Genomic DNA, 56,462 nt, shown 5'->3' with positions numbered 1-56,462 from the left:
CCGTGGCCGCCGAACTCGGTGTTGACCCAGTACCCCGCACCGCGCAGGACCGTGCCGATGGCGTGGGAGAGGTCGCCGACGCGCGCTCCGGGCCCGGCGGCGGCGATCCCCGCGCTCAGCGCGCGTTCGGTCGCCTCGATCATCGCCACGCTCTCGGCGGGCCTCGCCTCGCCCACGATGAAGCTGATCGCGGAGTCCGCGGCGATGCCGTCCAGGGAGACGGCGAGGTCGAGTGTGAGCAGGTCGCCGTCGGCGAGCGCGTAGTCGTGGGGCATCGCGTGGAGCACGGCGTCGTTGACGGCCGTGCAGACGTAGTGGCCGAACGGGCCGCTGCCGAATGAGGGCGCGTAGTCGACGTAGCAGGACCGCGCCCCCGCGTCGGCGATCATGTCCCCGGTCCACCGGTCGAGCTCCAGGAGGTTGGTACCGACCGTGCTGCGGCTCCTCAGCGTCCGCAGGATGTCGGCGACCAGGGCGCCCGCCGCCCTGGCCCGGGGGAGGTCGGTGGGCTTGAGGATCTCGATCATGCGCGGCGCCTTCTCCGTGATTCCAATAACTATACCGGTAATACTATACCGGTACTAGAATCGCAGCCATGGTCAGGTTGCCGCTCACAGCCGCCGAGGTCGCACGCGGACAGCGCCTCGGCGCTCTGCTGCGCCGTGCCCGGGGGGAGCGCTCGATGCTCGACGTCGCGCTCGACGCGGGGGTCTCCCCGGAGACCCTCCGCAAGATCGAGTCGGGCCGGGTGGCGACCCCGGCCTTCCCCACCATCGCCGCGATCGCCGACGTCCTCGGCCTCTCCCTCGACGCCGTGTGGACCGAGATCAACCGGACCGAACCCGCGGTCCAGCACACCTGATCGGTCCTTCTCCGGTGCAACCCCTGTGCTGGTGCAGGACTCGGCTACCCGAGCCCTGTGCTGGTGCAGGGCTCGCCCACCTTCTCCCAGGGGCCTCCGGCCGCGAAGACCAGTTCGGCGAAGCGCTCGCCGATACGGCGGTGCCCGGCGGTGTCCTAGCGCTCGGGTGCGGGCCAGTGGCGCAGCAGGGTGTCGAGGGCGTCGAGGGTGCGCGACCAGGTCCGGTCGGTGTCGGGGGCGCTGTGGTCGAAGCCCCCGCCCATCTCCAGGTCGGTGTAGCCGTCGAAGACGCTGCCCAGCAGGCGGACGGCGTGGGTCTGCTCGGCTTCGGGAAGGTCGTAGCCGCGCAGGACCGCGCGGGTCATGCGGACGTGCCGGGGGCCGGCGCTGGCGGCGGCGGTCTCCGGGGCGAGCCGGAAGCGGGTGGCGGCGTAGCGGCCGGGGTGCTCGCGGGCGTAGTCGCGGTAGACGCCGGCCAGCGCGACCAGGGCGTCCTTGCCGGAGCGTCCGGCGAGGGCGTCGGCGGCGCGGTCGGCGAGTTCCTCCAGCGCCAGCAGGGCGATCCGGGTCCTGAGGTCGTGGGAGTTCCTCAGGTGCGTGTACAGGCTCACGGCCTTGACGTCGAACCGGCGGGCGACCTCGGAGAGGGTGACGTGCTCGAACCCGGCCTCGTCGGCGAGGTCGGCCCCCGCCCCCACCAGGAGTTCCGTATTGAGCCGTGCGCGTACCATCATCTCTTCCCCTTGTCCTACGGAGACTCCACTTTTTTCCTAAAGGCATTAGGCAAAGGCGAATCCTCTGTAGGACACGAGGGGCTGATCACACCGCTCCTCCGGGCGGGGCCGGGCTACTCCACGTGGCCGCCCCGGTAGGCCCAGGCGGCGACCTCGACCCGGTTGCGCGCCCCCAGCTTGTTCTGGATGCTCGCCAGGTGGGTCTTGACCGTGCTCACCGTGACGAACAGCTCCGCCGCCGCCTCGGTGTTGGTCAGCCCGCGCGCCACCGCGCGTACCACGTCCAACTCACGGTCGGCCAGCCCGCCCGTGTCCGCCTTCGGGCGCGGGCCCTTCCCCGTGAAGTGCCGCAGCAGCCGGACCGTGACGCGCGGGGAGACCAGGGCGTCGCCCCGGGCCGCCGCGCGCACCGCCTCGATCAGCAGCGCCGGACCGGCGTCCTTGAGCAGGAACCCGACGGCCCCGCCGGTCAGCGCGGCGTGGACGTACTCGTCCAGGTCGAACGTGGTCACCACGACCACACCCGCGCCGACGACACCCGCCTCGCCGAGGTGGCCGCACGCGTCAGAGGAACCGAGTCCTGAACCCGGGTGCACGCCTCACCCGTGAGCGGCCACGGACGCTCTGGGAACGGACACCGACGGTCCGTCCCATCATTCCAGCGAACTTCCCTCACAATTCGGACCAAAAACTCTCTTCAGGCCAGAGGAACAAAAAGGGTTGGTTCTTTTACACACCAGCACTGAACTGGGACGATGGGCAACCTGATTGTCGTCGTGGTGCTTTTTCGCAGAAAAGTTCGCACGACCGGCCACCATCCTCTACTCTGTGTTCCGACCACCGAAAACACGAATGACCCCGCGGCGTTTATAAGCGCCCGGGGCCGTGGCCAGCAATTCGGACCTAACAAAGAAACCTTGCCAGCGTGCCCTATTCTATCCCTGCCCTCCTGCGCGCAACCGCCCGGCTCCTGTTCGCCCTCACCGCCCCGGCGCGCGGACGCCACGCCCGCCCCGCTGGCCTCCCCGAACTCCGTCGACGCCGCTCCACCCGAGTCCGCCGCTCCACCCGAGTCCGCCGCTACGCCCCGCCGCCCCACCCCGAGCAGGCCGCCGCTCCCCCGCCACCGCGTCCCGCGCCGCTCCTGGAGCCCGCCCCCGCGCCGATCCCGGCCGAGGAGGTGGCACTGATCCGCGGCTACTACCGGGCCTTCGAGGACGAACGCGCACTGCGCCGCCGGGAGCAGGCCCGCGCACGCCTCAACCGCTGGACGGCCGGGGCCGCCGCCCCCGCGAGCCCGGCGGCACGCCCGGCGCCGGTCCCCGCGTCGCGTCCGGCCCCCGGGGGCGACCTCCTGGCCCCGTACGCCTTCACCGCCTGACACCGGCGTGCCGGGCGGGGCGCGGCCTCCCTCCTGAAGTCGCCCTCCTAGGCTCGGACCGGACACACCCGGCGAGCCGCCCGACGGAGGAACCCCATGACGACGCCGTACCCGCCGCAGAAGGAGACCGCCGACGGGGCGATCGACGAGTACGAGAAGTTCTGCGACCTGGTCGCCGGGCTCACCCCCGAGCAGTGGGACGCGCCCACGCGCTGCGAGGGATGGGCCGTCCGCGACGTGGCGGGGCACGTGTTCGGCGTGGCCGTCGACATCACGGACCGCGCGTCGGGGCAGCGCTCCGCCGACGACCAGGCTGCGGCCTACCGCGGCCTCAAACCCGCTGCCCTGGCCGAGGACCTGCGCGGGAAGGCACGGGCGCTGCGGGGTCCGTTCGCGGGGATGAGCGAGCGCTCCTGGACCTCCCCCGGCCCGATGGGCTACCGGCGCGGGGAGAGCGTGCTCCTGCTCCTGCAGGACACCTACGTGCACGCCGACGACATCCGCGCGGCGCTCGGCCTGCCCTCCGACCGGGGCCCCGGTCTGGCGGCGACGGTGGACTTCGTCCGCTTCGCCCTCGAAAGGCGCGGTGCGGACCCGGCCCGGTTCGTGCTGGAGGGCGTGGGCACCGTGGAGGTGGGCGAGGGCGGCCCCGAGGTGCACGGGGACCCGCTGGACTTCGTGCTCGTGGGGACCGGCCGCAAGGACCCGGCCGCGTGCGGCCTGGACACGGTTCCCAACATCTACGGGTGAGGGCGGCCCGGCCGGGCCGCCCTCCCGCCCCTGTCCTCGCGCCACGGGACAGGGGCCCTGCGGTACACGGCCGGGGCGGCGTCGGCGGGTGGTTGCCCACGCGCCCGGCCCACCAGAAGCTGTTTTGTGAACGCGGTGCTGCACCACAGGGGGTGTTGCTCGGGCGCCCACGGGGTTCTGGAGGTACCGGAGGCGTGTTCGCGAGGAACGAGTGAACACGCCGTAGGTGCCGTAGGTTCCCGTTCCACGGGCGTCCGAGCACGAACCGAAGCGAAGCGGAGGTTCAAAGAGGGCACAGCCTACCCGGCCTGGCGCTTGGCCTCCAGAGCCTCCATGGCGGTGACGGCGGTGGCCACGGTCCGGTGGACCGGGACCTGGCGGTGCAGGCCGACCAGGCGGACGACCTTGGTGACGCGCTCGTTGAGAGCGGCGAGCGCGAGGGAACCGCCCCGCTCGCGGACGGTCCGGTAGGCGTTGATGATGACGTTGAGCCCGCTGGAGTCCATGAAGTCCAGCTTGGACAGGTCCAGGATCAGCCAGGACCCGTGCTCGTCGATGGCGGACTCGATCTGTTCCTGGAGGTCGGCGGCGGTCGCGATGTCGAGTTCTCCCTCGACCGCGACGATGACGCTGCGGCTGTCTACCCGCGTGCTCAGCCCGAGCCTGTGCACGTTCACTCCTCCCGGCCCCACGGTCGGTTGTCGGGGGTCCTTGGCTTCACCATACGCAGACCGACGGATCGCGCTGACTGAGATCCGGTGGCACTCCCGCACCGGATCCCGGGATGGCTGACGCGCCCGAGAGTCTGGTAAGTCGTTGGACACACACGGTATAGGCGATCGGCCCGATCGGGAATGGCGACAGCGAGGAATTTTTCTTTCCCGTTCACTCATGCGATCCATAACACCTGGTTCGCCCACTGACACGGTGTTATTTCACCAGTTGGGGCGATCGGAGCCGTTCACCTGGAGGTAAGAAAACCTTCACCGCAAGGATAGTGACCGAATCATCACTCTATGGAGTGAATATCACTCTGGGTGACATTCCTCGTGAACGCCTCGACGAGTCCGCGGGCGGCCAGCGTCGCCGTGGTCTCCCCGGACCGCACCCCCGCCTCCAGTCCGGGCAGGAGCGCACTCACCCGCGGATCACGCAGGAAGGTGTCCATCACCTGGTCGCGCACCTGGTCCCACATCCAGCTCACGCGCTGCTCGCTGCGCCGCTCGGCCAGAGCTCCGCCGCGCTCCAGCATCCGGCGGTGTTCGAGCACGGACTCCCACACCCGGTCGAGGCCGTCCCCGCTCAGACCGCTGCACGTGAGCACGGGCGGACGCCAGTCGGGATGCACCGGCCGCAGCAGCCGCATCGCCCGGGACAGCTCCCGCGCGGCTCGGCGGGCGTCGTCGGCGTGCGGACCGTCGGCCTTGTTCACCGCGACCACGTCGACCAGCTCCAGCACACCCTTCTTGATGCCCTGGAGCTGGTCGCCCGTACGGGCCAGGGTGAGCAGCAGGAAGCAGTCGACCATGGCGGCGACCGTCACCTCGGACTGCCCCACCCCGACGGTCTCCACCAGCACCACGTCGAACCCGGCGGCCTCCATGAGCAGCATGGTCTCCCGTGTGGCCCGGGCCACGCCGCCGAGGGTCCCCGCCGTGGGCGAGGGACGGATAAACGCGTTCGGGTCCACCGACAACCGCGCCATGCGGGTCTTGTCACCGAGGATGCTGCCACCCGTGCGCGTGGAGGAGGGGTCCACGGCCAGGACCGCCACCCGGTGGCCGGACCCGGTGAGCACGGTGCCGAGCGCGTCGACGAACGTCGACTTGCCCACCCCCGGCACACCGGTGATCCCCACCCGCAGGGCGCTACCGGTATGGGGGAGGAGCCTCACCAGCAGGTCCTGGGCGGCCCGGGCGTGGTCGGGGCGGCGGGACTCCACGAGGGTGATCGCCCGCGCCAGGGTCGGCCGGTGCCCCGCCAGGACACCCTCGGCGAGGGCGGCGGGGTCCGGACGGCGGCGCCCGCGCCCGCGCGCGGCGCCCCCTGCCGCGCTCACTCCCCCTCCAGCCGGGCTTCCAACTGATCGAGCAGGTCGAGGGCGGCCTCGGCGATCACCGTTCCGGGCGGGAAGACCGCCGCCGCGCCCTCCTTCTTGAGCGCGTCGACGTCCGCGGGCGGGATGACGCCGCCCACCACGATCATGACGTCCTCCCGCTCCAGCGCGGTGAGCTCCTCGCGCAGCGCCGGGACGAGGGTGAGGTGGCCGGCCGCCAGCGACGAGACCCCCACCACGTGCACGTCGGCCTCCACCGCCTGGGCGGCCACCTCAGCGGGGGTCTGGAACAGCGGGCCGACGTCGACGTCGAAGCCCAGGTCGGCGAAGGCGGTCGCGATGACCTTCTGCCCCCGGTCGTGCCCGTCCTGGCCCATCTTGGCGACCAGGATGCGGGGGCGGCGGCCCTCCTCCTCGGCGAACGCCTCGATGCGCGCAGCGACGCGCTCCATCAGGTCGGCGGCGCTCGCGCCGCTCGCGGCCTCGTCCCTGTACACACCCTGGATGGTACGGACCTGCCCGGCGTGGCGGCTGAACACCCGCTCCATGGCGTCGGAGATCTCCCCGACGGTGGCCTTGGCGCGGGCCGCGTCCACGGCGGCGGCCAGCAGGTTGCCGTGCAGGGACTCGTCGGCGGCGGACTCGCGCCCGGCGGCCTCGGTGAGGGCGTCCAGGGCGGCGCGCACGGCCCGCTCGTCGCGCTCCCCGCGCAGACGGCGCAGCTTCTCGATCTGCCGGGCGCGCACCTCGGCGTTGTCGACCTTGAGCACCTCGATCTCGTCGCGGATGTCGGATCGGTACTTGTTGACGCCGATCACCGGCTGGCGGCCGGAGTCGATCCGGGCCTGGGTGCGGGCGGCGGCCTCCTCGATGCGCATCTTGGGCAGGCCCCCGTCGATCGCGGCGGCCATGCCGCCCGCCCGCTCCACCTCCTGGATGTGCGCCCACGCCCTGGTCGCGAGCTCCCGGGTGAGCCGCTCGACGTAGTAGCTGCCGCCCCACGGGTCGACCGTGCGGGTGGTGCCGGACTCCTGTTGCAGGAACAACTGGGTGTTGCGGGCGATGCGGGCCGAGAAGTCGGTGGGCAGGGCCAGCGCCTCGTCCAGGGCGTTGGTGTGCAGCGACTGGGTGTGCCCCTGGGTGGCGGCCATCGCCTCCACGCAGGTGCGGGCGACGTTGTTGAACACGTCCTGGGCGGTGAGCGACCACCCGGAGGTCTGGGAGTGGGTGCGCAGGCTCAGCGACTTGTCCTGCACCGCGCCCAGGTCCCTGACCAGGCGCGCCCACAGCAGGCGGGCGGCGCGCAGCTTGGCGACCTCCATGAAGAAGTTCATACCGATCGCCCAGAAGAAGGACAGGCGCGGCGCGAACCGGTCCACGTCCAGACCCGAGCGCTGCCCGGCGCGGATGTACTCCACGCCGTCGGCGAGGGTGTAGGCCAGTTCGAGGTCGGCCGTGGCCCCGGCCTCCTGCATGTGGTAGCCGGAGATGGAGATGGAGTTGAACCGCGGCATCCGCTGCGAGGTGTAGGCGAAGATGTCGGAGATGATCCGCATCGACGGCTTCGGTGGGTAGATGTAGGTGTTGCGGACCATGAACTCCTTGAGGATGTCGTTCTGGATGGTCCCCGACAACCGCTCGGGGGGCACCCCCTGCTCCTCGGCGGCGACGATGTACAGCGCCAGGACGGGCAGTACCGCGCCGTTCATGGTCATGGACACGCTCATCCGGTCCAGCGGGATGCCGTCGAAGAGCGTGCGCATGTCGTAGATGGAGTCGATCGCCACCCCGGCCATGCCGACGTCGCCGGACACGCGCGGGTGGTCGGAGTCGTAGCCGCGGTGGGTGGCCAGGTCGAAGGCGACGGACAGGCCCTTCTGCCCGGCCTCCAGGTTGCGCCGGTAGAAGGCGTTGGAGGCCTCGGCCGTGGAGAAGCCCGCGTACTGGCGGATGGTCCACGGCTGGTTGACGTACATGGTGGGGTAGGGGCCGCGCAGGTAGGGCGGGATGCCGGGCAGGCCGTCCACGAAGTCGAGCCCCGCCCGGTCGGCGGCGGTGTACAGCGGCTTGACGCGGATGCCCTCGGGGGTCTCCCACTCCAGGGCGTCAGTGTCCTTGCCGCTGTGGTCGCGGACGGCGTCGCGCCAGGCTGCGGCGTCCCCGGTGGACGCGGGCGGCTCGGCGGGTACCCCTGAGAAGTCGGGGATCATGCGCTCGCCCTCTGGGAGGTCGCGGACGGGTCGGTGGTGAGCAGGTCCAGCAGGTCGGTCAGCAGGGCGACGGCGTCGCACCCCCGGTGGGCGAAGCCGTCGACGCCGGCGTCCCGGTAGGTGGCGCGGGGTGCTCCGGCGAGCAGGACCAGGTGGGCCCCAGCCCCCTTGAGGGCGCGGGCGGCCGCCTCCGCGTGCTCGGCGTAGACGGTGTCGGAGGAGCACAGGACGGCGACGCGGTGTCCGGAGGCGGAGAAGGCGCGGACGGCGGCCTCGGGCGTGTCGAGCGGCCCGGGCCGATCGGCGGCGATCCCTCCGGCGGCGAGGAGGTTCGCGGCGAAGGAGGCGCGGGCGGTGTGCGCGGCGACGGGACCGAGCGTGGCCAGGAACGCGGTGGGCCGGTGGCCGGTGTCGCCCGTCTGGCGGTCGGCGCGGTCGCGCAGGGCCTCGAAGTCCTCGGCGTAGCGCCGGACGGAGAAGGCACCCGTGGCCGGGGGGCCGCCCGGCGCGGGCGGGCGCACCAGGGGGGTCTCCTCCAGGTCGGGGAACTCGCTGACCCCGGTCAGGGGTGCGCGGCGGTGGGCGATGTCGGCGCGGCGCCGCTGCCACACCTCGTCGACGCGCTCGCGCAGCATGCCGGTGGCGATGGCCTCGGCCAGACCGCCTGCGGCCTCGGTCTCCTGGAAGAACGCCCATCCGGCACGGTACAGGTCGCGGGTGAGCGACTCGACGTAGAAGGAGCCGCCGGCCGGGTCGATGACACGGGCCAGGTGGGACTCCTCGATGAGCAGTGACTGGGTGTTGCGTGCGATGCGGCGGGCGAAGTCGTCGGGCAGGCCGACAGCGGAGTCGAAGGGCGTGACGGTGACCGAGTCGGCGCCCCCGACACCCGCGGCGAAGCAGGCGACGGTGGCGCGGACCATGTTCACGTGCGGGTCGCGGCGGGTGGTCATCGCCGACGAGGTGACGGCGTGCAGGCGCAGGGTGCGCTGTTCGGGGGGCAGGCCGCAGGCGGCCAGGACCTGGTTCCACATGGCGCGCACGGCCCGGAGCCCGGCGATCACGGAGAACTGGTCGGCGTCGGCGGACAGGCGGAACTCGATGCGGCGCACGGCGTCGGCCAGGCCGAGTCCGGCTGCGGTGAGGGCGCGCAGGTGGGCGGTGCCGGCGGCGATGGCGGTGCCCAGTTCCTGTGCCGGGGAGCCGCCCGCCTCGTGGACGAGGGTTCCGTCGGCGACGAACAGGCCCAGGCCCGGACGGCCCCGGGCGCACTCCGCGGCGAAGCGGGCCGCGTCGGCGGGGTCGGGGCGCTCACCCAGCCGAGCGGCGGTGGCGAGGGGGTCGATGCCCAGGTGGGAGCGGACGCCGCTGTCGGGGACCCCGGCGTCGGCATGGGCGCGCAGCAGGGCGCGGGCGGCGTCGGCGTAGTCGGCCCCGGCGGACAGGACGACGGGGGCGAGGTCGAGGTGGACGTCGGCGAGGGCCTCGCCCAGTGAGGCGGCGGGTACCCCGGAGGGGCCCACGGCGATCCACAGGGAGCCCGCGCCGTTCACCAGGTCGTCGTACAGGCGGGGCCGCAGGACACGCGGGTCGGGGTCGGTGTGTCGGGCGCGGAGGTCCCACCCGCCGAGGACCGCGCCCTCGGGCCGGTAGCCCCGGGTGAAGGGGGGCAGGCCGGGGTAGCCCGGGTCGGCCTGGGCGGGTTCGGCGGTGTGGAGCGGGGCGATGTCGAAGCCGTCGTGGGTGCGGGTGGCCAGCACCGTCTCGGGGGTATCGGCGAGCTGCTCCTCGGAGACACCGCTCCTGCGCAGCGCGGCGGAGGCGAGTTCGCGCCACCTCTCGCGGGTGGCCGCGGGGAACCCTTCGGCCAGGCGGGGATCGGTGGAACCACCGGCCGCCCTATCAGAGACGTCCATGCCGAAATGGTATAAAACCCGATTCGGTTTGGTGGGGTCAGGGGTCAGGGGTCAGCATGGCGGAAAATGGCCAATGGCGGACAACGGCCAATGACGGAAAACGGCCATAGGCGGAGCGTTCCTCTCCAGGAGAACGCACCCCGGCTCTCCCGTGCCCGGTGACCGCAGGTCAGGCGACCCCCTCGCTCGGGTTCGCGGAGGGGGCGCCGCTCGGGCTCCGCGAGGGGGCCTCCTCCGGCTCCTCTCCGGGGGGCGGCCCGAAGACGAAGCGCTGACGCCCCTGCACGAGGATCGCGTGGCCGCTGTCGGTGACCGCCTCGACGTAGGCGGTCATCTCGTCGGCGACGACGTCCATGGTCTCCGCCTCCAGCACCAACTGACGGTCCCCTCCGTCGTTGGTGCGGGAGTCGGCGTAGACGAGCCCGTCGTGGGCGAAGGCCGGGGCGAGGGACACGTCGTCCTCCTCCAGGCCCCACCGGACCTCGCCGTCTGCAAGGCCGACGGCGACCAGAGTGGCCTCGCCGCTGGCCTGGGGCAGCAGCAGGGTCCCCGTGGCCCCGTCATAGAGGCTGCCTGGGACACCACTGGTCTCGAAGGGGGCACGGACCGGGTTGGGGCCGGGCTCCTCCAGGAACCACAGCAGCGCGCCGTCGGCGGGATCGTAGGCGGCGAGGACGGAGGGGTCCTCCGGCCCGGTCCAGCGCACCAGCAGGACACGTTCACCGGCCCCCGCGCCGTCCTCGTCCTCGGGAAGTGTGTACACGCCGAGCACCCGCGGCGCGGAGAGCAGCATCGAGGAGCCCCTGCCCAGCTCCCCGTCGTCGCGGCCGAGGGCCCACAGCTCCTCGCCCGCGTCGTCCCCGGCGAGGGAGTGCGCCCGCAGTCCGGCATCGGCCGACTCCAGCAGGACGAGGTCCTCCCAGGCGGCCACGGGCACGCCCAGAGCGGCCTCCGGCCCCTCCTCCGGCTCCTCCCGACCGCCGTCCTCGGGGCCGTCGGAGGGCCCGTCCGGGGACGGCGACGGAGACGCCTCGTCTTCCGGTTCCACCGGGTCGAGTGTGTACTCCCACAGCACCGCGCCCTCGGCACCCAGCACCGCGTAGTCGCCGCCGGGCTCCTCCGCGGACCACCCCTGGGGGTAGCGCACGGCGATCCCGTCGAGGTAGGTGTCGCCCTCCTCCTCGGGCTCCCACACGCGCTTCCCGGCCGCGTCGAGGGCGAACCGGCCGTCCTCGTCCGACATGAGCAGGACCCGCTCGCCCGCGCCGTCGGCGCCGAACCCGAGGAACCGGGCCTCGCCCTCCCAGAGGGTCGTGCCGGTGGCGGCGTCGTGCAGCAGGTGGCGGTCCTCGCTCCCGGAGCTGAAGAGGAAGGCGGAGCCGACGGGGCTGATCCGCACCCCCGCCGGATCGTTGATGAGGGCGTGGACCTCGGCCTCGTCGCCGTGCAGGAAGCGCAGGACATCGCCGTCGATCCCCGGCGGAGGGTCACCGGTGAAGTCCGTGGGAACCGGGGTGGGCTCCCGGCTGGGCTCGGGGGCGACGGGCTCGGGAGCGGGCGTGCAGGCCGCCACCAGTACCGCGAGCCCGCAGGAGACCACCTGGGGAACGCGGGCGCTGCGCATGGACGGTCTCTCCCCACGAACGATGGTGTTTACGGCAGATCCTAAGCGGCGGCCCCGGGTGGACACCCACGGCGGGGACGACTCGTTACTGAGGTGTAAACGTCCCACACCCGCGCTCACGGTTCCACTTCGACCACGGTGGACCCTCTGACCTGGGACTGCGCTCTGCCTCCGGTGAGTTCGGCCAGGCGGACGCCGAAGTCCGCCAGCTCGGCCTCGGGCAGGGCCACCTCGATCCGGACGCGGTCCCCGTAGGCGACGTCGCGCACGGTGTGGGAGGAGCCGCGCAGGTCGCTCTCCAGTCGTCCGCCGAGGACGTAGTCGGCGAAGACGTCCACCACGAGGAGGCGTCGGCGCTCCAGCACGCCGACCTCGTCGACGGCGGCGGAGACCGCGCTGCCGTAGGCGCGGATGAGCCCGCCCGCTCCGAGCTTGACGCCCCCGAAGTAGCGGGTGACCACGGCGACCGTGTCGGTGAGGCCGCGGTGGCGCAGCACCTCCAGCATGGGGACGCCGGCGGTGCCGCCCGGCTCGCCGTCGTCGCTGGAGCGCTGCACGCCGCCGTCCTCGCCGAGCACGTAGGCGGTGCAGTTGTGGGCCGCACTCCAGTGCTCCCTGCGGCGCTCGGCGATGAACCCGCGCGCGGCGTCCTCGTCGTCCACCCTGGCCAGGGCACAGAGGAAGCGGGATTTGCGGATCTCGGTCTCGACCTCTCCGCCGCGTCTGATGGTGCGCATATCGCCTGTTCGTCGGTAGTCCGTACCGGGTCCAGTCTGCCACCGCGCGGCGGAGCGTCGGCGTGCGGGCCACCGTTCGCCCCCGGAGCCGCCGCCACACCCGGGAGCACAATGGACGCATGGACCACGCCTCGATCGCCGCCGCCCGAGCTCTCGCCGACCCCGTGCGGCGCCGACTGTACGAGTACGTCGCCGCCTCGGGGGACGAGGTGAGCCGTGGCGGGGCGGCCGAGGCGCTCGGCCTCCAGCGCACCCTGGCCGCCCACCACCTGGACCGGCTGGTGGAGGCGGGCCTGCTGGAGGTGGCGCTGGGCAAGACGAGCGGCAGGGAGGGCCCGGGGTCGGGGCGCCCGGCCAAGCTGTACCGGCGGGCGGAGCGCGAGCTGTCGCTGAGCCTTCCGCCGCGCGACTACGAACTCGCCTCGCGGGTGCTGGCCGATGCCCTGGAGCGGTGCGGAGCGGAGGAGGCGGTGTACGCCTCGGCGCGCGAGGAGGGCCGCCGGATCGGCGGGGAGGGTGGGGACCGGCCCCTGACGGAGCTGCTGGAGGAGCGCGGCTACGAGCCCGAGTCCGGCGACGGGCGGCTCCTGCTGCGCAACTGCCCGTTCCACTCGTTGGCCCGGGCCTTCCCTCCCCTGGCCTGCGGTCTGAACGTGGAGTTGCTGCGCGGGGTGCTGGAGGCCCGCGGCGAGGGGAACACGCGGGCCAGGATGGACCCCGCTCCCGGCCGCTGCTGCGCGGTGATTTCTAAAAACAATACAGATTGACATAGAAACCGGACCGTGCTCTGCTGAGGGCCGTGACCGACTCCTCCCCCACCCACCACCTCGCGCAACTGAACATCGCCCGGATGCGCGCGCCGCTGGACTCCCCGGCCATGTCGGGCTTCGTCGACCGGCTCGACGGGATCAACGCCCTGGCCGAGGGCTCCCCCGGCTTCGTCTGGCGCCTGGTCGACGGGGACGGCGACGACGCGACCGGCCTGCGGCCCTTGGGCGACGACACCATCGTCAACATGTCGGTCTGGGAGACCGTAGACTCCCTCTGGAATTTCACGTACCGCAGCGGGCACATGGAGCCGCTCCGGCTCCGCCGCCAGTGGTTCGAGCACATGGGGGAGGCCCACACCGTGCTGTGGTGGATCCCCGCCGGAACCGTCCCCACCCTCGACGAGGCCTGGGAGCGGCTCAACTTGCTGCGCACGGACGGCCCCTCCGCCGAGGCCTTCACCTTCCGCTCCCCCTCCTCGCCCCCCTCACCCCAAAATTAACGACACTTGGTCGTCACTTGATTACTTTGAGTAAGATGGCGGACGACCGATCAGACCATCCCGGGAGTCCCGCCCATGCGCACGACCTCGCTCACCGTCGGCCTGGCGCTGACCGCGCTCATCGCCACCGGATGCGCCGCCGACGAAAGCTCCGGCGGCACCACGGGAGAGGAGAGCGCCGCCACCAACGAGAGGGCGCCGCAGCCCACCGCCTCCCCCAGCGTCACCGTCTCCACCTTCATGCCGGTCGGTGAGACCGAGTCCACCTTCACCTACGACGAGACTGCGGTCCCGGCCGGCGCCACCTCCGACATCCAGGTCCGGGTGGAGGAGGGCCAGACCTTCGTGCAGTTCACCGGCACCGGACTGGAGCCGGAGCGCGAGTTCGGCGCCCACGTGCACACCGACCCCTGCGGCGAGGACCCCGCGGACGCGGGCCCGCACTACCAGAACGAGCAAGACCCGGCCGCGACCGCGGACGAGCCCTCCAACGACCCCGCCTACGCCAACCCCGAGAACGAGGTCTGGCTGGACTTCACCACCGACGAGACCGGCAACGTCGTCGCCGACTCCACCGTCGACTGGGAGTTCCGCGAGGGCGAGGCCAACTCACTGGTTCTGCACGAGCACCACACCAAGACCGGCGAGGGCGAGGCCGGCAAGGCGGGCGACCGTCTCGCGTGCGTCACCGCACAGTTCTGAGGGGCCCGAGCCGGGCGACGGTTCGCGGAAACCCCGGTTCCGCCCCTGTGAGGAAATCGCCCGACACTCCGTCCGGGCTGCCGCCTTTTCGCGTGATCCTGTAGCTAAATGACACAGAGTAATCAATTCCGTGCCCACGGACCGCGTTCGCGACCGGCGGGTACGGCCGAAGAGGGGAACGCCGTGCCGATCCGCCCACAGAACCTCGCCACCATGTCCGCCACCATCGCCGGCGCGGTCTCCGGCCTGACCAGCGAGGAGAAGGACTCCTCGACCGTACGGGTCGTCTTCGAGTCGGGCTTCGAGCAGGACGTGCGCAACGGCGGATGCCGCACGCTCACGACCGGCCAGGGCGGGGTCGTGGAGGTCGCCTCCGAGGCGGGCACCAGGTTCGCGCTCTTCGCCGGAACGAGCTGCCAGGGCAGCCGCGCCCTGGCCTCGGGCAGCGGGAACGTCCGGTTCGGCGACCCCGTCCTGGCGGGCGCCATCGTCATCGGCTGACCGTCCCGGACCGTGCGCACCGCCGCCCCACAGGCGGTGCGCCCCACCCTCCGGATGCTCCTATGGATATCAGCCCTCCTCGGGCCCGAAACCCTCCAGGCACAGGTCCAGCAGCGCCTGGATCCGGGCGGTGAGCCGCTCCCTGTCGTACTCCCGCAGTGAGGCCCCTCCCTCGGTGGCCCGGAGCCGGGCCACACCGATCAGCACGGAGGCGAGGAGGGAGGCGTGCACCCGCGCGTCCGGCCCGCCCAGGTAGGCGGTGAGGGGCTCCACCATGGCGGACCTGACCCGCCCCTCGTACACCGCCTTGAGTTCGGGGTCACCGGCGGAGTTGTCCACGACGCGCTGCAACGGCGACCCCTCGCCGTACAGGCGGCTGACGGCGTGCTCGGCCAACCGCCGCGTGAGGGTGGCGGGGTCCCCCTCGATGATGCCGGGGAAGACGCCGACCTCCCACAGCAGTTGGGTGAGCAGACCGCGTTTGGATCCGAAGTAGCGGTTGATGAGGGCCACGTTGACCCCGGCGTGGGCGGCGATCATCCGTGAGGAGACCGCGCCGTAGCCCTCCCGGGCGAACAGCTCCCGTGCGCTCTCCAGGATGCGCGCACGTGTCGCCTCACGACCGCGCAGTGGCGGGGAACCGCCTTCGCCCTCTTCGGAACGGGCCATCTGCCTCCCCCTCGGCGACCGTGGAATGGACGTTCGATCCCCTCAGAGTGGCACCAACAGCCCGGGGTCGTACACGACAGACGCGGTGAGAGAGACCGACACGACAGACCGCCGCCCGCTCACCCCTTCGCTCCGGGACCCGCACCGCTTCGTCGAGCACGGAGATCACAGGTAGCGGCGGTAGCCGTCGGAGGAGTCCCCGAACCCGAGCCTGACACAGAACCCGGAGGGGGCCGCGCCACCCTCGTGCGCGAGCATCTCCACCTTGTAGCAGCCGGAGTGCGTGGCCCGGTCCACCGCGTCCTCCAGCAGCGCCCGGCCCACGCCCTGTCCCCTGCGCTGGGGATCGACCACCAGGTTGTCCACCGCGGCCCAGGGCTGGGCGTCGTGGGTCAGGTTGGCCACGATCATCAGGTCGAGCGTTCCCACGATCTGGCCACGGTCCTCGGCGACCAGGACCATGCGGTCGGGGTCGCTCTCCATCCGCGTCCACGCGCGTACCGCGGCGGAGGACATGCGCACATGCGCGCTCCGGGCACCGGCGGGGTCGCCGACCTCTCGGAGCAGGCGCAGGATCGCGCCGAGGTCGGAACGGATGGCCGCACGTATCATCATGGCTTTCGGCATCGTAGCCGACAGCGCCCACCAAAGCGGACTTCACTTCATAACCGCCCCCACAACACCACAGGGCGGGACCGGTGGCCCCACCTTCCACCGTGTTCGGCGCAAGGCAACGGCCGGTCCCGCCCGGGCTGTGTCCTTTCGAACCTCCGCTCCGCTTCGACCCGCCACCACCCCGTGGCGCGGCGCCGCGTTCGGAGAACGGTTCCTAGTCCCTGCGGATGATCCGCACACCTTCCTCGGAGGCCGGGGGCTCCTGCTGACCGAGCTCCGGCCTGCGGTAGACGCCGGTGAAGCCGTCGGCGTCACCGGCGGCCGGAGGCGTGGGGCGCTGCGTCCCGCCGGGGGCCGCCGGTCCGTCCGGTGCGGGCCCCTGGACGGGGGTGCCGCGCGGCGGCTCGGCGGGGGTGCCCGCCTGAGGAGGACGCTGCGCCGTTCCGCCGCCGGGCTGCTGCGTCGGAGCCTGGCCCGGCCTGATCCGAACCGTAGCGTCGTCGTCCCGGCGGATCGGCGGGATCCTCGTGGTCGCCTCGTCCTGGTCCCGACCGACCGGCGGGATCCTCGTGGTCGCCTCGTCCTGGTCCGGGGCCTGCTGAGGGGCGGGGGCCTTGGCCTCCTCCTTCTTCGGCTCCGGCTTGGGCTGAGCAGCCACGGGCCTGGCGGCCTGCGGCCCGCCCGCTGGTGCGGGCTTCTCCGGGGCCTTGGGCTCCTTCTCCGCGGCCTCCTTGGCGGCCTGCGCCGCGTCCTCACGGGAGAGCCCGGTCTCCAGGGCACCGGCCTTGTCCTCGGCCTCCACCAGGTCGGCCAGGGTGAAGTGCATGTCCTTGAGACGGCGCAGCGCCTCGGCGTGCGTGGCGGTGAGGGTCGCCAGCCTGCGGTCCGCCGTGTCGTGGATCTTCTTGGCGCGCGCCTCGGCCTCACTCAGGCGCCGGTCGCCCTCGGTCTTGGCGTTCTTGCGGAGCTCGTCGGCCTCCTGCTTGGCGTCGGAGACCATCGTGTTGGCCTCCTCCCGAGCGGAGGAGACGATGCGCTCGGCGTGCTCCTCGGCATCCTTGCGGTGCTTGGCCAGCTCCTCCTTGGCCTTGTTCTCCCGCTCCTGGATCTCGGCGTCGACCTTGGCCCGGCGCTCCTTGGCCTCCTCCTCGGTGATCCTCAGGATCTCCGCCATACGCTCGCTGATCTGCTCGTGCTCAGGCTTGACCTGGGCCTTCTCACGAGCGACCGCGAGGTCGCGCTTGGTCTGCTCCAGCTCGTCGTCCATGCGCTGGAGACGCTCGCGGAGGTCCTTGGACTGGTTGTCCATCCGTACGTAGTAGTCATCGACGTGCGCCTTGTCGTAACCGCCCTTGCGCACCGTCGGGAACCTGTCCTGCTGCAATCCGCCGCCCGGCAACATCTCGTTATGCGCCTTTCATGTCCCTCACACCCTTCGACCGAACTTTGCGAAAGGTGCTGATTACCCCGTACCCAGTTGGTTCGGACACCCACCGTGGAAACGACTCCACCGAGGGCCCCTCTCCCTCGCCGCACCGACCGGCCAGACGGGGGTCACCAGCCGAAAGCGGAGTGTGATGTCGCGCATACCCTATAAAGGACCAAGGTAGACACGCCTGACACCACCGCGTCAAGCGCTGTGAGGGGTACCGTGCCGTGTGAACCCTGGTCACGTCCTACTAAGGTATGCGCGATCATCCCCGTGCGAGGGCCGAGCGGTCAACTCACCCTCGGCCCGCACCGGCCGCGAGTCTGTGGAGGACACGAGATGGACAGTGCGCCGCACAGCGGCCCCGAGGGCACCCGCCCCAGGATCGGCCGGGCCGCCTTCGGCGAACCCGACGTCCATCCCAGCGCGTGGGTGGCGCCCGGCGCGGTCGTGGTCGGCCGTGTCCGCCTCGGTGCCGCCAGCAGTGTCTGGTACGGCTCGGTCCTGCGCGCCGACACCGAGGACATCGTGGTCGGCGAACGGGTGAACATTCAGGACCAGTGCGGCATGCACTCCGACCCCGGACAGCCCGCGATCCTGCACGACGGCGTCAGTCTCGGGCACAAGGCGATGGTGCACGGAGCGGTCGTGGAGGAGGGCGCGCTCATCGGGATCGGCGCGATCGTCCTCGGCGGTGCCCGCGTGGGCGCGGGCGCGCTCGTGGCCGGGGGCGCCCTGGTCCCCCCGGGCAAGACCGTGCCGCCGAACACGCTGTGGGCGGGTGTCCCCGGCAAGGTGGTCCGGGAGCTGGACGACGACGACCGCGCCGTCCTGGAGCACACCCCCGCCCATTACGCGGACCTGGCGCTGCGCCACAGGGACGTGACCTGGATCTGAGGGCCGGGTCACCGCGCCGCGGACGACCGCTGAGGGTGGTGGTGGGCGACAGTGAAAAGAAGCTGCGGCCCAAGGCCATCGTTTGAGGGTGGTGGCGGGCGACAGTGAAAAGAAGCTACGGCCCAAGGCCATCGTTTGAGGGTGGTGGTGGGCGACAGTGAAAAGAAGCTACGGCCCAAGGCCATCGTTTGAGGGTGGTGGCGGGCGACAGTGAAAAGAAGCTACGGCCCAAGGCCATCGTTTGAGGGTGGTGGTGGGCGACAGTGAAAAGAAGCTGCGGCCCAAGGCCATCGTTTGAGGGTGGTGGTGGGCGACGGGTGGGCTGACTAGACCGGGTAGGTCCCACATCCCCCCCTGGTCCTCACGGGTCATGCGCGGGCGGCACCGGGCGGCGTAGCGTTGGATCGAAGGCACGCCCCGTGGTCCGGGTCCGTCGCACCCGCACACGCCGCTCCGGCGGCGGGGGCTCCCGTCGACTCGCGGCGCCCCTGCTTCCGGGAGGTGAGTGTTCGTGGACCGGGTCCCGGCCACCCGCCCACGCGATCCGCTGAGCCTGCACGACCACGTCGCGCTGGACGAGATCGAGCTGTACGCCGAGGTCCTCATCGCCGTGGCGGACGCACGGCGGCCACTCAGCCGGGCGGAGATCGACCGCGTCCTCGGCGTGCGGTGCGCGCTCCACCCGCGCCGACACCGCGGATCGGCTAGCGGGTCATAGGGGCAGGACGGCGCGCAGCAGGAACCCGCCGTCGGTGGTCGGTGCGGCGGTGAGCGACCCGCCGATCCCGGCGACGCGTTCGGACAGGCCCACGAGGCCGCTCCCGGGGAAGGACCCGGGGTCCCCGACCGGATGCGCCCTGTCGTTGGACACCTCCACCACGAGTGTCCGGCCGTCGCTGGTGGGGGTGAACCCGAGCCGGCACTCGGCGGCCTCGCTGTGCCGCAGTACGTTGGTGGCACCCTCCCGGACGACCCACGCCGCGGCCGCCGCCGCCCGGGAGCGTGGATCCACCAGTCCCAGCCCGGTGACCACGGCCTCGGTCCCGTCGGCACGCAGGGCCGTGCACGCCGATGCCACCTCCTCGGCCAGGTCCGCGTCCCGGTCCCCTCTGACCGCCGACCGCACCTGTTGGAGCGATTGCCGTGCCAGTTCCCGCACCTCGGCGATCTCCGACTCCGCCCGTTCGGGGGCCCGTTCGGCGAGGCGTGCGGCCAGTTCGGCCTTGACCGACAGCGCCGACAGGCTGTGGCCGAGCAGGTCGTGCATGTCGCGGGAGAAGCGCAGCCGCTCGTCCGCCACCGCCAGCAGGGCCCGCGCACGCTGGGTCCGCACCGCGTCCCTGGTGATGTCCCACATCCAGACGGACAGCAGGACGCTGGCTCCCAGCAGGAGACCGTAGACGACGGCGAAGGCCTGCGTGAGGGCGTAGGGGAGCACGTGGATCTCGAACCGCGTCACCGGAACGAGGCACCAGTGCAGGGCCAGCAGCACAGCCGTAAGGACCACGCCCCGTCCGGGACGGGCGACGAACACCGCGACGCTCCACCACATCGCCATGGCCAGGACACGGAACACCGGGTTCAGCAGCAGCGCGCAGAAGAGCGCCAGCACGGCGAGCGATCCCCAGTAGAGCCACGGAGCGGCGTTGCTGCGACCGTCCACCCTGTCCCGGAAGAGGAGCCCGAGGAGGACACAGGACACCGTCCCGGGAAGCAGCGCGACGGCGGAGGGCCACACCGAGAAGCCCGCGTAGTGGGCGCTCATCGCGTCCAACGGGGCCATCAGGGGTACCAGCAGGATGATGAAGCCCACCAGCCCCATCGTCACCCACCAGGCGATCCGCAGCCTGCGCCCGCCCACCTCGCCGTCGGTCGCCTCCCCCGGCACGGAATCCGGGGTCACCGAAGTTCCCCGCCCACGGCCGGGGCGGCCGCACCGATCCGTTCACGGGCCGCCCGGGCGTCCTCCCCGTCGCGGTAGCCGCTCACCACCGCGCGCACACGCTGGAGCGACTCGCGGGCGAGCGCCTGAACCGCGAGCATCTCCTCGGCCGCCCGCCCGGGATCGTCGGCCACCAGGCGTCCGGCGCGCTCGGAGCGCACGGACAGCTCCGACAGGCTGTGGCCCAGCAGGCCGTCCATATCCCGGGAGAAGCGCAGCCGCTCGTCCGCCACCGCCAGCAGGGCCCGCGTGCGCCGTGCCTGCACCGCGTCCCTGGTGACGTCCCACATCCACACCGTGGCCACGATGGTCGCCGCCACCAGGAGGGCCTGGAAGAGGGAGGCGCCCCACATGGCGAGGAACACCGGGAACGGGGAGCCGTGCGGGACCACCGCGTAGAGCAGCCAGGGCAGGACCGGGAGGAGCACCGTGACGACGGCGACGCGCCGCCGGGGCGCGGCGTAGACGACCGCGCCCCACCAGGTGGCGAGCACGGGCGAGGAGAAGAGCGGGGACACGAACAAGCACATCGCCCCGGCCAGGGCGAACGATCCCCAGAAGAGGAGGGGGCCGGCGTCCTTGTCGGCACCTTCCACCCTGCACCACTCCACACGGAAGAGCACGGCCGCCGCGGCAGCGGCCAGGACCAAAGCGACCGGGAAGCGCCACGACGGGGGCCCGTCCTCGGCCCTGAAGACGACATCCATCAGGGGCCAGGTGAGCATCCCGACGGGGCCGCAGCACAGGGTGAACAGGACGATGGCCCGGCAGACCCGGAGTTTGAACACCTGCCGCCCGTCTGCACCATCAGCCATCCGGTTCCTCCCGTTTCAGACGCTTACCGCCACGGTAGCCCGGCAGCCGGGGTCCTACCGGCACCGGACGACCTGTTCACGGCTTGCGGGGATCCCAGACAAAGAAGCGGCGCACCGCCAGCGCAAGGAGCGCGATCCACGCGAGCATGATTGCGATCGAGGGCAGCGCCGCCGCCCACAGGCCGAGGTAGCTCTTCTCCTCGGCTCCGGTCGCGCCGCCGAAGACGTCGTACCCGGTGTAGGCGGCCTGCATCAGCTCGGCCGGAGGCACCGAGGGAATGAGGCCCACGACCTGTCGGACGTCCTCGGGCAGGAACTCCAGGGGGAAGACGCCGCCGCTGGCGAAGAACAGGATCATCATCGGCACCATGCCCACCAGCTGTGCGCTCTCGGAGGTCCTCGCCAGAGGGGTCAGCGCCAAGCCCATGAGGGTGAAGACGACACTGCCGAGCAGGACCGAGGCCAGGGCCATCAGCGGGTCCCGGGGTGGGGATCCGCCCAGCGGGACCAGGATGACCAGAGCCATGAGGAGGACCGCCAAGAGGGAGAAGACGGTCACCACCCCGATGATGCCGCCGAAGATCACCGGCTGGGAGACGCCGCTGACCCGGAAGCGTTTGAGTACCAGCGCCTCGCGCCGGGAAGTGAAGACGTTGGAGGCGTGCCCCATGCCCAGCATGAGGCTGGTGATTCCCATGACGCTGATCATGGTCATCTCGCCCATACCGAACCCGGCGACGATCTCGTCGTCGGGCTGCTGAAGGGCGATGAAGGCGAAGAACAACGGTAGGGCGAGGAACATCCACGCCGTCTTGTAGCGGACGAACAGCGTGAACTCGGTGCGTGTGAGTCTGAGGACCTGTCGCGCGGTTCCGGGGGACCTGCGGGTCCGGACAGGGGCGGCGGTGGTCATGGCGGTCTCCTCGAAGCTTCCGGGACTGGGCAGGGACGGAGGCGGTCAGTCGCCAACCAGGTCGGCGGCACCGTCGGCGACCTGGAGGAAGACGTCCTCCAGGGAGGCGCCCCGCACCTGGAGGCGGCGCAGCGCGGTTCCGTGGGCGGAGGCCCACTCCAGGAGGGCGGTCACCGTGTGCTGCGCCCGCAGCTCGGTGTCGCCGCCGGTGACCGTGTAGGTAACCCACAGGGTGTCGCCGCGGCTCTCCACCGACAGCTCGGCTCCGGGGAGCCCGGGGAGGTCAGCGGTCCGCACGTCCTCGGCGAGGGCGAAGCCCACGCGGTCGCCCCATCCGGAGAGGACGGCCTCGAGCGTGCCCTCCACACCGACCTCGCCCCGGTGCATGATCGCGAGGCGGTCGGCGAGCCGCTCGGCCTCCTCCAGGTAGTGGGTGGTGAGCAGGACCGCGGTCCCCTCATCCTTGAGGCCCTGGATGATCCGCCAAGTGTCGATGCGGCCCTCGGCGTCCATACCGGTGGTGGGCTCGTCCAAGTAGAGGACCTCGGGGCGGGTCAGCAGCGCCAGGGCCAGGTCCAGGCGCCGCTTCTGCCCGCCGGAGAGCTGCCGGACCAGCACCTTCGCCTTGTCTGCCAGACCCACCAGTTCGAGGACCTCCCCGGTCGGCCGCGGGTCGGCGGCCAGGTCGTAGGCCAGGTCCAGGCTCTCCCGGACGCTGAGGTCCTCCATGAGCGCGCTGCCCTGGAGGACGGCGTTGGTGCGCTCGCGGACCCCGCTCGGCTGTCCGTGGGGGTCGCGGCCGAACACGCGGACGGTGCCGGAGCTGGGCCTGCGGAAGCCCTCCAGCGTCTCGATGGTGGTGGTCTTCCCGGCGCCGTTGGTACCCAGGAGCGCGAACAGCTCACCCGGATGGATCTCGAAGGAGACGCCCTTGACGGCCTCGAAGTCCCCGTAGCGCTGGTGGAGGTCGCGGACGGCCACCGCGGGTTCGCCGGTGGGGCCGGACCCGGTGGCCTCTGCTGCGGTGCGCGCTGTCGTCGTCATGGACCCAGGATCCCGAAGGCCCGGTGGTGTCCGGAAGACACCGTTGTCACCGGCCCACCGTGCGGAATCACCTGGGGGGACACTGACGAATGTCATACGGACCGGCGGGGCCGGTACCGATCGCGGTACCGGCCCCGTGTCGGCCTCCCCGGTGCCCGAGCCCCCGGCAAAGGACCGCGCCGCGGGCGTCCTCCGAGGGCGGTGGCGGGCGACAGCCGGGCCCGCGAGGCAGCATGAACTAGACGGGCTCCTTCTCACCCTCGGCGGGCTTGTCGCCCTTGACCGAGCGCAGCAGGAGCTGGGAGACGTCCACGACCTCCAGCGACTCCTTGGCCTCGCCCTTGGACTTCTTCTCGTTGATGGCATCGCCGAGCATGACCTGGCAGAACGGGCACGCGGTGGAGACGGTGTCGGGGTTGGTGGTCAGCGCCTCGTCCACACGCTCGGTGTTGATGCGCTTGCCGATCCGCTCCTCCATCCACATGCGGGCCCCGCCGGCGCCGCAGCAGAAACCCTTCTCCTTGTGGCGGTGCATCTCCTTGGTCTTGACGCCGGGCACCTGCGCCATGATGTCGCGCGGCGGCGTGTAGACCTTGTTGTGGCGGCCCAGGAAGCAGGGGTCGTGGTAGGTGATGTCCTCGTCCACGCTCTGCACCGGGGTGAGCCGACCGTCCTCGACCAGCGCGGCCAGAAGCTGGCTGTGGTGGACCACCTCGTAGGTACCGCCGAGCTGCGGGTACTCGTTGGCGAGCGTGTTGAAGCAGTGCGGGCAACTGGCCACGATCTTGGTGACGCCGGCCTCGTTCAGCGTCTCCACGTTCTGCTGGGCGAGCATCTGGAAGACGTACTCCATGCCCAGGCGGCGCGCCGGGTCACCGGTGCAGGCCTCCATCCCGCCGAGGACGGCGAACTTGACGCCCGCGATGTCCAGCAGTTCGGCGATGGCCTTGGTGGTCTTCTTGGCGCGGTCCTCCAGGGCGCCGGCGCAGCCGACCCAGAACAGGTACTCGGTGTCCTCGTCCAGCTTGTCGTCGACGACCCTGACCTCGACCGGGTTCTCCTGCTCGGCGAGCTCCTGGATCCAGTCCATCCTCTTGTCCTCGGCCATACCCCAGGGGTTGGCCTTGTTCTCGAGGTTCTTGAGGAGGGTGTTGGCCTCGGACGGGAAGTTGGACTCGACCATGACCTGGTAGCGGCGCATGTCGAGGATGTGGTCGATGTGCTCGATGTCCACGGGGCACTGCTCGACGCAGGCGCCGCAGTTGGTGCACGACCACAGCTCGTCCGGGTGGATGACGCCGCCCTCCTCCTCGGTGCCGACGAGCGGCTTGTTGAGGAGGGCGAGGACGTCGACGCCCGCGTGGGACTCGTCGGGCTTCTCGGCGAGGGTCTCCTCGGTGATGCCCTGGAGCAGGTACGGGGCCTTCTCGTAGGCGTGCGCCTGGAGGTCGAGGATGACCTTCTTGGGCGAGAGCGGCTTGCCGGTGTTCCACGCGGGGCACTGGGACTGGCAGCGTCCGCACTCGGTGCAACTGGTGAAGTCCAGCAGGCCCTTCCAGGTGAAGTCCTCGATCTTGCCGGCGCCGAACGGGTCCTCGTCGGGGTCGGCCTCCTCGAAGTCGAGGGGCTTGGTGCCGGAGCCGTCCATCATCTGCTTGGCGGCGCCGTGCGACGGGGTGCCGTCCGCCTTGCGCTTGAAGTAGATGTTGACCGGTGCGAGGAAGCGGTGCCAGCCCACGCCCATGGTGAGGTTGACCGCCAGCACCACGAAGAACGCGTAGCTGATGATGAGCTTGAACGCGGCGACCAGGGCGATGGCGGGCTCGGCGACGGCCGCGTCACCCGGCATGAACGTGCCGACCGCGTACGAGATCGGGGTGGCCCAGACGGGGAAGGGCAAGGCGTCCATCGCGGCCTTGAGGCCGCGGATCGCGAAGATCGCGATCAGCAGGCCGATGATGTAGGCCTCGACGTAGTACGCCGTCCAGTGCCTGGAGTTCATGAAGCGGGACTCGCGGCCGATCCGCTTCGGGCTGTTGATGAGGCGGTAGGCGGTCAGTCCGAGGATGCCGACGAGGCTGGCACCCGCGATGATCTCGATGGCCAGGCCGTAGACGGTCCAGTCGTCGATGACCGGCAGGTGGAAGTGCGGGTCGAACACCTCGCCCTGGGCCTCGATGACGGTGAAGACCAGAAGCGGGAAGGACACCATCACGAACCAGTGGGCCACGCCGACCCACGGACGCTTGATCATCCTCGTGTGTCCGAGGATCTCGATGAGCGTCATGGTGAGCCGTTGTCCGAACGGCCCCTTGCGCTCGGGCTCCACCGGGCGGCCGATACCCACGGTTCGCACGATCTTGCGGATCGCGAGAGCGAACATGGTGAGCGCGACCACGGCGAAGACCGAGGTGATGATGCCCAGTGTCAGGTACAGCATCGTCCGTGGCCTCCCATCCTGATCCTGCTGCGTCATCCGGTGCGCCACACACCGGCGGTCGAAACTATGTTACTAGCGAGTAATAGCGCGGCGGCCACCGCCCCGCCCCCGCCGGGTGAACGGCGGGCACCGCACCGACGGCGACTCCCGAAAGGGCCGGATCACAGACCCCGGACCGACCCGGTGGCGGTCGGCGCGGCGCGGCCGCGCGGGAGCGCCGGAGTCTACCCCGGCCACACCATCCACACCCTTATGTGTAGCTGACGAACGGGTGCGGCGAACGCCGGGGGTATCCGTGTTCCCACCCGTCACCTGTATCGGTGCCGCCCAGAGCCGCCGTAGAGCGCCGATCCGGCCGCCGGCCCGCGTGAGATTCCACGCCGAGCCCCAGGGATTTCCCCGACCCCGGGTCAAGGTTTCCCCGGGATCGCCCCTTTTTCCTCCCCGAAAGCCCTCCGAGCGGGAACACCACGGCGGGACCGGCCGTTGTCCACCTGTAGACACCGCCTTGAGTCTGATCGACTCAACTGATTTGACAGTGATGATCAGACGAAGCAAACTTACGTGTGAACGACTCAACCTTGACGGAGGTACCAACCATGGCTCGTGCGGTCGGAATCGACCTCGGTACGACGAACTCGTGTGTCGCGGTCCTGGAGGGCGGCGAGCCCACGGTCATCGCCAACGCCGAAGGGGCCCGCACCACCCCCTCCGTCGTCGCCTTCGCCAAGAACGGCGAGGTCCTCGTCGGTGAGGTCGCCAAGCGCCAGGCCGTCACCAACGTCGACCGGACCATCCGCTCGGTCAAGCGCCACATCGGCACCGACTGGTCGGTGAAGATCGACGACAAGACCTTCAACCCGCAGCAGATCAGCGCCTTCATCCTCCAGAAGCTCAAGCGCGACGCCGAGGCCTACCTCGGCGAGGACGTCACCGACGCGGTCATCACCGTGCCCGCCTACTTCAGCGACTCCCAGCGCCAGGCCACCAAGGAGGCCGGCACGATCGCCGGGCTCAACGTCCTGCGCATCATCAACGAGCCCACCTCGGCGGCCCTGGCCTACCACCTGGAGAAGGAGGACGAGGCGACGATCCTCGTCTACGACCTCGGCGGCGGTACCTTCGACGTCTCCCTGCTGGAGGTCGGCGACGGCGTCGTGGAGGTCAAGGCCACCAACGGCGACAACCACCTGGGCGGCGACGACTGGGACCAGGCGGTCGTGGACTGGCTGGTCGAGCGGTTCAAGAACGCCAACGGCGTGGACCTGTCCAAGGACAAGATGGCCCTCCAGCGCCTGCGCGAGGCCGCGGAGAAGGCCAAGATCGAGCTGTCCAGCTCCAGCGAGTCGGTCATCAACCTGCCCTACATCACGGCCTCGGCCGAGGGCCCGCTGCACCTGGACGAGAAGCTCAGCCGCGCCGAGTTCCAGCGCCTGACCTCCGACCTGGTCGAGCGGACCAAGACCCCGTTCCAGCAGGTCCTCAAGGACGCGGGCATCCAGCTCAGCGACATCCACCACGTGGTGATGGTCGGCGGCTCCACCCGCATGCCCGCCATCGTGGACCTGGTCAAGGAGATGACCGGCGGCAAGGAGCCCAACAAGGGCGTCAACCCCGACGAGGTCGTCGCCATCGGCGCCTCGCTTCAGGCCGGTGTGCTCAAGGGCGAGGTCAAGGACGTCCTGCTGCTGGACGTCACCCCGCTGTCGCTGGGTATCGAGACCAAGGGCGGCGTGTTCACCAAGCTCATCGAGCGCAACACGACCATCCCGACCAAGCGCTCGGAGATCTTCACCACGGCCGACGACAACCAGCCGTCCGTGCAGATCCAGGTCTACCAGGGCGAGCGCGACATCGCCCAGTACAACAAGAAGCTGGGCGTCTTCGACCTGAGCGGTCTGCCCCCGGCGCCGCGCGGCGTGCCGCAGATCGAGGTCACCTTCGACATCGACGCCAACGGCATCGTCAACGTCACCGCCAAGGACCTGGGCACCGGCAAGGAGCAGTCCGTCACCATCTCCGGCGGCTCGGCGATGTCCAAGGACGACATCGACAAGATGGTCCGCGAGGCCGAGGAGTACGCCGAGGAGGACCGCAAGCGCCGCGAGGAGGCCGAGGTCCGCAACAACGCCGAGTCCCTCGTCTACCAGACCGAGAAGGTCATCGCCGACAACGAGGACAAGGTCCCGGCGGACGTGCGCTCCGAGACCGAGGCGGCCGTCGCCGAGCTGAAGACCGCCCTGGAGGGCACGGACGTCGAGGCCATCCGCACCGCCAGCGAGAAGGTCGCCCTCTCCAGCCAGAAGATCGGTTCCGCGATCTACAGCCAGGGACAGGAGGGCGCCGCGTCCGGGGAGGGCCAGCAGACCTCCTCCGACGACGCCGACGTCGTGGACGCCGAGATCGTCGACGAGGACAACGGCAAGGGCAAGGGCACCCAGTCCTCCTAAACCGGAGCCGGGGGACGAGTCGAGTAAGGAGGGCACATCGGACATGGCGCTGTCGGACGAGACGAACGGCACCGGCGACGGTGAGGAGCCCCAGGGGCCGGTGATCCGCGACAACCGCCGGATCGACCCGGAGACGGGCGAGGTCCGGACTCCGAAGGACGCCGAGGAGAAGGCCGCAGGCACCGGGGAGGGGGACGCGCCGGCCGAGGAGGCCGTCGAGGTCCCCGACACCCCCGAGGAGGTGGTCACCGAGGCGATCAACGCGGACGAGCGGGTCATCGAGCTCACGGGCGACATCAAGCGGGTCCAGGCGGAGTACGCCAACTACCGCAAGCGCGTCGAGCGCGACCGGGTCGCCGTCCGGGAGACGGCCACCGCTCAGGTGGTCGGCGAGCTCCTGCCGATCCTGGACGACATCGGTCGCGCGCGGCAGCACGAGGAGCTCACGGGCGGCTTCAAGGCGGTGGGCGAGGCCCTGGAGGCCACGGCCACCAAGCTCGGACTGGAGCGGTTCGCCGAGGCGGGCGAGGAGTTCGACCCGAACCTGCACGAGGCCCTCACCCTGGTACCCACACCAGAGATCTCCGTCCAGACGGTGATCGAGGTGTTCCAACCCGGGTACCGGATCGGTGAGAGGATCCTCCGTCCGGCCCGCGTGGTCGTCGGGGACCCGGTCGAGGACGCCGGTGACGGTGCCGAGGACACCGGGGCCGCCGAGGCCGCGGACGACGCCCCCTCCGACGGGGGCGAGGGGTCGGACGACCAGAAGTAGCGGGTACGCCCGTGGGCCCTACCGGGCCGCGTCCTCTCCGCGGAGAGGACGCGGCCCGGGGGCCGCACCCGGTGCCGTCGGAGGCCGGGGAAGGTGGAAGTATCGGACGCAAGCCGGGACCAGCGGGAGAAGGCAACCAGTCGATGAGCACCAAGGACTACCTGGAGAAGGACTACTACAAGGTCCTCGGAGTCTCAAAGACCGCCTCGAAGGACGAGATCAAGCAGTCCTATCGCAAGCTCGCCCGTGAGAGCCACCCCGACGCCAACACCGACGATCCCAAGGCCGAGGAGCGCTTCAAGGAGATCTCCGAGGCCTACAACGTCCTGTCGGACGAGAAGCGCCGCAAGGAGTACGACGAGGCCCGGTCCCTGTTCGGCGGTTCCTACCGGCCGGGCGGCGCCGGTCCGGGCGGTTTCGACATGGGCGACCTGTTCGGACGCGGCCCCGGCGGCGGGGGCGGCACGGGCACGGGCGGTGAGCGCCTCGGTGACCTGTTCGGCGGCCTGTTCGGCGGCCGGGGCCGTGCGGGCGCCGCCCGCAGCAGGCGCGGCAGCGACGTCGAGACCGAGACCACCCTGACCTTCCGCGAGGCGGCCGAGGGGGCCACGCGCTCCTTCCGCCTCTCCAGCGAGACCGCCTGCGCCTCCTGCAAGGGCACCGGTGCCAAGGCGGGCACCGCCCCGCGGATGTGCGCCAAGTGCAGCGGCACCGGGCACGAGAACACCAACCTGGGCGGCTTCTCGCTGTCCGAGCCGTGCGGCGAGTGCAAGGGCCGCGGCCTGGTGGTCGACGACCCCTGCACCGAGTGCAACGGCAGCGGGCGCGGCAAGAGCACCCGCACCATCCAGACGCGGATCCCCGGCGGTGTCTCCGACGGTCGCAGGATCCGGATCAAGGGCAAGGGCGCCCCGGGCGAGCACGGCGGGCCCGCAGGCGACCTGTACGTCGTCGTCCACGTGAAGGAGCACCCGGTGTTCGGCAGGAGCGGCGACAACCTCACCATCACCGTGCCGGTGACCTTCCCCGAGGCCGTCCTCGGTGCTGAGGTCCGGGTCCCCACTCTCAACGGGTTCCCGGTGACCGTGAAGGTCCCGCCGGGCACGCCGAACGGCCGCACCCTGCGCGTGCGCGGCAAGGGCGCCGCCCGCAAGGACGGCACCGTCGGCGACATGCTCGTGACGATCGAGGTCACGGTGCCCCAGAACGTCAGCACCGACGCGCGGGAAGCGCTGGAGAAGTTCCGCTCCGCGACGACCGACCACGACCCGCGCGCGGGACTAGAAGCGCGGGCGAAGGACGTGTGATCGACGTGAACGACTCCTTCGGCGCCGACGCACCGGTCTACGTGATCTCGGTGGCGGCGGAGCTGGCGGGCATGCACCCGCAGACCCTGAGGCAGTACGACCGGTTGGGCATCGTCTCGCCCGGCCGCGCGTCCGGGCGGGGGCGCCGCTACTCCATGCGGGACGTGCAGATGCTGCGCCAGGTGCAGCGCCTGTCCCAGGAGGAGGGCATCAACCTCGCGGGCATCAAGCGGATCCTCGAACTGGAGCACGAGGTCGACCAGTTGCGCGAGCAGGTCTTCCACCTGGCCAACGAGCTGGAGGCCGCGCGGCGGGCGGTGGCCCGGCGCGGCCGTCCCGCCGAGGGCGGGCGCGGCGGGGAGCTGGTGCGCCGCACCCGCGTAACGATCTTCAACACGGCCGAGAGGCCCGACGAGCAGAACCCGGGCGGCAGCCCCGGCGATGGCCCGCAGGGCCAAGGAGACACACAGGGCTGACGGGCCCCGGACACGGCGCCGCGGGGGCGCGTCCACCCAAGGATAGTCACCTTCAGTGACATGACTGGTGAAAGGGGTCACGGGAGATGAACGAGAAGTTCACCAAGAAGAGCCAGGAAGCCCTGTCGACCGCCGTCCGGCGCGCCACAGCGGACGGTAGTCCGGAGGTGGACCCGCTCCACCTGCTGGCCGCGCTGCTGGGGCAGGCCGAGGGGGTGACCCGCCCACTGCTCAAGGAGGTGGGCGCCGACCCCGATGTGCTCACGGGCCGGGTCGAAGCCGCGATCAGCGCACTGCCCAAGGCCGCCGGTTCGACGGTCAGCTCGCCCAACTCCTCACGCCGGCTGATCGTGTCCCTCAACACCGCCGCCCAGCGCGCCCGGCAACTGGAGGACGAGTACGTCTCCACCGAGCACCTGCTCGTCGGGCTGGCCGCCGACGGCGGGGAGGCCAAGAGACTGCTGGGCGAGGTGGGTGCCACCCCCGAGGCGCTCCTGGAGGCGTTCGAGCGCGTGCGCGGCACCGGCAAGGTCACTTCGGAGAACCCCGAGGACACCTTCCAGGCGCTGGAGAAGTTCGGTGTGGACCTCACCGAGCGCGCCCGCGAGGGCAAGGTGGACCCGGTGATCGGCCGTGACGGGGAGATCCGCCGGGTGATCCAGGTGCTCAGCCGCCGCACGAAGAACAACCCGGTCCTCATCGGCGAGCCCGGTGTCGGCAAGACCGCCGTCGTGGAGGGGCTGGCCCAGCGCATCGTCGCCGGGGACGTGCCGCAGTCGCTGCTGGGCAAGCGCCTGGTGAGCCTGGACCTGTCCGCGATGGTGGCGGGCGCCAAGTACCGGGGCGAGTTCGAGGAGCGGCTCAAGGCGGTGCTCTCGGAGATCAAGGAGTCCGAGGGCCGGGTCATCACGTTCATCGACGAGCTGCACACCATGGTCGGCGCGGGCGCCGCCGAGGGCGCCATGGACGCGGGCAACATGCTCAAGCCCATGCTCGCGCGCGGCGAGCTGCGGATGGTGGGTGCCACCACCCTGGACGAGTACCGGGAGAGGATCGAGAAGGACCCGGCGCTGGAGCGCCGGTTCCAGCAGGTCATGGTGGGCGAGCCCTCCTCCGCCGACACGATCGCGATCCTGCGCGGGCTCAAGGGCCGCTATGAGGCGCACCACAAGGTGCAGATCTCCGACGCCGCGCTGGTGGCCGCCGCGACCCTGTCCGACCGCTACATCACCGCCCGGTTCCTGCCGGACAAGGCGATCGACCTCATCGACGAGGCGGCGTCCCGGCTGCGCATGGAGATCGACTCCAGCCCGGTGGAGATCGACGAGCTCCAGCGGGCCGTCGACCGCCTGAAGATGGAGGAGATGGCGCTGGCCAGGGAGTCGGACCAGGCCAGCCGCCAGCGGCTGGAGCGGCTGCGCGCCGATTTGGCCGATCGGCAGGAGCACCTCAACGCGCTGGTCGCCCGGTGGGAGCAGGAGAAGGCCGGGCTCAACCGGGTCGGTGAGCTCAAGGGGCAGTTGGACGACCTGCGCACCCGCGCCGAGCTCGCCCAGCGCGAGGGCGACTTCGACGAGGCGTCCCGGCTGATGTACGGGGACATCCCGAAGCTGGAGAAGCAGGTCGAGGAGGCCTCCACCGCGGAGGAGGAGGCCGCGAGCTCCGGCGACACCATGGTCAAGGACGAGGTGGGCGCCGACGAGGTGGCCGACGTGGTCTCCTCCTGGACCGGCATCCCCGTGGGCCGCCTGATGGAGGGCGAGACCTCCAAGCTGCTGCGCATGGAGGACGAGCTGGGGCGGCGGCTCATCGGCCAGAAGGCCGCCGTGGCCGCGGTGTCCGACGCGGTGCGCCGCGCCCGCGCGGGCATCTCCGACCCCGACCGGCCGACGGGCTCGTTCCTGTTCCTGGGCCCGACCGGTGTGGGCAAGACCGAGCTGGCCAAGGCCCTGGCGGAGTTCCTGTTCGACGACGAGCGCGCGATCGTGCGCATCGACATGAGCGAGTACTCCGAGAAGCACTCGGTGTCACGGCTGGTGGGTGCGCCCCCCGGATACGTGGGCTACGAGGAGGGCGGCCAGCTCACCGAGGCGGTGCGGCGCAGGCCGTACACGGTGGTGCTGCTGGACGAGGTGGAGAAGGCGCACCTGGAGGTGTTCGACACCCTGCTCCAGGTCCTGGACGACGGTCGGCTGACCGATGGTCAGGGTCGCCACGTGGACTTCCGCAACACCATCCTCATCCTCACCTCGAACCTGGGATCGCAGTTCCTGGTGGACCCGTCGCTGGAGGAGTCCCAGCGCAGGAACCGGGTGATGGACGTGGTGCGCGCGACGTTCAAGCCGGAGTTCCTCAACCGGCTGGACGACGTGATCATGTTCGACGCGCTGTCCACGGAGGAGCTGACCCGGATCGTCGACCTCCAGGTGGACAAGCTGGCGCGGCGCCTGGCCGACCGGCGCCTAGGGCTGGAGGTGACGCCGGCGGCCCGCGACTGGCTGGCGCTGGCGGGCTACGACCCCAACTACGGGGCCCGGCCGCTGCGCCGCCTGGTGCAGTCGGCCATCGGCGACCCGCTGGCCCGGGAGCTGCTCTCGGGCGAACTGGCCGAGGGCGACACCGTGGAGGTGGACGTGGAGGAGACCGCCGACCGGCTGAGCGTGGGTCGCAGGAAGGCCGTCGAACCGGAGCTGTGACCGAGCGGTGCGGGGCCCGTCCCGGGGCGGGCCCCACGTGTGTGCCCGGGGTCGGCCGAATCCACCGCCTGCGGCCGCGCCCCGGCCCGGCCCTACCGGGAAAGGGACAGCACCGCCGCGCGCTGCCCGACCTCATCATCGCCGTGACCGCCGAGGCCCACGGGGCGACGGTCGTCCACTACGGCAAGGACTACGACCTCATCTCGGCGGTCACCGGCCAGCCCACCCTGTGGATCGTCCCCGCCGGTACGGTCTGACCGCAGAACTCACACGGTATGCCCGGTCGACATCCGGCCAAGATCGTCGTCCGCAAGGGCCCGGACCTCCCCGGTCGTGATGACCGTGCCCAGGTGGACCACGGGCAGCCCGGTCCTGGCGCTCCGGGAAATACCCCCAGCACCGCCGTTCTGGCCCAACCCACGACACATCAGTTCGGTGACCGTCTCACCGAGTGAGCGCGATGTGTCCTCGGCGATGGACAGTGCCTGCCGGTACAGGTCGTCCGGGATCTCGATCGTCGTTCTCATAGGCACATCATGATGTTCGGATGTCACGTTGTGAAGGGAGTGGGCGGGAGCCGCCTCTTGTACGCTGGATTCCGGACTCCGCGACGCGCAGTCGGCGCCCGTATCCAGCCTGAAGGGGATATCGCCATGACCGTGATGGAGCACTCCTCGCCCAGATCCCCTGTCGAGAAGCTCAGCGTCGCACAGTTCGAGGTCATCGCCCAGGCCGCGGCTCGTGAGGACGTCACCCTCGAATATCTCAACGGTGAGATGGAGATCCGGACCGTGCCCGACAGCGACCACAACGCGATCCTCATGTGGTTGACGCGTCAATGCATGGCCCAGCGGGCGGACCTGGACCTGAACGTCACCGGGCAGGGCCTGAAGGTGGACGCCTACCGCAAGGGCCGGGTCCGGCCGGACGGTCTCCTGGCCCCCGTCGACCACTTCATCGGTCAGGGCGAATGGGCCGATCCCCGCGGAGTCCTCGCGGTCGTCGAGGCGACCTCCTGGGACGTTGACACCAACGCCCGGGACCGGGTGGAGAAGGCGCAGGCCTACGCCGCCTGCGGCATCGGCGTCTACCTGCTCATCGACCGCGACGACGACAGCGTCACCGTGCACGGCGAGCCCGTCGACGGCCGCTACCGGAGCATCACCACGCTCGGCTACGGCCACACGGTCGAGATCCCGGGTACCGGGATCGTGCTGAGCACCGGCGAACTCAAGCGGTACGCCCGGTAGGTCTCGGCTCCCAGGTCACCGCGGGTGTGGGAGCGTGGTGAGGATTTGCCCGCGTTTACACCCATCGTGGGGGAGGTCCTGCCTACGGTGGCCACAGCGAGCACCGGGAGGGACGATGACCGGGACGACCATCGCGGATGTGGCCCCGCTGCACGAAGCCGTCGACCGGCGGGCGGCGGCGATCGAGTCCAAGATCGTCGCGTGGCGCCACCACCTGCACGCGCACCCCGAACTGCCCAACCGGGAGGCGGAGACCGCCGCCTTCGCCGCCGAGCACCTGCGCTCACTGGGGCTGGACGAGGTGCGCACGGGGGTGGCCGGCCACGGCGTGGTCGGCGTCCTGCGCGGCGGCCTCGGCGGGGACCGCGTGGCGGCGCTGCGCGCCGACATCGACGCCCTCCCGGTCAAGGAGGAGAGCGGTGTCGGCTTCGCCTCCACCGCGGTCGACGCGGACTACCCCGGCGGCCCCTTCCCCGTGGCGCACGCCTGCGGCCACGACTGCCACACCGCGATGGTGATGGGTGCGGCGGAGGTCCTGGCCGGTATGCGCTCGGACCTGCCGGGCACCGTTCTGTTCGTCTTCCAGCCCGCCGAGGAGGGCCCTCCGGTGGCCGAGGAGGGCGGGGCCCGCAGCATGGTCGGCTCTCCGGCCCTGCGCGACCCGGCCCCCACCATGGTCTTCGGCCTGCACGTCGTCCCGCTGCCCAAGGGCGTGGTGGGCTACCGGGCGGGCCACCAGTACGCCGCGTCCTGCATGGTGCGGATCACCGTCCACGGCAAGCAGGTGCACGCCTCGATGCCGTGGATGGGCCTGGACCCCATGCCGCCGGCGGCCGACATCGTCTCCGCCTGCGGGCAGATCTACCGGCGGATCCCCGCCACCTCACCGGTCACCGTCTCCATCGGCCACGTGGAGGACCAGGGCCGGTTCAACATCATCGGTGAGACGGTCACCCTGTGGGGGACGATCCGCTGCCTGCACGACGGGGACATGGACACCGTGCGGGACCACCTGCGCCGCACCGCCGAGCACACCGCACAGGCCCACGGCTGCACCGCGGAGGCCGAGTTCCTCCAGGACGTGCCCGCGGTGGACAACACCCCCGAGTGGACGTCGGCCGCGCTGCCCACCCTGCGCCGGGTGGTGGGTGAGGACCGGGTCAAGCAGACCGAGCCCAGCCTCGGGTACGACGACGTGTCGGAGTTCGTCCGGGCCTTCGGCGGCGTCTACGTGATGCTCGGCTGCCAGGACACCGAGTACGCCCACGGGGCCCTGCGCTCAATCCCCGGCCAGCGCGGATCGGCGGCCAACCACAACCCGGCCTTCTACGCCGACGACTCGGTCCTGCTCACCGGGGCGCGGCTGCACGCCACCATGGCCGTGGACCACGTGACCGGGCGGGTGGACCCGGCCCTGACGGGGCAGCCGGGCCCGCCCGCGTTCTGAGCCCGGCCGCCCCGCGCGGCTCAGGCAGGGACACCCGTGCCGCCCGCCTGGCGCTGGTGCCGCTGCTGGGGGTTCGGCGGCTCTCCGAGCGGTGTCCGCAGTGCGGGACGAAGGGCCTCACCCGGATCACCGAGCGAGGCCCCGCGACGTGCGACTACTGCGGAGCGAGTACGTCGGCGGCGAGCCTTTCCGCGTAGGGCCTCAAGCGCGCGTGGAGGTCGTCACGCTCCGACGCCTGGATGATCTCCGCGCAGATCACCAGTTGGGCGAGACGGCCGGGGCCGGTGTTCAGCATGTCGCCGAACACCTCACGGACTTTCGCGGCCGTGGCCGGGGCGGGCAGGGCGTAGGCCAGGAGGACGGCCGCGTCGTACCCGGCCGGTGCCGCCCCCCAGCCCTCCCAGTCGATGATCTCCAGTGGATCACCGGTGATGTTGCCCCAGTGGAGGTCGCCGTGCGCGGACTCCCAGCGGGGCACGGTCAGGTCCGCGCCCTCCAACACGGGGATGAACCGGGGAATCCGGTCGATGTACGCCTGCGTCATCACTTCCCTGCCCGGAGGCACCGCGGTACTGCGGACCTTCTCCACCCAGGTGCGCAGGCTCTTCCACCAACGGTCGTCCACGTCGACCGGAGTCGACAGGTCCGGGGTGGGAGAGAGGACCTCTCCCCGAAGGCGTGTCCACAGGGTGGCTTGGAACGCCGCCCCCTCTTCCTGCCAGGTGTGTTCGCCGAGCATCACCGGGCGAGGAATCGCCTCGTCCAGCAGAGTGTCCGCGAGCGCCGCACCCTCCCAGATCTTCCCCCCTGGCCGGGATGCGGCGATCAATCGCAGCCAGGCCGGGTGTCCATCGGCCGCCGTCACTGGGCCGCTCAGGGTCCGGCCTCCCAGCCCGGAGCACAGGGGGACGTCGGCAGCGGCAGAGCTCTTCAGGCTCTCGGCCGCGTGATGCCACCGGTCGGTCAGATCATCGGGAAGGCGGGGCGAGGACGTCACAGAGTTCCTTGAGTCGATGGTCGGGCAGGGGCTCTCGGATCGCTTCGACCGCCTGCTTGTAGTGCGCGCTGTCGGTGGTGCTGATCAGTACCCCCGTCAGCCCCGGTACGGACGAGGCGAACTTCAACGCGGCCTCGACAGGGCTCGCTCCGGGGTGTACCGCCTCAGCCAGGCTCGGGTTGATCAGACGCAACAGCTCTCCTCCGTGGAGGGGCGCCGAAGCCCACACCTCCAATCCTGCCTCGTCGGCCTGGGCGATGGGACCGCTTCCCGCGAGGGCCTGATGGACGGGGGCGATCTTCACCATGGACACGGGAAGCTGGATCGCGGACAGTCCGGTCTCGGGGCCGCCCGCTGCCTCCTCGGCGAGGCGGAGGAGATCGGCGAGGGTGAACGTCCCGGACTCGAACCCGTTCCACGTGGACACGCCGTAGCCGCCGATGCCGCCCGAGGCGTACAGGTCTTCCAGTACCGCGAAGGCTGAGCGTAGGCGCTGGTGGAGGTCGCCCCGTTCCTCATGGTGGTGCTCGGGGTTGTGCAGGTAGACCAGGTCGGGGGAAGTTCGTTTGAGTTCCGTGCGCGACATGGCGACCTGGTGGCGGACGTAGTCGGGGGCGATGCTGTGGCGGAAGGCCGCCTCCTCCTCAGACAGCGCTGTGCTGGTGAACGCGACCCGCGCCTGTCCCTCGGTCATGTACCCCACCTTGGTGGAGACCCGGACCTCAGGATGATCACGCAGCACGGGAGCGATCGCGACCTGGTGCGTGCCGCCCCCGTACACAGGGGCGGTGTCGATGAGAGGACAACCGTCCGAAGCCGCGATACTCGCTGACGTCACAGCGTCGCGGCTTCGGTAGGTCCCCATGCCGATGACCGTCATGCCTCGCCCTCCAGGACCAGAGCCCCGTCGTCCATCAGCCTGCGGAACAGGCCGAGCAGCGCCTTCTCGGACACGCTGGGGACCAGCGCGTTCAGCTCCTTGATCGAGGCGGGACCAGCGTGGTGCAGGTGAGTGATCACGGGGGCGACCTTGTCCGGGAGCCGCCAGCGCCGCCCCTGGGCGGAGTAGACCACCTCGCCACCGGTCTCGGTGACGGTACCGCGCAGGGAGGCGAACCGGACGACGGCGGTAGGAGCCAGCTCGCCGGTGACGGCGACCGCGTGCCGGAGAGGTCTCGTCCTGGTGGCGCCAGTACTCTTCCACTACTTCCGGGGCTCGGAGCCGGTCTGTCACCAGCTCGGAGATACGTCGTGTCCAAGCCGCGTACTCATCGGGCGCTCGTGGAATGTGGGCCCTGACTTCGTCGTGCTCGATCAGCTTGTTGACGAGCCAGCGGAGGAAGTTCACGCCGGTCGTGGTCACCAGACCGCACGTCAGGTGCAGACTCGGTTCGCCCTCGGAGGCGGCGACCGCGTGCCAGCATCCGCGCGGAACGTGAAGGACGTCCCCGGGCTCCATGACGAACTCGTCGATGATCTCCGTGGGCTCTTCTTCGGCGAACTCCACATCATCGTGCAAGGGGGCGATTCGGGTGGTGCCGTAGATCCGCCACCGTTTGCGTCCCGATACCTGGAGAACGATGACGTCGTGGTCGTCCCAGTGCACCCCGAACCCCTCCTTCGAGGTCCAGGAGGCGTAGGCGTTCACCTGGATGCCGGTTCTGAGCCAGGCTTCCAACTCGCTGATGAGCCGCCCTATCGGCGGGTGCATCTCGTCGATGGCGTCCAAGACCAGGGTCGCGCCCTCGCGGAGCCGCTGGTGGAACAGGTGCGGGACCGGTGCGTTCCAGTCGGGCATGCGCCGGTACTGCCTGAGCCGGGTGTACTCGCCCGCGTCGATCACTTCACCCGCTGACAGTCTCATCCGAGGCGAGTCCAGGCGCTGAGACGAGAGCAGGGTGTTCAGGTCCGACCAGGTGAGCAGGTGCCGGAAGGCATCCCGCTCGTCCTCGGGAGCCGGGTAGTGGCGGTGGGTGCGGCCGAGCACCTGGGCGGGGAAGGTGTCCCCGCCCAGACGGCCGCTGATCAGGTCAGCGGTCACAGTGCTCTCCTAGCGGATGCCGTCGTTGGTGTCGCCCCTGCCGGTGCTGCCCCCGTCCGAGGGCTGCTCGGCACGGGAGCGAACGGCGGCGATCTCCTCGACCGCGACGTTCAGTTCCTCGTCCGCGATCTGCGTGCTGGCGTCCATCAAGATCTCCTCACGTCGTGTTGTTGTGTGGGCGTCCTCCGTGAATGGGAGGAGCGCGAGGCAGTGCGTCGAACACGCGGACCTTGCTGAAGGGCGGATGGGGATGGGCCTCTTCCCAACACCTCTCGTGCAGTGGGGCGAAGCGGGAGAGATGGGACGGCGCGCTCCCCAGATGGGCCATGGGAGGTTGTGCACCGCCGTGCTGATCTAGGACTGGGGTTCAGGGCCGGAGGGGGCGGGCTCCAGAGCAGGGCTGTCGGAAGGGTGCAGGGCGAACCAGGCGGTGGCACCGTTGGCGTTGCTGTCCACGCCCCAGGTGGTGTCGCGGGTGAGGACCAGCCGCGGACCGGACTCATCGGCCACGAAGGCGATCTCGGCCCGGTTCCGGTGCGGCTCGGTCTCGGGGCCGCTGCTCGGGTCGACCACCTGCACGTAGATCGGAGCGGGGCAGGTGATAACCACGCACGGCACCCCCGGACCGGCAGGGGACTCCTCCGAAGGCGGGTGCGCCCCGGTGCCGCGCGGTCCGGGCCGGTCCTCGTCCTCCGATCTGGGTGCGCCCAGCGCTTCCAGCGCCTGGACGCAGCGGCGGATGTTGGTGGCGTGTCGGCCTTTCTCCAGGCGGGAGACGGCCGACTGGGACAGGCCGCTGATGTTGCTGCGACAGGTGCCTGGTGCCCGGGTGGCGGCGCAGGAGGCGGATCACCGCCGACAGGTTCAGGGCGCGCACGGCCTGGACCATCGCGGGTTCCTCCCACACCTGGGAGGGGATGCAGGTGCATCGGTAGGCCGGTGCCCCGCCTTGGCGTGGGCTGCCGCAGTGCCTGCACAGGGAGAACATCGTCCTGGTCCGCTTTCCGCTCATCGTCGGTGTCGTGGGTGTGGGTCCCGCCGGATCAACGGGGCTGTCGGTGTTCGGAGGGCGCGGGTGCCGCAGTACCGGTCGCAGGGCGGCCTGCCGCCTGTCGCTGTGCCATGGCGTAGAGCCGGTCCGGATCGGGGTCGGAGAGGACGGGCGCGGTGGCGGTACCGCAGGGCAAGGCCCAGTAGCGGCGGCTGGCCGGTCCCCAGAGCACGACCCAGCGTGAGCCGACGGCGTGTTGGAGCCGCCGGGCGGTCGCGTAGAAGGGCCGGTCGTCCTCGACGTGCCATGCCACGGCGGTCACCGCCCCGGGAGGCGGTCGACCTCGAACCACACCGTTGTGCGCCTCTGGCCGCTCTCGTAGCCCCACCGGGAGGCGAAGGCGTTCACCAGACGCAGGCCGAACCCTCCGAAGCGGCCGTCCTCCTCGGTGCCGAGGGGCCGGATGCAGGGGACGGTTCCGTGGCCGGGGCCTTGGTCGACCACTTTGACCTGGGTGCGCTGTCCGTTCTTGGCGACGGAGACGTGACCCTGCCTCCCGGGCCGCCGCTGCGGCTGTGCCGAACCGAGTTCGTGAACAGCTCGGTGACCAGCAGGTCCAGGAGTTCCGCTTCGCGGGGAGGGCGTCCGGCCCGCATCCGTACGAGTCGCCTGACCAGGTGAGCGTGCTCGGGCACGCCGGCCACGGCGACAGCGACGCCGGTCGGCAGTGGTGCGCCCGGGGTGGCGATCGGAGCGCGGATCGCTTCGTCGGTCACGCGCTGAGGGGGCGGAAGGACTTCGGCTGAACCCGCAGGGGGCTCAACCTGCAACTCAATCGATTCCCCCACACAGATCACCTCTCACCTCTGGTCGGCATGTTCGGAAGTACTCAGCAGCTCTCGGCCGCCAAAAGGAAGCATGAACTTGGAGCAGGAAAGAAGCCAGAGATGCCGCACAATCAGGGCCGATGTGAGAGTGATGCATCATTCTGCGTCATCGTTGCGGAGCTGACGCGGCAATCTCTATGGCATAGTGCTCGCATGGCAACTGAATCCCCTCACTACGCCTGGCGTGAATTTGGTGCCAAACTGAGCTATTTGCGCAATATGTCTGGGTTGTCGCAGGAGGATCTAGCCAAGCGGTGTGGGATGGCGAGAAGCACGCTTGGCGGCCACGAGACGGGCCACCGAAAACCTAGACGCAGAGACGTGGAGAGCCTGGACAGAGAGCTGGGCGCCCACGGAGGTGTTCTACGGGCTTGGGAGACCGCGCGGCGGCTCGACGACAACCCGGAGTGGTATCGCGAGATCACCGAGGCTGAGAAGTACGCGATCAGTATCGAGATATTCCACTCGGCACTCATCCCGGGGCGATTCCAGACACCCGATTACGCACGTGCCGTTCTGACCGACTGTCGTCCCGGTGACGACCCGGCCAACGTTGAGCGTCTGATGAAGATCAGGACCTCGATGCTGCCGAGACTGCTCTCTCAGAACCGCCCAAGAATGCTCGTGGTGCTCGCGGAGTATGTGATCAGGCACACGATCGGATCACCGGAGATTCAGGCAAAACAGCTCGATCACCTGCTGAAGCTCCAGACCGATGGGACTCTCCGCTTACTGATCGTCCCCTCAGGAACGGAGAACCGGGCAGGGGTGGCAACCGGCCCCTTCAGGCTGATCTCCTTCGAGGAGCGGTTGCCTCTGGCCTATGCCGAGCACGCTTCTGGGGGCGTGGTCATCGACCAGCGTGATGAGGTCAGGCGCTTGGGCGCTATCTTCGGAGAACAGATGTCCTGGGCGCTCACCCCCGCAGCGTCTCTGGACCTGGTAAAGCAAGTGAGAGGTGACCTGGCATGACCGCCGAGTGGCACAAGTCCTCGTACAGCAGTGGCAACAACGAGTGCGTGGAGGTGCGGGAACACGCGTCAGGCGCCGATGTGCGCGACACCGCCCACCGCGACGCGGGACACGTCACGGTCCCTCTGAGCCAGTGGGTAGCACTCATCGCTGAGGTTCGCAAAACCCAGTAGGTGAACGAGGCTGATCTGTCCCGGGGAGCCCCCGCCCCAGGGACTCAGCCGTGGACACAATGTCTACGGTCAGTGAAGGGACCACCGGTGGCAGAGACACCGATCCAGCGCGTTCGGGTCGATCAGAAACTATGGGATGCGGATCGGCGGCCAACCACAACCCGGCCTTCTACGCCGACGACTCGGTCCTGCTCACCGGGGCGCGGCTGCACGCCAACATGGCCGTGGACCACGTGACCGGGCGGGTGGACCCGCACCTGTCGGGGCAGCCGGGCCCGCCCGCGTTCTGAGCCCGGCCGCCCCGTGCTGCTCAGGCCACGTCGCGGCGGAGCGTGGTGGCCGCGGCCAGGGCGATCGCCACTGCGGCGTAGCCCGCCAGGACCATGGACGCGCCCCACACCGGCAGCAGTTCCATGGCCCCCATTCCGTAGTCGACCCCGGTGTCGTAGAGGGCGGAGACCGCACCGCCGGGCAGCCACCGGCCGACGTCCTGGAGCTGGGGCACGACCACCAGGATCGGCTCCAGCATGAACACCCACAGGATTCCGACCACCAGGGCGGCGACCTGGTGGCGGATGAGCGCGCCCACGCCCACACCGATCACGGTGTAGGCGACGTGGGCGGCCACGGAGCCGAGGAGAACGCGCGGCACCTGGTTGTCGACCAGGTTCAGCTCCCCTCCCCCGGCCAGGATGGAGGCGCCGGCGACCACGGCGGACAGCCCGACCACGACCGCGCCGAACAGCAGGCCGACCAGGGCCGCGGCCACGGCCTTGGCCAGGACCACGGGCAGTCGGCGGGGGCTGACCAGGAAGGTGGTGTTGACGGTGCGGTGCTGGTATTCCGAAGTCACCACCACGATGCCCACGACCAGGGCGAAGAGGGTCCCCGAAGCACCCATGGGCCAGACGGCCCCGGCGTACTCGGCGCTGTCGGCGGCGAAGCCCCCCTCCATCCCGGCGGAGACGATGATGAGGCCCAGGGACAGCCCCACCCAGGCCAGGGCGGCCAGGAGCATGATCCACCACAGCCGGGTGGTGAAGACCTTGCGGAGTTCGGACCTGACGAGCGCGGTCATCGGCTACCTCCCACGGGCTGTTCGGAGTTCTCCTGGTCGGTGAGGCGGAGGAAGGCCTCGTGCAGGCTCTCCCCTCCCCCGGTGAGTTCGCTGAGGGTCCCCTGGTGGACGAGTCGGCCCCGGGCGATGATGACGACGTTGTCCACGGTCTGCTCGACCTCGGCCAGGACGTGGCTGGAGACGAGGACGGCGACGCCCCTCTCGTGCGCCTGGTAGTCCAGGAAGCGCCGCAGCCAGTCGATGCCCCGCGGGTCCAGGCCGTTGGCGGGCTCGTCCAGGATCAGCACCCTGGGGTCGCCCAGCAGCGCCCCGGCCAGGGACAGGCGCTGGCGCATGCCCATCGAGTACCCGGCGACCCGTTTGCCGCCGGCCTCGGCGATGCCGACCTCGTCGAGCACCTCGTCCGCCCGGGAGAGCGGCAGGCCCTCGGCGTCGCACAGGGTGCGCAGGTGGTTGCGGCCGCTGCGCCCGGGATGCAGGTTGTTGGCCTCCAGCACCGCGCCCACCTCGGAGGCGGGGGCGGGCAGGCTCGCGTAGGGACGGCCGCCGAACAGCCCCTCACCGCGATCGGGGCGGACCAGGCCGAGCAGGCACCGCAGGGTCGTGGTCTTGCCCGCACCGTTGGGCCCCAGGAATCCGGTGACCGTTCCCGGCTCCACCGTGAAGGACACCCCGTCGACCGCACGGTGGCCGCGGAACGCCTTCGATATGTTCCTCACTTCGATCGCCGACACTTCTTCCTCTCCATACAAAGACACAGAGAAGAGCCGACCGCACCTTTCAGTACATCGCGCGGAAGACTTTTCTCCAGAATAAAGAAGAATCTAACAACTCCTTGTCCCCCTGAGAACTGAGGTATGCCAGCAGAAACGCATGACATTTGTCAGTGGCGCGGGCGGGCACGCGGAGTGTAGGTAGCGGAACAACGGAATCCGCAGTTCAGAACGGATCCACGGGGTTCGCTATCAGCCGGATCGGGCGCGTTCCAGGAGGAGTTCGCGCTCGCGTTCGTTGCGGGTGAGTTCCGCGGCACGCTCGAATTCCGAGCGCGCCTCGCCGCTGCGTCCGAGCCGGACCAGAAGGTCGCCGCGCACGGCGGGCAGAGGGTGGTAGCCCGCCAATTCCGGTATCCCCCGGAGCGCGTCGACGATCTCCAACGCGGGAGCGGGCCCCAGGGCCATCGACACAGCGACCGCCCGGTTGAGCTCGGCCACCGGTGACCGGGTGAGCCGGACGAGCCGCTCGTACAGGAGGGCGATCGCGACCCAGTCGGTGTCGTCGGCGCCGAGGGCCCGGGCGTGTTCGGCGGCGATCCCCGCCTGGAGCGAGTAGGCCCCCCGCGGTTCGGCGGGGTCACGGGGCACGGAGCGGGCCAGCGAACGCAGGCCCCGGGTGATCAGGAGCCGGTCCCAGCGCGAGCGGTCCTGGTCGGCCAGCGGCACGGGTCGGCCGTCCGTCCCAGAGCGGGCGCGAAGCCGTGAGGCCTGCAACTCCATGAGGGCGAGCAGCCCGTGCACCTCGCGCTCCTCGGGCAGCAGCGCGGCGAGCACCCGGCCCAGGCGCATCGCCTCCTCGCACAGGTCCGCGCGCGTCCAGTCCGCACCGGACGTGGCGGTGTAGCCCTCGTTGAAGACCAGGTAGAGCACGTCCAGCACGGAGGAGAGCCGGGCGTCGCGGTCCGCTCCGGCGGGCACCTCGAAGGGCACCCTCCTCTTGGCGAGGGTGCGTTTGGCCCGCACGATCCGCTGCGCCACGGTCGGTTCGGGCACCAGGAAGGCGCGGGCGATCTCGTCCGTGGACAGGCCGCCGAGCATGCGCAGGGTCAGGGCCACCCTCGCCTTGCCGGACAGGACCGGGTGGCAGCACACGAACATGAGCCGGAGGACGTCGTCGCCGTAGTCCTCCTCCAGCGCGGCGTCGAACTCGGCCTGCCCGTCGTTCTCGGCGGCCCCGCGCCCGAGGTCGGCCATGCGGTCCTTGAACCGCTCGTCGCGGCGCCAGCGGTCGAGGACGCGGCGTTTGGCCACGGTGGTCAGCCAGGCGCCCGGTGTGCTCGGCACACCCTCCTCGGGCCACTTCTCCAAGGCACTGACCAGAGCGTCCTGGGCGAACTCCTCGGCCAGGCCGACATCGCCCACCATCCGGGTGAGCGCTCCGATGAGGCGCGCCGACTCGATGCGCCAGACCGCCTCCACCGCGCGCGTGGTATCCCCGTGGCTCACGGTGCAATGAAAGCACCGCAGGTCACACACCGCAAGCACGCTCCCCGCTTTGCGAAAGGCCACAGAAACAGATTCGACCCGCGACCGAAAACCGCCCACGCCATCGTCGCGGGTGACCTCCCTCTCCACCGCCCGGCGGGGCCGTGCGTGCGCACACCGTGGCACGGGCGGGAGAACACCCCGACCGGGGGAGAAGCGTCACCCGCTGCTCATCCCCGGTGCACGGACCGAGGCGACCGGGCCGGCCGGCACCCGTGCGGGCGGGGTCGTGGCCGCGTTCCCGCTCCCCCACGGGGTAGGCAGGCATCCGTCCGGAATACCTGCTGTGTGAGGGATTCCGGGAAAATCAGATCCGCAGGCCGCCCTCCCGCGTCCCAGAACGAGAAGGCCGCCCCAGGCCCCCGAGCAGAGCCCGTCCCCCTGACAGAAAGAAGCAGGCTGTGTCATTCGAGATCGTCGGCCGTGAAGGCCCCTTCGCCCAGCAGCGGTTCCCGGTGGGCGATGTGCCGATCACCTTCGGCCGCCACGCCAGCAACAGCGTGGTGGTCGTGAGCAAGCTGGCCTCCCGCTTCCACGCGGAGATCCTCCCCGAGGGGGGCGTTTACGTCCTCTACGACCGTGAGAGCAGCAACGGGACCACGGTCAACGGCGAGCCGACGGCGTCCCACGTCCTGCGCCCCGGCGACCTGATCACCATCGGCGACGAGGTGTTCTGCTGGGAGCCCTCCGAGACGCAGGAGGCCAGCCCTCCGGTGACCCAGTTGTTCGTCCGCCCCGACGCCGCGTCCGGACCGGTCATGAACGTCACGGTCTCGGGCGGCGGTCCCGTCGGCCTGGCCTTCGCCCTGCTGACCGACCACCTCCTCGGCGGCCGGGCGTCCGTCACCGTCTACGACGCGCGCTGGACCCGCGACAACGGCCGTGTCGTGTGGAAGAACGAGAAGCAGGGCAACGTCCGGCGCCAGCAGGTCGTGACGATCCAGAGCCGCCAGTACCTCAACCTCTCCGAGGAGATGCAGGAGCGGCTGTTCGCACCCGGCACCTACACCGAGATGTGGCCCTCGGGCGCCGACTCGATCCGCGGGCTGGGCCCGCGCAACATCCGCATCTCCCGGATCGAGGACGTCCTCCTGGAGATGGCCTCCGAGCGGCCCGGGCGCATCAGGCTCGTCCCCGAGAAGTTCAACGTCACCGAGGACCCGAACGCCTTGGACGACACCCACGTGCTCGCGGTGTGCGAGGGGTCGCGCTCCCGCAGCCGGGAGCACTTCACCAAGAAGTTCGGGCAGGCGGACACGTCGATCTACTCACTGGACGGGCAGCACCTGGAGGACGTGGTGCTGGGCCTGCGCGTCAAGTCCAAGCTGTCGGACCCCGCGACCGTCCTGCTGACCGTGGCGCAGAACCGCTACCTGCTGAACTCGCTGGAGGGCCAGGGCTTCCTCAACATGCGCCTCACCGACGCCGAGGCCCGGGAGGTCGTCGGGATCGACCCGGTCCGACAGGTGTTCGAGCAGTGCATCGGCTCGCGCCCGTGCGTGATGGCGCGCGACGGCGAGGACGACGACTTCAGTTGCTCCACCCACAACTCGCTGTTCCTGCCCTCCCTGATCAAGGGGTCGCCCCTCTGGAAGCGGGTGCGCCAGGGGCTGGAGCTGTTCGGTGTGCCCGAGTCCGACCTCAAGGCCGTCACCGCCTTCCGGCTGAGCATGGTGCAGCGGCCCCGGTTCACCGCGGAGCTGCGCTCACCGGGGTCGAGGAACCCGGGCACCTACGGCTTCCTGCTCGGTGACGCCGCCAACGCGATCCACTTCTGGCCCGGGCGGGGGCTCAACAGCGGCCTGGCCTCGGCCATCTCCCTGGCGCGCTCGCTCAGCAGCGCGTGGAACGGCCGCCCCTTCCGCGACTCGGACTTCATCCGCCACGAGGCGGCGATGTCGATGCTCCAGTACCGGCACAAGAGCCGGGCCTGGAAGGCGATGGTGACCGCCGCCGACGACGGCTCGGAGATCGCGATCAAGGACAAGATCGCCCAGAGCATCGAGGCACCGGGCTCCGACCGGGAAGCGGACCTGGAGACCCTGCTGGAGCGGCTGGGTTCGATCCGCGAACGGCTGTCCGCGCGCATCCCGGGCATGCCCGACGACGCGTCGCTGCGCGACCACCTGGGCGGCCTGAGCGACGAGACCCTGCGCTCCCTGGTGGCCGGCGGCCCGTGGGACACGCTGACGGTCGGCGGCGAGGAGGTCGACATCGACATCTTCTACCGGGAGGAGGCCGAGGCGGCGAAGGGCTGACGTTCGCCCGGGGGCGGGCCACCGGCAGCGGCGGCCCGCGGTGCCACCGGCACCGCGGGCCCCGGTCCGGTCCCAGTGCCCCTGGTCAGTACCCCTGGGAGCGCAGCTCGCGCTCGCGCTCCTTCAGTTCCTCGGGCATCTTGTCCAGATCCTCCAGTTCGGCGATCCGGCGCAACTGGAGCTTGAGCACCACGTCGCTGTCGGCCGGCGGGTGCGGGCAGCGCCGCGCCCACTCCAGCGCCTCCTCGTGGGAGGAGACCTGGAGGACCCAGTACCCGGCGATGAACTCCTTGGCCTCGGTGAAGGGGCCGTCGGTGACGGTCACCTCACCGCCCCGGAAGACGATCTCGGCCCCCTCCGACGTGGGGGCGAGCCCCTCACCGGTCAGCAGGACACCGGCCTTGATCATCTCCTCGTTGTAGGCCGCCATCATCTCGTAGACCTCCGGCGGGTTGTCGTGGTCGGTGGCCTCGGACTCCGGGGTGGACATGATCGACATCAGGTAGCGCACGGCCTTCGCCTTTCCGTTCCTGGTGAGGGCTCTTCTCCCCCGCTCTCACCTACCCGTCGAACGGCCCCGCGCCGGATCGACACGCCCCGGACAATTTTTCTCAGGCCCCCTCCCGGGCCGCCGCCACGACGGCCGCCTCCGCCTCGTCGGCGCGGGCGGTCAGCGCGCGCAGGCCGGGGACGGCCAGAACCAGGGAGACGAGCAGGACCGTACCGGCGGCCACGGGGACGTAGTGGAGTTCCACCCGGCCCAGCAGGCCGCCCAGGAGCGCGCCCACCGGGGCGAGGCCGAACCCGAGGACCTGGATCACCGACATCACCCTCCCGAGGCGGTCACCGGGCACGATCATCTGCGCCGAACCGATCATGACGACGTTGGAGACCGTCATGGCGGTTCCGAGCAGCATCCAGGCCAGAGCCGCGAGGTAGGCGCTGGGGGCCAGGCCGAACGCCAGGCAGCACAGCCCCATGGCTCCGAAGGACACGAGTTCGGTGCGGAACCGGCCCAGTTTCGCGGCGACCTTGCCGACCAGCGCCGAACCGAGCAGCGCCCCGACCGCTGAGGAGGCCAGGAACACGCCGTAGAGGGCCTCCGGGACACCGAAGTGCTCCTGCACGAGGAGGACCAGGACACCGGCCTGGGCCATGAACGCCATGTTCACGACCACCCCGAACAGGACGGGGGAGCGCAGCGCCCGGTCGCCGAACACGAATCCCAGACCGGCACGGATCTCCGTGAGGACGGCGCGGACGGCGCCGGAGGCCGCGCCCCCGGACGTCCGCGGGGCCGGTTCGCCGCTCTCAGGGCGGCGTACCGCCAGCGGGAGGCCGAGCAGCACCAGGGCCCCGAGGACGTAGGCACCGGCGTTCACCGCCAGCGGGAGCGCGGTCGCGACGACGAAGAGGAAGCCGGCCAGCGGGGCGCCGCCGAAGTCCTCCGTGACGGTCTTTCCGCCGACCAGGCGACCGTTGGCCCGGTCCAGCCCGTCAGCCGGGACCAGGTCGGGCAGGGCCGCGCGCCCCGAGAGGTCGTAGAAGACCTCGCAGAGCATCACCGTGAACATCACGGCGTACAGCACCCAGATGGACGCGGTTCCGGTGGCCACCAGCACGGCCAGGACCGCGATGGCACCGCCGCGCACGAGGTTGGCCGCGACCATGAGCGTGGCGCGGTTCACGCGGTCCACGACCACCCCGGCGATGAGGCCGCACAGGAGCCACGGCAGGAAGCGGGCCACCATCAGACCCGACACCAGGATCGGGTCGTTGGTCAGCATCGCCGCCACCATGGGCAGGGCGGTGAGCATGATCCCGTCGGCGAGGTTACTGAGCAGGCTTCCGGCCCAGAACCTGTGGAAGGCCGGGCCGAGCCCGGGCGGACTCGGTGTCGTCGGCTGCGAAACGCCGTGGGCAGGGGTGGTCATGACCTCTCCTCGGAAGGGGTGCGGAAGGGGGAGAAAGGCGGGAGTGCGTCCGGTGGGCCGGTCACGACACCGTCCCCGTCGGCGAAGAGCAGGTGTCCCGGCAGGAACACCGCGCCCCCGGAGGAGACCGGTCCGTCGAGGGTTCCGGCTCCCGCACTGGACGGCCTGCGCGGGTTGGTGCCCAGCGCGAGCACGCCGATGTCGATACGGGAGAGTCCGAGGACGTCGCGCACCGCGCCGACGACGACGATCCCGGCCCATCCGCGGTCGGCGGCGGTCTGGGCGAGGTTGTCCCCGACCAGGGCGGTGTGCAGCGATCCGCCGCCGTCCACGACGAGGACACGGCCCCGACCGGGTTCAGCGACCGCGTCCTTCACCAGGCCGTTGTCCTCGCGGCAGCGCACGGTGGCGACGGTCCCGTGGAAGGATCCGCGGCCCCCGTAGCGCAGGAACTGGGTCCGGCAGCTCACCAGGGCGGGGTAGGCGTCCATGAGGTCCGCGGTGGCCGGGTGTGTGGTGGTGCTCGTCATGGTCGTGGACTCCTCGGTCAGCCTGCGGAAACGTGTTCGGGTGCGGGGCGGCGGCCCCACTCGATCCGCGTCCAGTGCGGGTCGGTGGCCTCGGGGCGCTCCACCAGGAGCGGCTCCTCCGGCAGGTCGGGGGCCCAGTGCCCGTGCTCGCGCAGCCACGGCTCGCTGTAGACGGTGTCCTGGTACCGGTAGCCGTCGTCGGGGAAGACGGCGACGGTGCTCTCCCCGCCGTCGCGCCGGGCGTACCAGTCAGCGGCCAGGTGGGCGGCGCCGCTGGTGGGGCCCACGAACATGCCGCGCTCGGAGAACAGGCGGCGTGTGGTCTCGAACGCGGCCGCGGCGCTCACCCAGTGCACCTCGTCGTAGGAGCGGTGGACGACGTTCCCCGGCCGGATGCTGCTGCCGAGGCCGCGCAGCGCCCGAGGGCCGTTGTCCAGGCCGAAGATGACGCTGCCCGGGGTGTCCACGCCGACCACCCGCGGATCCGCTCCGAACAGGCGGAGCGCGCTGGAGATGCCACCGCTGGAACCGCCCGAGCCCACCGGGCCGACCAGGCGGTCCACCCGGCCGACCGTCGTGGCGATCAGCTCGGCCACCGGAAGGTACGCACCGGGGTTTCCGGGGTTGTCGTACTGGCCGGGTACGAACGCACCGGGCAGTGCGCGGCGCAACTCCTCCAGGCGGGCCAGGCGCGCGCCCTGGATACCGCCCGGGGCATCGAAGTCGTCGACGATCTCGACCCGGGTCCCCAGCATCTCCAGCCGGGTCCGCAGTGCGGGGTCGATGGCGGGGTCGCCGACGATCGTGAGCGGGTGCCCCCAGTGCCTACAGACCAGGGCCAGGCCGAGGGCGAAGGTCCCCGAGGAGGTCTCCAGCACGGGTGCGCCCGGTGCCAGGAGCCCGCTGGACCGGGCCTGTTCGACGATGTGCTTGGCCGGCAGGAGCTTCATGAGGCTGAAGACGACCGCGTGGAGGTTGGGGCGCAGGCGCACGATACGAGGCATGACCATCGCCTCGACCATCGAGCCGTAGACCGCGGGTGGCTGGTTCATCGGGGGTCCCTACTTTCGTGCGTGGGCGGAGAAGCGCCAGGTGTCCTCGACGCCGAGGTCGCCGAGCATCCGTTCGGCGCGGTCCCGGGCGTCGTCGATGTCGGGATCGCGGCCGTCGAACATCAGGCCCGCGATGTCCCCGCTGTGCGCCACCTGGATCCCCACGGCCCCGCACCGGCGGACGAGGGCCTCCAGGTCCGCGAATCCGGGGACCGGGAGGTGGCGCTGGTTGATCCTGCTGCTGGCCCAGGCGACCGCTCCGACCCCCGCCGGGTCCTGTGCGGCCACGGCCTCGCGCAGTCCGGCGCGCAGGTCGGCGAACTCGGCGACCTCGCCGGGGCCGTAGGCGGCGGGCCGCATGTCCAGGGTCGAGATCCCCGCGCCGTCCCGGCTGGTCCCGAACCCGAGCACGGACAGGGGCGGCAGGGGAGCGGCGAACTCCTCGACCAGGACCCCTTCTCGCTGGGCGAACAGCACCGCCCGGTCGCCGAACATCAGCGAGTCCGAGGCCAGCTCGGCGCGGACCGCGAGCCGGGCCGTCACGGCGCTGTCGGGTCTGCGTCCGCAGGCGTCGTGGACCGCCAGGACCGAGGCGATCACGTCGCTGGTGGAGGATCCGAACCCGCGGGCCAACGGGACGTCGGACTGGAGGTAGAGGTGCCCCCCGGTGTAGGAGCGGCCCAGGGCCGCGAGGGCCTCGGCCGCGGCCCGGAACGCCTTGGTCCTGTCGGGCGGACTCACCGTGAGCACGGGGGCGGGGGAGGGCTCGAAGACCACGTAGGAGCGGTAGAGGTCGCAGGGCATCGTCACCAGCCCGCGGACGGGCCGCCCCTCGTGCTCGAACATCCCCTGAAGGATCTCCCCGTGGTGCGCCAGAGAGGAGCCGAAGCCCATACCGACCGCGCGGGACGCGGCTCGGGGGGCTCGGGACGTCCTCGGGGAGCTTGTGTCACTGGTCGTCTCGTCTTCCGATGTCCGCATTCCGTTACCCATTCCGTGGCACATCGCCGCACACCCGGCTCCGGTCAGGAAAGACACTACGGAGTCCGGGCCCGCCCGCCAGGCAGTGCGGGGCGGCAGCCGACCGGCAGTCCCACCAGGGCTTTCCCGAATACGCGAGAGCCCCGGACTCGGAGGTTCGCTCCGAGTCCGGGGCTCTTCGCCGGCCGACGGCCCGTAGCCGTCGGCCCGAACCGGTCCCGCTCGTGGCGGGCACCGGGGACGTCACCGGGCGGGCGGGGTCAGCCGACCAGGCTCGCGGGCCGGATGTCGGCCCAGTTCTCCTCGATGTAGTCCAGGCATGCCTGGCGGCCGTCCTCCTCCTTGGCCACGGACCAGCCGGCCGGGGTGTCCGCGAAGGACGGCCACAGCGAGTGCTGGCCCTCCGTGTTGACCAGAACGCGGAAGCGGCCCTCGGTGTCCTCGAAGGGGTTGGTCATGTCAGGATCTCCTTCACTGCGCCGCGGTGTGCGGCGTCGTCGGTGGTGTCCAACCGCGCGGCCAGGATCCCGCCGATCTGTTCGATCGGTCCTGGGTCCGCCATGCGCGCGTGTGTCGCCCCGACCCGGTGTACGTCGATCTCACCTCCCACATGCTCGGTCCAGGCACCGGTGTCGGGTGTTCCGTCCATCCGTCCCAGTTCCGCCCGGAAGAAGGTGACATCACCCTCGAAGACACCCGGGACGAAGTTCTGTGCGATCTCCACGTGGTTGACCGCGGCGGTGACCAGCGCGGCCACCTCGGGCTCCTCGAAACCGGCCAGGACCGGGTCCAGGCGGCGCAGTTCGGTCACCGCCCGGTCGAGGTCGAAGGGCTCCTCCCGCTCCTGTGCGGTTCCGGGATCCTCCGGAGTCCGGCCCAGGAGCATGCCCAGCATCTGCTCGTGGCCGGGCGCGGACGCACCCTCGATGCCGTGGGCGGGGTAGGAGTCCATCAGGGCGAGCAGTTCGACCTCCTCGCCCCGTTCCTGGAGGGCGGTCGCCATGGCGTGGGCGACCAGCCCCCCGAAGGAGTAGCCCAGGAACCGGTAGGGCCCCTCGGGCTGCACCTCCCTGATCCGGCGGAGGTAGTCCGCCGCGATCTCCTCCACGCTCGCGGGAAGCGCGTCAGGTTCCCTCAGCGCCCGGCTCTGCAACCCGTAGAGGGGCCCGCCGATCCGGCGGGCCAGACCCGCGAAGCACCAGCTCATCCCCGCGGCGGGGTGGACGCAGAAGAGCGGACGCCCCTCGCCCTCCGGTTGGAGGGGCAGCAGGACGTCGAGGGCGCCGGCGCGGTCCCCGCCGCCGAGGAGCCCGGCGACCGTGGGGGTCTGGAAGAGGTCCCGCACCCGCAGGTCGAGTCCGGTGTCCTCGTTGATGCGGCTCACCAGGCGGGTGGCGAGCAGGGAGTGGCCGCCCAGGTCGAAGAAGGAGTCGTCGACCCCGACACGGTCCAGGCCCAGGACCTCGGCAAAGATCCGGCACGCGATCTCCTCCCCGGGCGTGCGGGGGCCGCGCCCCCGGGAGAGCGCCCCGTAGTCGGGGGTGGGCAGGGCACGGCGGTCCAGCTTGCCGTTGCCCGTCAGCGGAAGCCGGTCCATGGGCACGAACAGTGAGGGGACCATGTAGTCGGGCAGGGTCTCGCCCATGCTCCGGCGCAGTTCCGCCCGGTCCAGGCCGTGACCGGGGTCGAGCACCACGTAGGCGACGAGCCGCTTGTCTCCGGGGCGGTCCTCGCGGACCACCACCGCGCACTGGGACACCCCGGGTCTGGAGCCGAGTACCGCCTCGACCTCGGCCGGCTCGATCCGGAACCCCCGGATCTTGATCTGTCCGTCGATCCGGCCGATGAAGCGGATCCGGCCCTGCCGGGTCCAGCGCACCAGGTCCCCGGTCCGGTACATGCGGCGACCGGGCTCTCCGAGCGGATCGGCGACGAACCGTTCCGCGGTCAGGTCCGGGCGCCCGACGTATCCGCGGGCCACGTGCGCGCCGCCCACGTACAGTTCACCGGTGGCCCCGGGCGGGACCGGCCGGAGCCGGTCGTCGAGGACGTACATGGTGGTGTCGTCCATGGGGGTGCCCAGGTGGACCTCGTCGAGCCGGCGCTCCCCGGTGCCGAAGGCCTGGTAGCTCGACCACACGGTCGTCTCCGTGGGCCCGTACCCGTGGACCACCGCTGTGTCGGGGCAGTGGTCCAGGACCCTCTGGAGGGCGCCGGGTGAGGCGACGTCCCCGCTGAACCACACTTCGCGCAACAGGGCGAGGGCCTCCACGCACTCGTCGGCCATGACGTTGAACAGCCCGGTCGTGAAGTAGGCGGCGGTCACGCCCCCGTCCCGGACGGTGTCGGCCAGGACCCGGGCGTCGCCGTCGGTGCGCGGTGCCAGGACCAGGGTCGACCCGCGCAGGAGCGGTACCCACATCTCGTAGGTGGACGCGTCGAACCCGTAGGCGGAGTGCACCATGACCCGGCGGTGGGCGTCCCCGTCCCAGCAGCGGTCCAGGGCCAGGCCGACGACGTTGCGGTGGTCGACCGCCACGCCCTTGGGCCTGCCGGTGGACCCGGACGTGAACATCACGTACAGCAGGGCCAGGTCCCCGACCCGTACCCCGGGGCTGCGCCCGGGGCCGTCGGCGGGCAGGGCGTCGACCACGGCGACCGGCGTCCCCCGCCCGGCCTCGGCGACGACGACGCCGTCGCGCGCGCCGCTGTCGGTGAGCAGGGCCCGGGCCCCCGTCTCGGCCATGATGGTCCGCACCCGGGAGGCGGGGAAGGAGGCGGCCAGCGGGACGTAGGCGGCCCCGCACTTGACGACCGCGAGGGTGGCCACCATCTGGTGGACGGAGCGGTCCATGAGCACGGCCACCGCGGACTCGGGCTCCACGCCGAGGGCGATCAGGTGGTGGGCGAGCCGGTTGGCGCGCGTGTCCAGTTCGGCGTAGGTGAGGCTCTCATCCCCGCTGACCAGGGCCACCGCGTCGGGGGTCTCGTTCACGCGGTCCTCGAAGAGTTCGTGGACCAGGGCGCGGGGAGGCGCGGTGACGGCGGTGCCGTTGTACTCCTCCACAGCATGCGTGTACTCCTCCTCCGTCAGGACCGGCAGGTCGCGCACCCCGGTGGCGGGGGCTGCCGAGGCGGCGTCGAGCAGGCGGCACAGCCGGGCCGCTAGCAGTGCGGCGCTCTCGGCGTCGAACAGGTCGGTGGCGTACTCCAGGCCACCGTCGAGCCCGGCGGGGGCACCGTCGGGTCCGCGGCGCTCCCTGAGGACGAAGGTGAGGTCGAACTTGGCCATGCCCGTGGCGCAGGGCTCCTCGGCCACGTCGAGTCCGGGCAGCCCCAGGGAGGCCCCGGCGTCGTTCTGGAGGGTGAGCATGACCTGGAAGAGCGGGTGGTGCGCGGTGGAGCGGGCGGGGTTGACCGCCTCCACGAGCCGCTCGAAGGGCAGGTCCTGGTGGGCGAAGGCGGCCAGGTCGGCCTCCTTCACCCGTTCCAGGAGCGCGCCGAACCCGGGGTTGCCGGAGGTGTCGGTGCGCAGGACCAGGGTGTTGACGAAGAACCCCACCAGGTCCTCCAGTGCCGTGTCCGCGCGTCCGGCGACGGGTGTGCCGAGCGGGACGTCGGAGCCGGCGCCCATCCGGTCCAGCAGGACCGCCAGGGCGGCCTGGACCGCCATGAACAGGGTGGCGTCGTGGTCGGCGGCGACCTCGGCGAGCCTGCGGTGGACGTCCGCGGGGACGTCGAAGGTGAGGACCTCTCCGCGGTAGGAGGCGACGGCGGGCCGGGGCCGGTCGGCGGGCAGGTCCAGCGCCTCGGGGACGCCCTCCAGGGCCTTCTTCCAGAACTCGGTCTGGACGTCGAGGGGGGTGCCGTCGGCGTCGTTCTCCAGGAGGCCGCGCTGCCAGAGCGCGTAGTCGGCGTACTGGATCTCCAGCGGCTCCCAGTCCGGAACCGCGCCCCGGGACCGGTCCCGGTAGGCCCGCCCCAGATCCCGCAGCAGCGGACCCATCGACCACCCGTCACCGGCGATGTGGTGCACCACCAGCACCAGCACGTGCTCACGCTCCGACTCGCACAGCAGCCACGCCCGCACCGGAACGTCCCGCTCCAGATCGAACGTGTGCCGCACCATCCGCGCGACGTGGTCGGCGGTGTCGGCCGCCCCTGTCCCCACCCGGGCGAGGACAGGGCGCGCCTCCTCGCAGGAGAGCACCCGCTGGTGGGGGTCGCCCTCATGGGAGGGAAACACCGTCCGCAACGCCTCGTGCCGCTCCACCACGTCCCCCAGCGCCGCCTCCAGGGCACCGGCGTCCAGGGCACCGCGCAGGCGCAGCACCACCGGGATGTTGTAGGTGGCGCTCGGCCCCTCCACACGGTCCAGGAACCAGAGTCTGCGTTGAGCGTA

At 70.9% G+C, this 56,462-nt stretch carries 54 protein-coding genes and 1 pseudogene (1 of these 55 running past the window's edge); 21 read left to right on the top strand and 34 right to left on the bottom strand.

Going from position 1 to position 56,462, the window contains the following annotated elements; genetic code table 11:
- On the bottom strand, positions 1-527 hold the 5' portion of the coding sequence (gene map, locus B042_RS0120455; protein ID WP_028649907.1) for a type I methionyl aminopeptidase. The gene continues 244 nt to the left of window position 1, outside the view; only the first 527 of its 771 coding nucleotides appear in the window; the start codon lies at positions 525-527; its stop codon lies beyond the left edge, outside the window.
- A 68-nt stretch (positions 528-595) separates the two neighbouring features.
- Between map and B042_RS0120450 the strand changes: the two genes are divergently transcribed.
- Positions 596-862, top strand: a complete 267-nt coding sequence (locus B042_RS0120450; RefSeq protein WP_028649906.1) for a helix-turn-helix domain-containing protein — start codon at positions 596-598, stop codon at positions 860-862.
- Between the two features lie 155 nt (positions 863-1,017).
- Here the strand turns inward: B042_RS0120450 and B042_RS0120445 are convergent, their stop codons facing one another.
- Positions 1,018-1,593: a TetR/AcrR family transcriptional regulator gene (locus tag B042_RS0120445; RefSeq protein ID WP_028649905.1), complete on the bottom strand. Its 576-nt coding sequence runs from the start codon at positions 1,591-1,593 to the stop codon at positions 1,018-1,020.
- A 116-nt stretch (positions 1,594-1,709) separates the two neighbouring features.
- Positions 1,710-2,120: pseudogene (locus B042_RS24070) on the bottom strand (LuxR C-terminal-related transcriptional regulator); the annotation flags it as partial.
- A gap of 401 nt (positions 2,121-2,521) precedes the next feature.
- Here B042_RS24070 and B042_RS24565 point away from each other — a divergent pair.
- Positions 2,522-2,977, top strand: a complete 456-nt coding sequence (locus tag B042_RS24565) for a hypothetical protein (protein ID WP_051415851.1) — start codon at positions 2,522-2,524, stop codon at positions 2,975-2,977.
- A 96-nt stretch (positions 2,978-3,073) separates the two neighbouring features.
- A complete protein-coding gene (locus tag B042_RS0120430) occupies positions 3,074-3,727 on the top strand; it encodes a maleylpyruvate isomerase family mycothiol-dependent enzyme (protein WP_028649903.1) in 654 nt (217 codons plus the stop codon).
- A gap of 299 nt (positions 3,728-4,026) precedes the next feature.
- Here the strand turns inward: B042_RS0120430 and B042_RS0120425 are convergent, their stop codons facing one another.
- The 6 genes from B042_RS0120425 to B042_RS0120400 all read right to left on the bottom strand — a co-directional run bounded on the left by B042_RS0120425 (position 4,027) and on the right by B042_RS0120400 (position 12,270).
- Positions 4,027-4,398, bottom strand: coding sequence for an STAS domain-containing protein (locus B042_RS0120425; RefSeq protein WP_028649902.1), 372 nt, complete (start codon positions 4,396-4,398; stop codon positions 4,027-4,029).
- A gap of 338 nt (positions 4,399-4,736) precedes the next feature.
- On the bottom strand, positions 4,737-5,786 hold the full coding sequence (gene meaB, locus B042_RS24060; protein ID WP_036555761.1) for a methylmalonyl Co-A mutase-associated GTPase MeaB: 1,050 nt from the start codon (positions 5,784-5,786) through the stop codon (positions 4,737-4,739).
- Positions 5,783-7,993: a methylmalonyl-CoA mutase gene (gene scpA, locus B042_RS0120415; protein WP_028649901.1), complete on the bottom strand. Its 2,211-nt coding sequence runs from the start codon at positions 7,991-7,993 to the stop codon at positions 5,783-5,785. The genes meaB and scpA overlap by 4 nt, the downstream gene beginning before the upstream one ends.
- Positions 7,990-9,909 (bottom strand): methylmalonyl-CoA mutase family protein, encoded by a 1,920-nt coding sequence (locus tag B042_RS0120410; protein WP_028649900.1) that lies wholly within the window; start codon positions 9,907-9,909, stop codon positions 7,990-7,992. Before B042_RS0120410 ends, scpA begins: the two co-directional genes overlap by 4 nt.
- A gap of 169 nt (positions 9,910-10,078) precedes the next feature.
- Positions 10,079-11,533, bottom strand: a complete 1,455-nt coding sequence (locus tag B042_RS0120405; RefSeq protein ID WP_028649899.1) for a PQQ-binding-like beta-propeller repeat protein — start codon at positions 11,531-11,533, stop codon at positions 10,079-10,081.
- Between the two features lie 116 nt (positions 11,534-11,649).
- On the bottom strand, positions 11,650-12,270 hold the full coding sequence (locus tag B042_RS0120400) for a YigZ family protein (RefSeq protein WP_028649898.1): 621 nt from the start codon (positions 12,268-12,270) through the stop codon (positions 11,650-11,652).
- 119 nt (positions 12,271-12,389) lie between these two features.
- Between B042_RS0120400 and B042_RS0120395 the strand changes: the two genes are divergently transcribed.
- The 4 genes from B042_RS0120395 (at position 12,390) to B042_RS0120380 (ending at position 14,743) form a co-directional block, all read left to right on the top strand.
- On the top strand, positions 12,390-13,037 hold the full coding sequence (locus B042_RS0120395; RefSeq protein WP_028649897.1) for a metalloregulator ArsR/SmtB family transcription factor: 648 nt from the start codon (positions 12,390-12,392) through the stop codon (positions 13,035-13,037).
- Between the two features lie 32 nt (positions 13,038-13,069).
- Positions 13,070-13,540, top strand: a complete 471-nt coding sequence (locus tag B042_RS0120390; protein ID WP_255342376.1) for a DUF3291 domain-containing protein — start codon at positions 13,070-13,072, stop codon at positions 13,538-13,540.
- Between the two features lie 75 nt (positions 13,541-13,615).
- On the top strand, positions 13,616-14,242 hold the full coding sequence (locus tag B042_RS0120385; protein ID WP_028649895.1) for a superoxide dismutase family protein: 627 nt from the start codon (positions 13,616-13,618) through the stop codon (positions 14,240-14,242).
- A 183-nt stretch (positions 14,243-14,425) separates the two neighbouring features.
- Entirely contained in the window at positions 14,426-14,743 is a 318-nt protein-coding gene (locus B042_RS0120380) for a hypothetical protein (protein WP_028649894.1), read from the top strand.
- Positions 14,744-14,812: 69 nt separating this feature from the next.
- On the opposite strand, the gene B042_RS0120375 is transcribed toward B042_RS0120380, so the two are convergent.
- From B042_RS0120375 to B042_RS0120365, 3 genes are all read right to left on the bottom strand, one after another.
- The gene (locus tag B042_RS0120375; protein WP_028649893.1) at positions 14,813-15,412 is read right to left on the bottom strand and encodes a TetR/AcrR family transcriptional regulator; all 600 of its coding nucleotides are present in this window, start codon (positions 15,410-15,412) and stop codon (positions 14,813-14,815) included.
- 165 nt (positions 15,413-15,577) lie between these two features.
- Positions 15,578-16,027 carry a GNAT family N-acetyltransferase gene (locus tag B042_RS0120370; RefSeq protein WP_028649892.1) on the bottom strand — a complete coding sequence of 150 codons (450 nt, stop codon included), beginning with the start codon at positions 16,025-16,027 and terminating at the stop codon, positions 15,578-15,580.
- 214 nt (positions 16,028-16,241) lie between these two features.
- Positions 16,242-17,429, bottom strand: coding sequence for an ATP synthase F0 subunit B (locus B042_RS0120365; protein ID WP_028649891.1), 1,188 nt, complete (start codon positions 17,427-17,429; stop codon positions 16,242-16,244).
- 366 nt (positions 17,430-17,795) lie between these two features.
- Here B042_RS0120365 and B042_RS0120360 point away from each other — a divergent pair, with 366 nt between their 5' ends.
- Both B042_RS0120360 and B042_RS24055 read left to right on the top strand, forming a co-directional pair.
- Entirely contained in the window at positions 17,796-18,353 is a 558-nt protein-coding gene (locus tag B042_RS0120360; protein ID WP_028649890.1) for a gamma carbonic anhydrase family protein, read from the top strand.
- 511 nt (positions 18,354-18,864) lie between these two features.
- Positions 18,865-19,071 carry a hypothetical protein gene (locus B042_RS24055; protein ID WP_051415881.1) on the top strand — a complete coding sequence of 69 codons (207 nt, stop codon included), beginning with the start codon at positions 18,865-18,867 and terminating at the stop codon, positions 19,069-19,071.
- Here B042_RS24055 and B042_RS0120350 read toward each other — a convergent pair.
- The 5 genes from B042_RS0120350 to B042_RS0120330 all read right to left on the bottom strand — a co-directional run bounded on the left by B042_RS0120350 (position 19,066) and on the right by B042_RS0120330 (position 25,507).
- Complete coding sequence (locus B042_RS0120350; protein WP_028649889.1) at positions 19,066-20,256, bottom strand: sensor histidine kinase; 1,191 nt, start codon at positions 20,254-20,256, stop codon at positions 19,066-19,068. The genes B042_RS24055 and B042_RS0120350 overlap by 6 nt on opposite strands.
- Positions 20,253-21,110, bottom strand: a complete 858-nt coding sequence (locus B042_RS24050) for a sensor histidine kinase (RefSeq protein WP_155989266.1) — start codon at positions 21,108-21,110, stop codon at positions 20,253-20,255. Before B042_RS24050 ends, B042_RS0120350 begins: the two co-directional genes overlap by 4 nt.
- 76 nt (positions 21,111-21,186) lie before the next feature.
- Positions 21,187-22,023 carry an ABC transporter permease gene (locus B042_RS0120340; RefSeq protein WP_028649888.1) on the bottom strand — a complete coding sequence of 279 codons (837 nt, stop codon included), beginning with the start codon at positions 22,021-22,023 and terminating at the stop codon, positions 21,187-21,189.
- Positions 22,024-22,068: 45 nt separating this feature from the next.
- Entirely contained in the window at positions 22,069-23,067 is a 999-nt protein-coding gene (locus tag B042_RS0120335) for an ABC transporter ATP-binding protein (RefSeq protein WP_028649887.1), read from the bottom strand.
- 238 nt (positions 23,068-23,305) lie between these two features.
- The gene (locus B042_RS0120330) at positions 23,306-25,507 is read right to left on the bottom strand and encodes a (Fe-S)-binding protein (protein ID WP_028649886.1); all 2,202 of its coding nucleotides are present in this window, start codon (positions 25,505-25,507) and stop codon (positions 23,306-23,308) included.
- Positions 25,508-26,106: 599 nt separating this feature from the next.
- Here B042_RS0120330 and dnaK point away from each other — a divergent pair.
- The 6 genes from dnaK to B042_RS0120300 all read left to right on the top strand — a co-directional run bounded on the left by dnaK (position 26,107) and on the right by B042_RS0120300 (position 33,465).
- Positions 26,107-27,957: a molecular chaperone DnaK gene (gene dnaK / locus B042_RS0120325; RefSeq protein ID WP_028649885.1), complete on the top strand. Its 1,851-nt coding sequence runs from the start codon at positions 26,107-26,109 to the stop codon at positions 27,955-27,957.
- A 43-nt stretch (positions 27,958-28,000) separates the two neighbouring features.
- Positions 28,001-28,729: a nucleotide exchange factor GrpE gene (gene grpE, locus B042_RS0120320; protein ID WP_028649884.1), complete on the top strand. Its 729-nt coding sequence runs from the start codon at positions 28,001-28,003 to the stop codon at positions 28,727-28,729.
- 143 nt (positions 28,730-28,872) lie between these two features.
- Entirely contained in the window at positions 28,873-30,036 is a 1,164-nt protein-coding gene (gene dnaJ, locus B042_RS0120315) for a molecular chaperone DnaJ (protein ID WP_028649883.1), read from the top strand.
- Complete coding sequence (locus tag B042_RS0120310) at positions 30,033-30,512, top strand: heat shock protein transcriptional repressor HspR (RefSeq protein WP_036555756.1); 480 nt, start codon at positions 30,033-30,035, stop codon at positions 30,510-30,512. The genes dnaJ and B042_RS0120310 overlap by 4 nt, the downstream gene beginning before the upstream one ends.
- Before the next feature lie 86 nt (positions 30,513-30,598).
- Positions 30,599-33,208, top strand: coding sequence for an ATP-dependent chaperone ClpB (clpB, locus tag B042_RS0120305; protein ID WP_028649881.1), 2,610 nt, complete (start codon positions 30,599-30,601; stop codon positions 33,206-33,208).
- Positions 33,205-33,465 (top strand): hypothetical protein, encoded by a 261-nt coding sequence (locus B042_RS0120300; RefSeq protein ID WP_028649880.1) that lies wholly within the window; start codon positions 33,205-33,207, stop codon positions 33,463-33,465. The genes clpB and B042_RS0120300 overlap by 4 nt, the downstream gene beginning before the upstream one ends.
- Before the next feature lie 9 nt (positions 33,466-33,474).
- On the opposite strand, the gene B042_RS24045 is transcribed toward B042_RS0120300, so the two are convergent.
- Entirely contained in the window at positions 33,475-33,735 is a 261-nt protein-coding gene (locus B042_RS24045) for a hypothetical protein (RefSeq protein ID WP_036555754.1), read from the bottom strand.
- Between the two features lie 126 nt (positions 33,736-33,861).
- Between B042_RS24045 and B042_RS0120290 the strand changes: the two genes are divergently transcribed.
- Positions 33,862-34,458: a Uma2 family endonuclease gene (locus B042_RS0120290; protein ID WP_028649879.1), complete on the top strand. Its 597-nt coding sequence runs from the start codon at positions 33,862-33,864 to the stop codon at positions 34,456-34,458.
- A 115-nt stretch (positions 34,459-34,573) separates the two neighbouring features.
- Complete coding sequence (locus B042_RS0120285) at positions 34,574-35,905, top strand: amidohydrolase (protein ID WP_028649878.1); 1,332 nt, start codon at positions 34,574-34,576, stop codon at positions 35,903-35,905.
- 154 nt (positions 35,906-36,059) lie between these two features.
- Here B042_RS0120285 and B042_RS0120280 read toward each other — a convergent pair whose 3' ends face one another.
- The 6 genes from B042_RS0120280 to B042_RS24560 all read right to left on the bottom strand — a co-directional run bounded on the left by B042_RS0120280 (position 36,060) and on the right by B042_RS24560 (position 40,438).
- Positions 36,060-36,902 (bottom strand): phosphotransferase, encoded by an 843-nt coding sequence (locus tag B042_RS0120280; protein WP_028649877.1) that lies wholly within the window; start codon positions 36,900-36,902, stop codon positions 36,060-36,062.
- Positions 36,874-38,943 (bottom strand): aldo/keto reductase, encoded by a 2,070-nt coding sequence (locus B042_RS26775; RefSeq protein WP_231494158.1) that lies wholly within the window; start codon positions 38,941-38,943, stop codon positions 36,874-36,876. The genes B042_RS0120280 and B042_RS26775 overlap by 29 nt, the downstream gene beginning before the upstream one ends.
- A 9-nt stretch (positions 38,944-38,952) precedes the next feature.
- On the bottom strand, positions 38,953-39,090 hold the full coding sequence (locus B042_RS26280; RefSeq protein WP_197024375.1) for a hypothetical protein: 138 nt from the start codon (positions 39,088-39,090) through the stop codon (positions 38,953-38,955).
- Between the two features lie 207 nt (positions 39,091-39,297).
- Complete coding sequence (locus tag B042_RS0120255) at positions 39,298-39,552, bottom strand: hypothetical protein (RefSeq protein ID WP_155989264.1); 255 nt, start codon at positions 39,550-39,552, stop codon at positions 39,298-39,300.
- Positions 39,553-39,986: 434 nt separating this feature from the next.
- Entirely contained in the window at positions 39,987-40,247 is a 261-nt protein-coding gene (locus tag B042_RS24035) for a hypothetical protein (RefSeq protein ID WP_155989262.1), read from the bottom strand.
- 5 nt (positions 40,248-40,252) lie between these two features.
- On the bottom strand, positions 40,253-40,438 hold the full coding sequence (locus tag B042_RS24560; RefSeq protein WP_028649872.1) for an ATP-binding protein: 186 nt from the start codon (positions 40,436-40,438) through the stop codon (positions 40,253-40,255).
- Between the two features lie 371 nt (positions 40,439-40,809).
- Here B042_RS24560 and B042_RS0120230 point away from each other — a divergent pair, with 371 nt between their 5' ends.
- The 3 genes from B042_RS0120230 (at position 40,810) to B042_RS25960 (ending at position 42,256) form a co-directional block, all read left to right on the top strand.
- On the top strand, positions 40,810-41,793 hold the full coding sequence (locus B042_RS0120230) for a helix-turn-helix transcriptional regulator (RefSeq protein ID WP_081748909.1): 984 nt from the start codon (positions 40,810-40,812) through the stop codon (positions 41,791-41,793).
- Positions 41,790-41,966 (top strand): DUF397 domain-containing protein, encoded by a 177-nt coding sequence (locus tag B042_RS25415; protein WP_081748908.1) that lies wholly within the window; start codon positions 41,790-41,792, stop codon positions 41,964-41,966. The genes B042_RS0120230 and B042_RS25415 overlap by 4 nt, the downstream gene beginning before the upstream one ends.
- 131 nt (positions 41,967-42,097) lie before the next feature.
- On the top strand, positions 42,098-42,256 hold the full coding sequence (locus B042_RS25960) for a hypothetical protein (RefSeq protein WP_197024373.1): 159 nt from the start codon (positions 42,098-42,100) through the stop codon (positions 42,254-42,256).
- A gap of 20 nt (positions 42,257-42,276) precedes the next feature.
- On the opposite strand, the gene B042_RS0120215 is transcribed toward B042_RS25960, so the two are convergent.
- The 3 genes from B042_RS0120215 to B042_RS0120205 all read right to left on the bottom strand — a co-directional run bounded on the left by B042_RS0120215 (position 42,277) and on the right by B042_RS0120205 (position 45,266).
- Positions 42,277-43,044, bottom strand: coding sequence for an ABC transporter permease subunit (locus tag B042_RS0120215; protein ID WP_028649869.1), 768 nt, complete (start codon positions 43,042-43,044; stop codon positions 42,277-42,279).
- Positions 43,041-43,754: an ABC transporter ATP-binding protein gene (locus tag B042_RS0120210; protein WP_036555802.1), complete on the bottom strand. Its 714-nt coding sequence runs from the start codon at positions 43,752-43,754 to the stop codon at positions 43,041-43,043. Before B042_RS0120210 ends, B042_RS0120215 begins: the two co-directional genes overlap by 4 nt.
- A gap of 255 nt (positions 43,755-44,009) precedes the next feature.
- The gene (locus B042_RS0120205; RefSeq protein WP_028649867.1) at positions 44,010-45,266 is read right to left on the bottom strand and encodes an RNA polymerase sigma factor; all 1,257 of its coding nucleotides are present in this window, start codon (positions 45,264-45,266) and stop codon (positions 44,010-44,012) included.
- Between the two features lie 440 nt (positions 45,267-45,706).
- On the opposite strand from B042_RS0120205, the gene B042_RS24025 reads away from it, so the two are divergent.
- The gene (locus B042_RS24025; RefSeq protein ID WP_081748907.1) at positions 45,707-47,563 is read left to right on the top strand and encodes an FHA domain-containing protein; all 1,857 of its coding nucleotides are present in this window, start codon (positions 45,707-45,709) and stop codon (positions 47,561-47,563) included.
- 85 nt (positions 47,564-47,648) lie between these two features.
- Here the strand turns inward: B042_RS24025 and B042_RS0120195 are convergent, their stop codons facing one another.
- The 7 genes from B042_RS0120195 to B042_RS24005 form a co-directional block, all read right to left on the bottom strand.
- Positions 47,649-48,074 (bottom strand): YciI family protein, encoded by a 426-nt coding sequence (locus tag B042_RS0120195; RefSeq protein ID WP_028649866.1) that lies wholly within the window; start codon positions 48,072-48,074, stop codon positions 47,649-47,651.
- A 100-nt stretch (positions 48,075-48,174) separates the two neighbouring features.
- Positions 48,175-49,497 carry an MFS transporter gene (locus B042_RS24020; RefSeq protein ID WP_051415847.1) on the bottom strand — a complete coding sequence of 441 codons (1,323 nt, stop codon included), beginning with the start codon at positions 49,495-49,497 and terminating at the stop codon, positions 48,175-48,177.
- A complete protein-coding gene (rraA, locus tag B042_RS24015) occupies positions 49,494-50,027 on the bottom strand; it encodes a ribonuclease E activity regulator RraA (RefSeq protein WP_051415845.1) in 534 nt (177 codons plus the stop codon). The genes B042_RS24020 and rraA overlap by 4 nt, the downstream gene beginning before the upstream one ends.
- 17 nt (positions 50,028-50,044) lie before the next feature.
- Positions 50,045-51,079 carry a PLP-dependent cysteine synthase family protein gene (locus B042_RS24010; RefSeq protein WP_155989260.1) on the bottom strand — a complete coding sequence of 345 codons (1,035 nt, stop codon included), beginning with the start codon at positions 51,077-51,079 and terminating at the stop codon, positions 50,045-50,047.
- Positions 51,080-51,088: 9 nt separating this feature from the next.
- Positions 51,089-51,925 carry a GHMP kinase gene (locus tag B042_RS0120170; protein WP_197024372.1) on the bottom strand — a complete coding sequence of 279 codons (837 nt, stop codon included), beginning with the start codon at positions 51,923-51,925 and terminating at the stop codon, positions 51,089-51,091.
- Positions 51,926-52,320: 395 nt separating this feature from the next.
- Positions 52,321-52,518, bottom strand: coding sequence for an MbtH family protein (locus B042_RS0120165; protein ID WP_028649864.1), 198 nt, complete (start codon positions 52,516-52,518; stop codon positions 52,321-52,323).
- Positions 52,515-56,462, bottom strand: a 3,948-nt coding sequence (locus B042_RS24005) for an amino acid adenylation domain-containing protein (RefSeq protein ID WP_036555749.1), incomplete at its 5' end; no start/stop codon positions are given. The genes B042_RS0120165 and B042_RS24005, both read right to left, overlap by 4 nt.

The organism is Nocardiopsis sp. CNT312 (assembly GCF_000515115.1).
In the GTDB taxonomy this organism is placed as follows: Bacteria; Actinomycetota; Actinomycetes; order Streptosporangiales; family Streptosporangiaceae; genus Nocardiopsis.
This window is presented reverse-complemented; position numbering and strand designations above follow the sequence as displayed.

Excerpts from the sequence above, each read along its gene's own strand:
- B042_RS0120445 (WP_028649905.1), bottom strand. The coding sequence starts at position 1,593 with ATGGTACGCGCACGGCTCAATACGGAACTCCTGGTGGGGGCGGGGGCC.
- B042_RS0120365 (WP_028649891.1), bottom strand. The coding sequence starts at position 17,429 with ATGTTGCCGGGCGGCGGATTGCAGCAGGACAGGTTCCCGACGGTGCGC.
- B042_RS0120400 (WP_028649898.1), bottom strand. The coding sequence starts at position 12,270 with ATGCGCACCATCAGACGCGGCGGAGAGGTCGAGACCGAGATCCGCAAA.
- B042_RS0120375 (WP_028649893.1), bottom strand. The coding sequence starts at position 15,412 with ATGGCCCGTTCCGAAGAGGGCGAAGGCGGTTCCCCGCCACTGCGCGGT.
- B042_RS26280 (WP_197024375.1), bottom strand. The coding sequence starts at position 39,090 with ATGGACGCCAGCACGCAGATCGCGGACGAGGAACTGAACGTCGCGGTC.
- scpA (WP_028649901.1), bottom strand. The coding sequence starts at position 7,993 with ATGATCCCCGACTTCTCAGGGGTACCCGCCGAGCCGCCCGCGTCCACC.
- B042_RS0120335 (WP_028649887.1), bottom strand. The coding sequence starts at position 23,067 with ATGACGACGACAGCGCGCACCGCAGCAGAGGCCACCGGGTCCGGCCCC.
- B042_RS0120215 (WP_028649869.1), bottom strand. The coding sequence starts at position 43,044 with ATGACCGCGCTCGTCAGGTCCGAACTCCGCAAGGTCTTCACCACCCGG.
- clpB (WP_028649881.1), top strand. The coding sequence starts at position 30,599 with ATGAACGAGAAGTTCACCAAGAAGAGCCAGGAAGCCCTGTCGACCGCC.
- B042_RS24045 (WP_036555754.1), bottom strand. The coding sequence starts at position 33,735 with ATGAGAACGACGATCGAGATCCCGGACGACCTGTACCGGCAGGCACTG.
- B042_RS0120165 (WP_028649864.1), bottom strand. The coding sequence starts at position 52,518 with ATGACCAACCCCTTCGAGGACACCGAGGGCCGCTTCCGCGTTCTGGTC.
- B042_RS0120395 (WP_028649897.1), top strand. The coding sequence starts at position 12,390 with ATGGACCACGCCTCGATCGCCGCCGCCCGAGCTCTCGCCGACCCCGTG.
- B042_RS0120285 (WP_028649878.1), top strand. The coding sequence starts at position 34,574 with ATGACCGGGACGACCATCGCGGATGTGGCCCCGCTGCACGAAGCCGTC.
- B042_RS0120385 (WP_028649895.1), top strand. The coding sequence starts at position 13,616 with ATGCGCACGACCTCGCTCACCGTCGGCCTGGCGCTGACCGCGCTCATC.
- B042_RS0120410 (WP_028649900.1), bottom strand. The coding sequence starts at position 9,909 with ATGGACGTCTCTGATAGGGCGGCCGGTGGTTCCACCGATCCCCGCCTG.
- B042_RS0120330 (WP_028649886.1), bottom strand. The coding sequence starts at position 25,507 with ATGCTGTACCTGACACTGGGCATCATCACCTCGGTCTTCGCCGTGGTC.
- B042_RS25415 (WP_081748908.1), top strand. The coding sequence starts at position 41,790 with ATGACCGCCGAGTGGCACAAGTCCTCGTACAGCAGTGGCAACAACGAG.
- B042_RS0120450 (WP_028649906.1), top strand. The coding sequence starts at position 596 with ATGGTCAGGTTGCCGCTCACAGCCGCCGAGGTCGCACGCGGACAGCGC.
- B042_RS0120370 (WP_028649892.1), bottom strand. The coding sequence starts at position 16,027 with ATGATGATACGTGCGGCCATCCGTTCCGACCTCGGCGCGATCCTGCGC.
- B042_RS0120360 (WP_028649890.1), top strand. The coding sequence starts at position 17,796 with ATGGACAGTGCGCCGCACAGCGGCCCCGAGGGCACCCGCCCCAGGATC.
- B042_RS24020 (WP_051415847.1), bottom strand. The coding sequence starts at position 49,497 with ATGACCACCCCTGCCCACGGCGTTTCGCAGCCGACGACACCGAGTCCG.
- B042_RS0120405 (WP_028649899.1), bottom strand. The coding sequence starts at position 11,533 with ATGCGCAGCGCCCGCGTTCCCCAGGTGGTCTCCTGCGGGCTCGCGGTA.
- grpE (WP_028649884.1), top strand. The coding sequence starts at position 28,001 with ATGGCGCTGTCGGACGAGACGAACGGCACCGGCGACGGTGAGGAGCCC.
- B042_RS0120430 (WP_028649903.1), top strand. The coding sequence starts at position 3,074 with ATGACGACGCCGTACCCGCCGCAGAAGGAGACCGCCGACGGGGCGATC.
- B042_RS0120290 (WP_028649879.1), top strand. The coding sequence starts at position 33,862 with ATGACCGTGATGGAGCACTCCTCGCCCAGATCCCCTGTCGAGAAGCTC.
- B042_RS24010 (WP_155989260.1), bottom strand. The coding sequence starts at position 51,079 with ATGAACCAGCCACCCGCGGTCTACGGCTCGATGGTCGAGGCGATGGTC.
- B042_RS0120340 (WP_028649888.1), bottom strand. The coding sequence starts at position 22,023 with ATGACCACCGCCGCCCCTGTCCGGACCCGCAGGTCCCCCGGAACCGCG.
- B042_RS0120230 (WP_081748909.1), top strand. The coding sequence starts at position 40,810 with ATGTTCGGAAGTACTCAGCAGCTCTCGGCCGCCAAAAGGAAGCATGAA.
- B042_RS25960 (WP_197024373.1), top strand. The coding sequence starts at position 42,098 with ATGGGATGCGGATCGGCGGCCAACCACAACCCGGCCTTCTACGCCGAC.
- B042_RS24050 (WP_155989266.1), bottom strand. The coding sequence starts at position 21,110 with ATGGCTGATGGTGCAGACGGGCGGCAGGTGTTCAAACTCCGGGTCTGC.
- dnaK (WP_028649885.1), top strand. The coding sequence starts at position 26,107 with ATGGCTCGTGCGGTCGGAATCGACCTCGGTACGACGAACTCGTGTGTC.
- rraA (WP_051415845.1), bottom strand. The coding sequence starts at position 50,027 with ATGACGAGCACCACCACACACCCGGCCACCGCGGACCTCATGGACGCC.
- dnaJ (WP_028649883.1), top strand. The coding sequence starts at position 28,873 with ATGAGCACCAAGGACTACCTGGAGAAGGACTACTACAAGGTCCTCGGA.
- B042_RS0120170 (WP_197024372.1), bottom strand. The coding sequence starts at position 51,925 with ATGTTCGAGCACGAGGGGCGGCCCGTCCGCGGGCTGGTGACGATGCCC.